The organism is Streptomyces violens (genome assembly GCF_000717745.1).
Classification (GTDB): domain Bacteria; phylum Actinomycetota; class Actinomycetes; order Streptomycetales; family Streptomycetaceae; genus Streptomyces; species Streptomyces violens.
The window spans coordinates 1-55992 of sequence record NZ_JOBH01000006.1 but is presented as its reverse complement, the minus strand read 5'-3'; the positions used below and the strand labels follow the sequence as shown (position 1 = coordinate 55992).

General features: G+C 71.0%; 55 protein-coding genes (1 of these 55 only partly in view). 26 read left to right on the top strand and 29 right to left on the bottom strand.

Annotated elements, in window-relative coordinates; all coding sequences use genetic code 11:
* The 4 genes from IF04_RS0112675 to IF04_RS0112660 form a co-directional block, all read right to left on the bottom strand.
* On the bottom strand, positions 1-1121 hold the 5' portion of the coding sequence (locus tag IF04_RS0112675; RefSeq protein WP_030255008.1) for a cytochrome P450. The gene continues 112 nt to the left of window position 1, outside the view; only the first 1121 of its 1233 coding nucleotides appear in the window; its start codon is at positions 1119-1121; the stop codon falls past the left edge of the window.
* A 44-nt stretch (positions 1122-1165) separates the two neighbouring features.
* Positions 1166-1480 carry a hypothetical protein gene (locus IF04_RS0112670; protein ID WP_030255004.1) on the bottom strand — a complete coding sequence of 105 codons (315 nt, stop codon included), beginning with the start codon at positions 1478-1480 and terminating at the stop codon, positions 1166-1168.
* 138 nt (positions 1481-1618) lie between these two features.
* Positions 1619-2293, bottom strand: a complete 675-nt coding sequence (locus IF04_RS0112665; protein ID WP_030255001.1) for an HAD family hydrolase — start codon at positions 2291-2293, stop codon at positions 1619-1621.
* 108 nt (positions 2294-2401) lie between these two features.
* Positions 2402-3598 (bottom strand): 4-hydroxybenzoate 3-monooxygenase, encoded by a 1197-nt coding sequence (locus IF04_RS0112660; protein ID WP_030254999.1) that lies wholly within the window; start codon positions 3596-3598, stop codon positions 2402-2404.
* A gap of 226 nt (positions 3599-3824) precedes the next feature.
* Here IF04_RS0112660 and IF04_RS0112655 point away from each other — a divergent pair, with 226 nt between their 5' ends.
* A complete protein-coding gene (locus IF04_RS0112655; protein WP_030254996.1) occupies positions 3825-5537 on the top strand; it encodes an IclR family transcriptional regulator domain-containing protein in 1713 nt (570 codons plus the stop codon).
* A gap of 183 nt (positions 5538-5720) precedes the next feature.
* A complete protein-coding gene (locus IF04_RS0112650) occupies positions 5721-6251 on the top strand; it encodes a hypothetical protein (protein ID WP_157847644.1) in 531 nt (176 codons plus the stop codon).
* A 6-nt stretch (positions 6252-6257) separates the two neighbouring features.
* On the opposite strand, the gene IF04_RS35660 is transcribed toward IF04_RS0112650, so the two are convergent.
* On the bottom strand, positions 6258-6752 hold the full coding sequence (locus IF04_RS35660) for a MarR family winged helix-turn-helix transcriptional regulator (RefSeq protein WP_051831165.1): 495 nt from the start codon (positions 6750-6752) through the stop codon (positions 6258-6260).
* A 241-nt stretch (positions 6753-6993) separates the two neighbouring features.
* Here IF04_RS35660 and IF04_RS0112640 point away from each other — a divergent pair, with 241 nt between their 5' ends.
* The 6 genes from IF04_RS0112640 (at position 6994) to IF04_RS0112615 (ending at position 13588) form a co-directional block, all read left to right on the top strand.
* On the top strand, positions 6994-7929 hold the full coding sequence (locus IF04_RS0112640) for an SDR family NAD(P)-dependent oxidoreductase (RefSeq protein WP_030254990.1): 936 nt from the start codon (positions 6994-6996) through the stop codon (positions 7927-7929).
* Between the two features lie 18 nt (positions 7930-7947).
* On the top strand, positions 7948-8814 hold the full coding sequence (locus IF04_RS0112635; protein WP_030254987.1) for an amidohydrolase family protein: 867 nt from the start codon (positions 7948-7950) through the stop codon (positions 8812-8814).
* Between the two features lie 31 nt (positions 8815-8845).
* Positions 8846-10354 carry an o-succinylbenzoate--CoA ligase gene (gene menE, locus IF04_RS0112630; protein WP_030254984.1) on the top strand — a complete coding sequence of 503 codons (1509 nt, stop codon included), beginning with the start codon at positions 8846-8848 and terminating at the stop codon, positions 10352-10354.
* Positions 10355-10419: 65 nt separating this feature from the next.
* Positions 10420-10875: a MaoC family dehydratase gene (locus tag IF04_RS0112625; RefSeq protein WP_030254980.1), complete on the top strand. Its 456-nt coding sequence runs from the start codon at positions 10420-10422 to the stop codon at positions 10873-10875.
* Complete coding sequence (locus IF04_RS0112620; RefSeq protein ID WP_030254977.1) at positions 10872-12203, top strand: MFS transporter; 1332 nt, start codon at positions 10872-10874, stop codon at positions 12201-12203. Before IF04_RS0112625 ends, IF04_RS0112620 begins: the two co-directional genes overlap by 4 nt.
* Positions 12203-13588, top strand: coding sequence for an alpha/beta hydrolase family protein (locus IF04_RS0112615; RefSeq protein WP_030254974.1), 1386 nt, complete (start codon positions 12203-12205; stop codon positions 13586-13588). Before IF04_RS0112620 ends, IF04_RS0112615 begins: the two co-directional genes overlap by 1 nt.
* Before the next feature lie 9 nt (positions 13589-13597).
* Here the strand turns inward: IF04_RS0112615 and IF04_RS0112610 are convergent, their stop codons facing one another.
* Together IF04_RS0112610 and IF04_RS0112605 are read right to left on the bottom strand one after the other, a co-directional pair.
* Positions 13598-13930 carry a hypothetical protein gene (locus IF04_RS0112610; protein WP_030254970.1) on the bottom strand — a complete coding sequence of 111 codons (333 nt, stop codon included), beginning with the start codon at positions 13928-13930 and terminating at the stop codon, positions 13598-13600.
* A gap of 83 nt (positions 13931-14013) precedes the next feature.
* Positions 14014-14571, bottom strand: a complete 558-nt coding sequence (locus IF04_RS0112605; RefSeq protein WP_030254967.1) for a cysteine hydrolase family protein — start codon at positions 14569-14571, stop codon at positions 14014-14016.
* A 194-nt stretch (positions 14572-14765) separates the two neighbouring features.
* On the opposite strand from IF04_RS0112605, the gene fdh reads away from it, so the two are divergent.
* The 4 genes from fdh to IF04_RS0112585 are packed head-to-tail and all read left to right on the top strand — an operon-like array spanning position 14766 to position 20914.
* On the top strand, positions 14766-18041 hold the full coding sequence (gene fdh, locus IF04_RS0112600; protein WP_030254964.1) for a formate dehydrogenase: 3276 nt from the start codon (positions 14766-14768) through the stop codon (positions 18039-18041).
* A complete protein-coding gene (locus IF04_RS0112595) occupies positions 18038-18943 on the top strand; it encodes a 4Fe-4S dicluster domain-containing protein (protein WP_030254961.1) in 906 nt (301 codons plus the stop codon). The genes fdh and IF04_RS0112595 overlap by 4 nt, the downstream gene beginning before the upstream one ends.
* On the top strand, positions 18940-19881 hold the full coding sequence (gene nrfD, locus IF04_RS0112590; protein WP_245654382.1) for an NrfD/PsrC family molybdoenzyme membrane anchor subunit: 942 nt from the start codon (positions 18940-18942) through the stop codon (positions 19879-19881). The genes IF04_RS0112595 and nrfD overlap by 4 nt, the downstream gene beginning before the upstream one ends.
* A 4-nt stretch (positions 19882-19885) precedes the next feature.
* Positions 19886-20914 carry a phosphotransferase family protein gene (locus tag IF04_RS0112585; RefSeq protein WP_030254954.1) on the top strand — a complete coding sequence of 343 codons (1029 nt, stop codon included), beginning with the start codon at positions 19886-19888 and terminating at the stop codon, positions 20912-20914.
* Positions 20915-20936: 22 nt separating this feature from the next.
* Here IF04_RS0112585 and IF04_RS0112580 read toward each other — a convergent pair whose 3' ends face one another.
* Positions 20937-21902: an LLM class F420-dependent oxidoreductase gene (locus tag IF04_RS0112580; protein WP_030254951.1), complete on the bottom strand. Its 966-nt coding sequence runs from the start codon at positions 21900-21902 to the stop codon at positions 20937-20939.
* A gap of 145 nt (positions 21903-22047) precedes the next feature.
* Between IF04_RS0112580 and IF04_RS0112575 the strand changes: the two genes are divergently transcribed.
* Positions 22048-23025: a cation diffusion facilitator family transporter gene (locus IF04_RS0112575; protein ID WP_051831163.1), complete on the top strand. Its 978-nt coding sequence runs from the start codon at positions 22048-22050 to the stop codon at positions 23023-23025.
* Here IF04_RS0112575 and IF04_RS39690 read toward each other — a convergent pair.
* Positions 22931-23179: a nitrilase-related carbon-nitrogen hydrolase gene (locus IF04_RS39690; protein ID WP_245654381.1), complete on the bottom strand. Its 249-nt coding sequence runs from the start codon at positions 23177-23179 to the stop codon at positions 22931-22933. The two genes, IF04_RS0112575 and IF04_RS39690, sit on opposite strands and share 95 nt — an antisense overlap.
* Before the next feature lie 19 nt (positions 23180-23198).
* On the opposite strand from IF04_RS39690, the gene IF04_RS0112570 reads away from it, so the two are divergent.
* Complete coding sequence (locus tag IF04_RS0112570; RefSeq protein ID WP_211259811.1) at positions 23199-23612, top strand: hypothetical protein; 414 nt, start codon at positions 23199-23201, stop codon at positions 23610-23612.
* 174 nt (positions 23613-23786) lie between these two features.
* On the opposite strand, the gene IF04_RS0112565 is transcribed toward IF04_RS0112570, so the two are convergent.
* Entirely contained in the window at positions 23787-24533 is a 747-nt protein-coding gene (locus IF04_RS0112565; RefSeq protein ID WP_030254944.1) for an SAM-dependent methyltransferase, read from the bottom strand.
* 17 nt (positions 24534-24550) lie between these two features.
* The gene (rsgA, locus tag IF04_RS0112560; RefSeq protein WP_211259806.1) at positions 24551-25606 is read right to left on the bottom strand and encodes a ribosome small subunit-dependent GTPase A; all 1056 of its coding nucleotides are present in this window, start codon (positions 25604-25606) and stop codon (positions 24551-24553) included.
* An 821-nt stretch (positions 25607-26427) separates the two neighbouring features.
* On the opposite strand from rsgA, the gene IF04_RS0112550 reads away from it, so the two are divergent.
* A complete protein-coding gene (locus IF04_RS0112550) occupies positions 26428-27534 on the top strand; it encodes a M20 family metallopeptidase (protein ID WP_030254939.1) in 1107 nt (368 codons plus the stop codon).
* Between the two features lie 10 nt (positions 27535-27544).
* Here the strand turns inward: IF04_RS0112550 and IF04_RS0112545 are convergent, their stop codons facing one another.
* The 9 genes from IF04_RS0112545 to IF04_RS0112505 all read right to left on the bottom strand — a co-directional run bounded on the left by IF04_RS0112545 (position 27545) and on the right by IF04_RS0112505 (position 35604).
* Positions 27545-28285, bottom strand: coding sequence for a class I SAM-dependent DNA methyltransferase (locus IF04_RS0112545; RefSeq protein WP_030254927.1), 741 nt, complete (start codon positions 28283-28285; stop codon positions 27545-27547).
* Between the two features lie 43 nt (positions 28286-28328).
* Positions 28329-30092, bottom strand: coding sequence for a complex I subunit 5 family protein (locus IF04_RS0112540; protein ID WP_030254926.1), 1764 nt, complete (start codon positions 30090-30092; stop codon positions 28329-28331).
* Entirely contained in the window at positions 30089-30439 is a 351-nt protein-coding gene (locus IF04_RS0112535; protein WP_030254925.1) for a sodium:proton antiporter, read from the bottom strand. The genes IF04_RS0112540 and IF04_RS0112535 overlap by 4 nt, the downstream gene beginning before the upstream one ends.
* A complete protein-coding gene (locus IF04_RS0112530) occupies positions 30436-31209 on the bottom strand; it encodes an MnhB domain-containing protein (protein WP_030254921.1) in 774 nt (257 codons plus the stop codon). The genes IF04_RS0112535 and IF04_RS0112530 overlap by 4 nt, the downstream gene beginning before the upstream one ends.
* On the bottom strand, positions 31206-31490 hold the full coding sequence (locus tag IF04_RS0112525) for a Na(+)/H(+) antiporter subunit B (protein ID WP_030254920.1): 285 nt from the start codon (positions 31488-31490) through the stop codon (positions 31206-31208). The genes IF04_RS0112530 and IF04_RS0112525 overlap by 4 nt, the downstream gene beginning before the upstream one ends.
* Positions 31483-31941, bottom strand: a complete 459-nt coding sequence (locus IF04_RS0112520; RefSeq protein ID WP_030254919.1) for an MrpF/PhaF family protein — start codon at positions 31939-31941, stop codon at positions 31483-31485. Before IF04_RS0112520 ends, IF04_RS0112525 begins: the two co-directional genes overlap by 8 nt.
* Positions 31938-32117, bottom strand: coding sequence for a hypothetical protein (locus IF04_RS0112515; RefSeq protein ID WP_030254916.1), 180 nt, complete (start codon positions 32115-32117; stop codon positions 31938-31940). Before IF04_RS0112515 ends, IF04_RS0112520 begins: the two co-directional genes overlap by 4 nt.
* A 72-nt stretch (positions 32118-32189) precedes the next feature.
* Positions 32190-34241 carry a CocE/NonD family hydrolase gene (locus tag IF04_RS0112510; protein ID WP_030254912.1) on the bottom strand — a complete coding sequence of 684 codons (2052 nt, stop codon included), beginning with the start codon at positions 34239-34241 and terminating at the stop codon, positions 32190-32192.
* Positions 34242-34302: 61 nt separating this feature from the next.
* Positions 34303-35604: an ATP-grasp domain-containing protein gene (locus IF04_RS0112505; protein ID WP_030254909.1), complete on the bottom strand. Its 1302-nt coding sequence runs from the start codon at positions 35602-35604 to the stop codon at positions 34303-34305.
* A gap of 211 nt (positions 35605-35815) precedes the next feature.
* Between IF04_RS0112505 and IF04_RS0112500 the strand changes: the two genes are divergently transcribed.
* Positions 35816-36814 (top strand): aldo/keto reductase family protein, encoded by a 999-nt coding sequence (locus IF04_RS0112500; protein ID WP_030254905.1) that lies wholly within the window; start codon positions 35816-35818, stop codon positions 36812-36814.
* A gap of 23 nt (positions 36815-36837) precedes the next feature.
* Here IF04_RS0112500 and hxlB read toward each other — a convergent pair whose 3' ends face one another.
* Genes hxlB through IF04_RS0112475 form a run of 5 tightly spaced genes read right to left on the bottom strand, consistent with a single transcriptional unit; the run spans position 36838 to position 41245 of the window.
* Positions 36838-37416, bottom strand: a complete 579-nt coding sequence (gene hxlB, locus IF04_RS0112495; protein WP_051831159.1) for a 6-phospho-3-hexuloisomerase — start codon at positions 37414-37416, stop codon at positions 36838-36840.
* Positions 37417-37446: 30 nt separating this feature from the next.
* Complete coding sequence (locus IF04_RS0112490; protein ID WP_030254899.1) at positions 37447-38073, bottom strand: orotidine 5'-phosphate decarboxylase / HUMPS family protein; 627 nt, start codon at positions 38071-38073, stop codon at positions 37447-37449.
* Between the two features lie 40 nt (positions 38074-38113).
* Positions 38114-39088, bottom strand: a complete 975-nt coding sequence (locus tag IF04_RS0112485) for a sugar kinase (protein WP_030254895.1) — start codon at positions 39086-39088, stop codon at positions 38114-38116.
* Positions 39085-39915 (bottom strand): fumarylacetoacetate hydrolase family protein, encoded by an 831-nt coding sequence (locus IF04_RS0112480; protein ID WP_030254892.1) that lies wholly within the window; start codon positions 39913-39915, stop codon positions 39085-39087. The genes IF04_RS0112485 and IF04_RS0112480 overlap by 4 nt, the downstream gene beginning before the upstream one ends.
* A 7-nt stretch (positions 39916-39922) precedes the next feature.
* Positions 39923-41245, bottom strand: coding sequence for an MFS transporter (locus IF04_RS0112475; protein WP_051831157.1), 1323 nt, complete (start codon positions 41243-41245; stop codon positions 39923-39925).
* A gap of 180 nt (positions 41246-41425) precedes the next feature.
* Between IF04_RS0112475 and IF04_RS0112470 the strand changes: the two genes are divergently transcribed.
* The gene (locus IF04_RS0112470; protein WP_030254886.1) at positions 41426-42199 is read left to right on the top strand and encodes an IclR family transcriptional regulator; all 774 of its coding nucleotides are present in this window, start codon (positions 41426-41428) and stop codon (positions 42197-42199) included.
* A 98-nt stretch (positions 42200-42297) separates the two neighbouring features.
* On the opposite strand, the gene IF04_RS0112465 is transcribed toward IF04_RS0112470, so the two are convergent.
* The gene (locus tag IF04_RS0112465; RefSeq protein WP_030254883.1) at positions 42298-43338 is read right to left on the bottom strand and encodes a LacI family DNA-binding transcriptional regulator; all 1041 of its coding nucleotides are present in this window, start codon (positions 43336-43338) and stop codon (positions 42298-42300) included.
* A gap of 396 nt (positions 43339-43734) precedes the next feature.
* Between IF04_RS0112465 and IF04_RS0112460 the strand changes: the two genes are divergently transcribed.
* The 8 genes from IF04_RS0112460 to IF04_RS0112425 all read left to right on the top strand — a co-directional run bounded on the left by IF04_RS0112460 (position 43735) and on the right by IF04_RS0112425 (position 54130).
* A complete protein-coding gene (locus IF04_RS0112460; protein WP_037959249.1) occupies positions 43735-45567 on the top strand; it encodes a glycoside hydrolase family 127 protein in 1833 nt (610 codons plus the stop codon).
* Between the two features lie 37 nt (positions 45568-45604).
* Positions 45605-47284 carry an ABC transporter substrate-binding protein gene (locus IF04_RS0112455; protein ID WP_030254877.1) on the top strand — a complete coding sequence of 560 codons (1680 nt, stop codon included), beginning with the start codon at positions 45605-45607 and terminating at the stop codon, positions 47282-47284.
* Between the two features lie 7 nt (positions 47285-47291).
* The gene (locus tag IF04_RS0112450) at positions 47292-48245 is read left to right on the top strand and encodes an ABC transporter permease (protein WP_030254874.1); all 954 of its coding nucleotides are present in this window, start codon (positions 47292-47294) and stop codon (positions 48243-48245) included.
* Positions 48245-49234 carry an ABC transporter permease gene (locus IF04_RS0112445; RefSeq protein ID WP_030254871.1) on the top strand — a complete coding sequence of 330 codons (990 nt, stop codon included), beginning with the start codon at positions 48245-48247 and terminating at the stop codon, positions 49232-49234. Before IF04_RS0112450 ends, IF04_RS0112445 begins: the two co-directional genes overlap by 1 nt.
* The gene (locus tag IF04_RS0112440; protein WP_030254870.1) at positions 49231-50046 is read left to right on the top strand and encodes an ABC transporter ATP-binding protein; all 816 of its coding nucleotides are present in this window, start codon (positions 49231-49233) and stop codon (positions 50044-50046) included. Before IF04_RS0112445 ends, IF04_RS0112440 begins: the two co-directional genes overlap by 4 nt.
* Positions 50043-50864: an ATP-binding cassette domain-containing protein gene (locus IF04_RS0112435; protein ID WP_030254867.1), complete on the top strand. Its 822-nt coding sequence runs from the start codon at positions 50043-50045 to the stop codon at positions 50862-50864. Before IF04_RS0112440 ends, IF04_RS0112435 begins: the two co-directional genes overlap by 4 nt.
* A complete protein-coding gene (locus tag IF04_RS0112430) occupies positions 50861-52144 on the top strand; it encodes an alpha/beta fold hydrolase (RefSeq protein WP_030254865.1) in 1284 nt (427 codons plus the stop codon). The genes IF04_RS0112435 and IF04_RS0112430 overlap by 4 nt, the downstream gene beginning before the upstream one ends.
* Before the next feature lie 78 nt (positions 52145-52222).
* Positions 52223-54130 (top strand): glycoside hydrolase family 127 protein, encoded by a 1908-nt coding sequence (locus IF04_RS0112425; RefSeq protein WP_078600233.1) that lies wholly within the window; start codon positions 52223-52225, stop codon positions 54128-54130.
* On the opposite strand, the gene IF04_RS37335 is transcribed toward IF04_RS0112425, so the two are convergent.
* From IF04_RS37335 to IF04_RS0112410, 3 genes are all read right to left on the bottom strand, one after another.
* Complete coding sequence (locus IF04_RS37335; protein WP_245654402.1) at positions 54045-54299, bottom strand: hypothetical protein; 255 nt, start codon at positions 54297-54299, stop codon at positions 54045-54047. The two genes, IF04_RS0112425 and IF04_RS37335, sit on opposite strands and share 86 nt — an antisense overlap.
* A gap of 198 nt (positions 54300-54497) precedes the next feature.
* Positions 54498-54854 carry a DoxX family protein gene (locus IF04_RS0112415; protein ID WP_030254860.1) on the bottom strand — a complete coding sequence of 119 codons (357 nt, stop codon included), beginning with the start codon at positions 54852-54854 and terminating at the stop codon, positions 54498-54500.
* A 101-nt stretch (positions 54855-54955) separates the two neighbouring features.
* Complete coding sequence (locus tag IF04_RS0112410; RefSeq protein WP_030254859.1) at positions 54956-55531, bottom strand: helix-turn-helix domain-containing protein; 576 nt, start codon at positions 55529-55531, stop codon at positions 54956-54958.
* A gap of 92 nt (positions 55532-55623) precedes the next feature.
* Here IF04_RS0112410 and IF04_RS0112405 point away from each other — a divergent pair.
* Positions 55624-55992 (top strand): aminotransferase class I/II-fold pyridoxal phosphate-dependent enzyme (locus tag IF04_RS0112405; RefSeq protein WP_030254857.1); only part of this gene is annotated, 369 nt, incomplete at its 3' end.

Sequence of the window (55992 nt, the reverse complement as noted above, 5' to 3'; positions counted from 1 at the left end):
ACGAGGGCCTGGAGCAGCGCCAGCACGATGTCCTCGCCGGGGCAGCGGTGGCCGTTGGAGACCTCGCCGCCGCCCTGCGGGATGAGGTCGTCGCGGCCCGGCTCGGCGTCCGTGAAGCGCGTGGGGTCGAAGGTGTACGGGCGCGGCCACAGGTCGGGGTCGTGGTTCTGCCCGTACACGTCGAGCAGGACCATCGTGCCGGCCCCGATGCGCTCGCCCCGCCACTCCAGGTCGCGTGCGGCCAGGCCGCCGAGGAACGGTACGAAGGGGTAGAAGCGGCGTACCTCGTGGGCGAAGCCCCGGGCGTACGCGGCATCGCCCTTGGCGAGCGGCGCGCGGTGCTCGGGCCAGCGGTGCAGGGCGTGCGCGGCGAAGGTCAGGAACCAGGCGACCGCGACGGTCGGCCGGATGACGTTGAGCACCTCCACGGCGGCCGTGTGCGCGTCGAGCGGGGCGCCGTCGGCCTCCAGGTGCCGGGCCACCTCCGTCAGCGCCGTACCGGTCGGCCGGCCCGATGCCTCGTGCTCGGGGCCGGCCCGCCGGATGTCCTCGATGCGGCGTGCCAGGCGCTCCTCCTGGCGGCTGCGCGCGCGGCGGGCCCGCCAGTGCCGCGGCCCCGGCGTCGCGAAGCCGTCCACCATCGCCACCAGGTCGTCGGCCATCTCCTGCGCGCCGTCGTCGTCGAGCGTGATGCCCGCCCAGCCGCAGACCGCGCGGGTGAGCAGCAGCGCGAACGCGTCGAAGAGGACGACCCGGGGGCTGCCGGACCAGTCGGCGCGGCCCCGCTTCCACTCGGCGGCCGCGCGCTCGGTCAGGTCGGCGATGCCGCCCTCGTCCTTGAGCAGATGGACGAAGAGGGCCTTGCGCACGCGGTGCCGGTCGCCGTCGAGGGTGTGCACCGCGCCGCGGCCGAAGAGCGTGTCGAGCACCGGGCCCGGCAGCGCGTCACGGCGGTGGATGTGGCTCTCGTCGTAGAAGAACCGCACGGCGTCCGTACCGTGCAGTGCGATCGCCGGCTTTCCCAGCAGCCGGGTGCGGACGGGCGCGCCGCCGTTGCGGCGCCGGCGGTCGGGCAACCATGCGTACCCCTCCAGAAGCAGGGGCACGGTGCTGTCGGACAAGGACGACAAGGCCGACGAGGCCGACAAGGACACAGCCACAGCGCTCAGTCCTCCTCCGGCCGCGCGGCCTGCTGCCGCTTCGCGCGTGGGGGCCGCTGGTCCCGCTGGTCGGGGTCGGTGCCTGCCTTGGCACGGCCGGCCTCGTCGAGGGACTCCTGGGCGTCCAGGCTGGTGGTCAGGGGGTCGCCGCTCTCGCCGGCCACGTGCCGCCGCTCGTCGGGTCCGGCGACGCGCGTCTCGGCGTCCTCGAACTCGGCCAGCACCTCCTTCGCCGCCGTGTCGCGGCTCCGGGGATCGCCCCGGCCCGCGCCCTTGGCGGCGCTGTGCCCCTTCTCGCCCTGCTCGTTCTTCCGGGTCATAACGCTCCGTTCCGTCCTTCCGGAGACTGCACGAGATTCCACGGGTGCCCCGTCGAACGGGCCTCAACTCATCATGGTGCGCCAACTCATATCCGGCATCACGGGAGGTTTCCCCGGCCCCTCGGAGGGGCGGCAGGCTCACCCCTCCCCCGCCACCCGGGCGAAGAGGCTGTCGTCGAGCCGGGTCAGCAGGTCGGCCGGATCCGCGTACACCTCCGAGGCCCCGGCCTTCTCCAGGTCGGCCCGCGGGATGCCGCCGCACAGCAGGGCGACCGCGCCGACCCCGGCCCGGGTCGCGGCCTGCATGTCCCACACCGAGTCCCCGACGAACACCGCCTGCTCCGTCGCCACCCCGGCCAGCTTCCTGGCGTGCTCCACGGGCTCGGGCGCGGGCTTCCCCTCGCTGACGTCGTCCGCGCTCGCGGTGTCCACGATGGCGTCGTCGGCGTCGATGGCCCGGCGCAGCGCGCCCAGCTCGCCTCCGCCTGCCGAGGTGACCAGCACGTTCCGCCAGCCGCGTGCCGCCAGGGCGCGCAGCAGCTCCCCGGCGGCGTTCAGCGCGGGCAGCCGGTCGAAGTACGTCGCGTACAGCGTCTTGTGCGCGGCGCTGATGTCCGCGTCCTGTCCGGTGTCCCGGTCCTCCCCCAGGACATGGGCGATCAGATCGCTCGACGGGCGCCCGAGCGCGTGGTGGATGGCGGTCATCTGCACGTGGTGCCCGCGCTGCCGGAACGCCTCCCACCACGCCGTGACGTGGAGGTGGTTGGTGTCGGCGAGCGTGCCGTCGACGTCGAAGAGTGCCGCGCGTGCCATGTCTGTGCCTTTCCGTACGGTCCGGGACGTACGGGGTACCCGGCAGGCGGTACTGACCATCCCCGCCCCGGCCGATCGAGTGAACGGCCGGGGGGCGACCCGGGCGGCTCAGGCCAGCGGCCCCGTAGCGAGCGGCAGGCCCGTGTAGTTCTCGGCCAGTTCGGCGGCGGCGTGGCGGGAGGTCGCGACGCGGTCGAGCTGGGAGAGCTGCAGGCGGCTCTCGAAGGGGGACTGGTCGGGGGCGGTGTGCAGGGTGGTGGTCATGAAGTACGAGAAGTGTTCCGCGCGCCAGACGCGGCGCAGGCAGGTGTCGGAGTAGGAGTCCAGGAGGTCCGTCGATCCGGTGATGTGCCAGTGGGTCAGGGCGCGGGCCAGGACGATGACGTCGGCGGCGGCGAGGTTGAGTCCCTTGGCGCCGGTGGGCGGCACGATGTGCGCGGCGTCGCCGGCCAGCAGGACGCGGCCGTACGCCATCGGCTCGGTGACGTGGCTGCGCATCGGGAGGACCGACTTGGCGGTGACGGGGCCACGCTTGAGCCGCCAGCTCGGGTCGGCGTCGAGGGCGAAGCGGGCGTCGAGCTCGTCCCAGATGCGGTCGTCGGGCCAGTCGGCGGGATCGGTGCCGTTGGGGACCTGGAGGTAGTGCCGACTGACGGACGGGGAGCGCATGCTGGCCAGCGCGAAGCCGCGGTCGGAGTGGGCGTAGATCAGCTCATCGGCGGCGGGCGGCGCGTCGGCGAGGATGCCGAGCCAGGAGTACGGGTACACGCGCTCGTACGTGGTGCGCAGATGCTCCGGTACGGCGTTCCGCGCCACTCCGTGGAAGCCGTCGCAGCCGACGACGTAGTCGCAGGTGAGGGTCTGTTCCTGGCCCTCGTGGGTGTAGCGGATCAGCGGGCGGTCGGTGTCGGCGCCCTCCACCGCGTGCACGTCCGCCTCGAAGAGCAGCGGGCCGCCCTCGGCGAGCTGGAGCGCGATGAGGTCCTTGACGACCTCGGTCTGGGCGTACACCGTCACGCGGCGCCCGTCGGCGAGCGAGGGGAAGTCAATGCGGTGGGCGCGCCGGTCGAAGCGCAGCTCGATGCCGTCGTGGACCATGCCCTCGGCGTCCAGCCGCGCCCCGGCGCCGCAGGCCCGCAGCGCGTCCACGGTGGCCTGCTCCAGGATGCCCGCGCGCTGCCGCTGCTCCACGTACGCGCGGTCGCGGCGCTCCAGCAGGACGCTGTCGATGCCGGCGGTGTGCAGCAGACGGGCGAGCAGCAGGCCGGCGGGGCCGCCGCCGATGATCCCGACGGTGGTGTGCATGTGGTGTCTCCTCGTCGTCGAGGACGGTGCGGTACCGGTTCACGCACCGCTTCTTGTGGTCGTTCTTGTACTGGTCGTTCTTGTACTGGTCGTTCTTGCACTGTCGTTCGCGTGGTGAAATAATGTTCACGACTGCGTGGCCTTGAGTCTGCGCTCGCTCCGTACGCCTGTCAACGGTTTGTTTACGGGCGATTACGGTGTACTGGAGATCCACTACGGAGAGCCGATGCCACCGACCGACACCACGCCGCCGCCCGCAGCCGCCGGGGCACCGGCCGAGGCCGTCACGCCGCTGATGCGCGGCATCGCCGTGCTGCGCCGGCTCACCGACGCCGACGGCACGCTGAGCCTGAGCGAGCTGGAGCGCGCCACCGGCCTCGCCCGCTCCACCGTCGACCGGGTGACCGCGACGCTCGCCCGGATGGGCTTCGTACGCCTGGACGGCCGGGACGCCGTGCTCACCCCGCGCGTCATGGCCCTGGGCAACGCCTACCTCGCCGCGCTGCGCCTCCCGGGGCTGCTCGGCGGGGACGCCGACGCGCTCGCCGACGCGCTGGACGAGTCGGTGTCCCTCGCGGTCCCCGACCGGGACGGCATCCGCTTCCTGCACCAGGCGACCCGGCGCCGCGCGATGTCGCTCAGCTTCCGCATCGGCGACCTGCTGCCGGCCGAACGCACCGCGCCGGGTGCGCTGTTCGCCGCGGAGTGGACCGAGGCGGAGTGGGCGCGCTGGCGGGAGCGCCGGGCCGCCGATCCGGCGGACCTCGGCTTCCCGGCCGTACCGCCGCGTGCTCCCGGCCGGGCGGCGGACGGAGACCCCTTCGAGGAGCGCACCCAGGAGGCGCGCGAGCAAGGCTGGGCGCTGGACGACCAGTTGATCGAGCCGGGGCTGGTCGCGCTGTCCGTACCGGTACGCGCCCCGGACGGCTCGATCGCGTGCGCCGCGAGCGTCGTCAGCCACACCAGCCGGCACAGCGCCGCGTCCCTGCGCGACACGCTGCTGCCGCGGCTGCGGGAGACGGTGGCCGCGATGGAGCGCGTGCTCGCGCGGGCCGACGTCGCGGACGAGGCCGTGGACGAGGCCGTGGACGAGGCCGCTCCGGCGCACGCAGAGCAGCCGCTCGCCGCCTGGACCGCCGCCTCCAAGCAGGAGCTGGGCCGGGAGTTCATCGAGTCCCTGGCCCGCGGCCTGACCGTGCTGACCGCGTTCGGCGAGGGGCACGCCGAACTGACGCTGTCCGCCGCCGCCGAGGCGACCGGGCTGGCCCGGGCCACCGCGCGCCGGGCCCTGATCACCCTGGAGCACCTGGGGTACGTGGCCTCCGAAGGGCGTACCTTCCGGCTCACCCCGCGCGTCCTGGCGCTCGGCTACCCGCCGCTCTCCCGCACCTCACTCCCCCAGATCGCCGCGCCGCACCTGGCCGCGCTCGCGGCGCGGGTGCACGACTCGGCGTCCCTCGCCACGCTCGACGGCGACGAGATCCGGTACACGGCGCGGGTCGCCACCACCCGCGTGATGAGCGTCAACATCACCGTCGGCACCCGGCTGCCCGCCTACGCCACCGCGCTGGGCCGGGCGATGCTGGCAGGGCTGCCGCCCGCCGAACGGTACGCGCGGCTCACCCGCAGCGCACCGCGCCCGCTGACCCCGCGGACGGTCACCGCCCCCGACGCGCTCGCCGCGCTCCTGGACCAGGTCGCCGACCAGGGTTACGCACTGGTGGAGGAGGAGCTGGAGGAGGGCCTCCGCTCGATCGCGGTACCGGTGCGCAGTGGTACGGGCGAGGTCGTGGCGGCCGTGAACGTCGCGATGCACACCGTCCGCCGGACCGCCGAGGAGTGCGTCACGGACGTACTGCCCGAACTGCGCGCGACGGTCGCCGGCATCGAGGCGGACCTGCACATCGCGGGACGCTTCGCGCGCATCCCACTGACGTGAGTCACTGACGTGAGCCGCAGCGCCGGTTCACTTGTGTGACGTGTGGTGCACAGGGAGAGCCGCTCCGTTGGCTGGTTCATGGTGCAGCGTTCGGTGCTGTGTTGTCCGGCCCGTCCGGTGTCGCTTGGGTTGGCTGTGCTCGTCGTTCCGGGAAAGCCGACCGACCGACTCAAGGATGGGTTCATGCGCATGTTCGCGCGCTGTACGGCAGCACTGCTCGGTATGACCGCCGGGGCGCTGTTCCTGGCTCCCTCTGCTCATGGCGCTCCCACTCTGCTGAGCTGCGAGGGTCAACAGACCGCCTCGTACAGCCCCGCAATGACCAATGAGAAGCGGACCCTTACCGCCAAGGTCGAGGAGAACTACGACTGCACCTTGGCCCCGAAGGACATCCGCAGCGGTAGCGGCAAAGCATCGTTCAAAGAGCAGGCCAGCTGCCTGGTGACCGCACAACCGACCCCTCCGGATGAGATCCAGTACACGTGGAACAGCGGAAAGACCAGCACTGTCAAGTTCACTGTCACCGACGTCAAGCGCGCGGCCAATGGCACCACCACCGTCACGTCAGTGGGTAAGGTCACCGGCGGACCGGGCAAGGACAGCATTGCCACTCGCGTGGTGGTCCTGCCGGCGCTGGACCTGGCCGCATGCTCCGGCGAGGGAGTGAAGTCGCAGAAGGGCCCCGCCACTCTGAAGTTCGTGGGCGCGCCCTAGCACCGGTCACCCGCGGTCCGTCTGCGCCACCCGCAGCAGCAGCGCATGCAGTGTGTCCCGCTCCTCCTCCGAGAGCGGGCCGGTCAGTTCGTCCGTGACGCGGTGGCTGGCCTCGTCCGTGTCGCGGAGGTACGTCCGGCCGGCCTCGGCCAGTACGACGATGCGGCGGCGCCGGTCGGTGGGGGCCGGGCGGCGCTCGACGAGGTGGAGGCGTTCGAGGTCGTCGACGAGGCCGACGATGGCGCTCGGGTCGTAGCCGAGGCGTTCGCTCAGGTCGCGCTGGGGTGCGCCCTCGACGGTGGCGAGGTAGCGCAGCAGTGCGTAGTGCCGCAGCCGGAGGCCGGACTCCTGGAGGGCGGCGTTGAAGAGCTGCCCCGAGCGCAGGCCGAGCCGGTAGAGCAGGTATCCGGTGTCGGCATGCAGGCCCCGCATCCACGGTTCGTCGGCGTCGACGGGCCCCGGGTGCGGGGCGTCGGTGGTGGGCGTTCCGTGGGCGGTCATCGGTGGCGCTCCCTGTTCGGTGCCCCGGGTGCGGGGCGGTTTCTTCGGCTCTCTCCGGCTCTCCATCTCACCAGCGCACCCAGCATGCCGCATTTTCGATTACGAAGACAACCATTGACGTCAACAACGATTGGTCTTAGCTTCGGTCACGGCGGGGCCGGAAGCCGAGCGGACAGCCCGGCCCACCTTCCCTCGTTCCATCCAACCCCCTTGCGCTCTGCGCCTGTTGAGAGGATTCACCGTGTCCGGACCCATTGCCCACTCCCCCGTCGACCTCACCGGCAAGGTCGCCGTCGTGACCGGTTCCGGCCGTGGCCTGGGGCTCGCGTACGCCTCGGCGCTCGCCGCGGCCGGCGCGTCCGTCGTCGTCAACGACCTGGACCAGGCCGTGGCCGAGGAGGCCGCGAAGACCATCACCGAGGCCGGCGGCCGGGCCGTCGCCGAGGCCGTCGCGGTCGGCACCAGCGAGGCCGCCGACCGGCTGGTGGCCCGCGCGGTCGAGGAGTTCGGCCGGCTGGACGTGATGGTGACCAACGCGGGCATCCTGCGGGACCGCGTGCTGTGGAAGATGACCGACGAGGACTTCGACGCCGTCGTCACGACCCATCTCAAGGGCACCTTCACCTGTGCCCGTGCCGCCGCCGTGCGGATGCGGGAGCAGGGCGAGGGCGGCCGGCTGATCCTGGTCGGCTCGCCCGCCGGGCAGCGCGGCAACTTCGGGCAGACCAACTACGCCGCGGCGAAGGCCGGGATCGCCGCCATGACCCGTACCTGGTCGATGGAGCTGGCGCGGGCCGGGGTCACGGTCAATGCGATCGTGCCGGTTGCGGCGACCGCGATGACCGAGACGATCCCCGCGTTCGCCCCGTACATCGAGGCCATGCGGCGCGGCGAGCCGCTGCCGGACTTCCTGCGCAAGGGTGAGGGCTTCGGCACGGCCGAGGACTGTGCGGCGCTGGTGCCGTTCCTCGCGTCGGACGCGGCGAAGGACGTCACGGGCCAGTGCGTGGGCATCGGCGGCGACAAGCTCGCGCTGTGGTCGCACCCGCAGGAGGTGTCGGTGGCGTACGCGGACGGGGGCTGGCGCCCGGAGACCGTCGCGGCCGCCTGGCACACGAGCGTGGGCCGCGAGCCGCAGTCCGTGGGTATCCCCGCCCCCGTGATCCCGGAGGCCTGAGCGATGACGACCGGCGCGATGAACGTGGACGAGCTGGTGGCCATCGATGTGCACACGCACGCCGAGGTCTCCAGCAAGGGCCGGGCGTCCCTGGACGACGACCTGGCCGACGCCTCCAGCGCGTACTTCAAGATCGAGGGCAACCGGAAGCCGACCCTGCCGGAGATCGCCGCGTTCTACCGCGAGCGGAAGATGGCGGCCGTCGTCTTCACCGTGGACGCGGAGTCCGCGACCGGCACCGAGCCGGTGCCGAACGAGGAGGTCGCCGAGGCCGCCGCCGAGAACTCCGACGTGCTGATCCCGTTCGCTTCTCTCGATCCGCACCGCGGCAAGGCGGCGGTGAAGCAGGCGCGGCGGCTGGTCGAGGAGTACGGCGTACGCGGCTTCAAGTTCCACCCGAGCATCCAGGCGTTCTTCCCCAACGACCGGCTGGCGTACGGGCTGTACGAGGTCATCGAGGAAACCGGGGCGATCGCCCTCTTTCACACCGGACAGACCGGCATCGGCGCGGGCGTGCCGGGCGGCGGCGGCATCCGGCTGAAGTACTCCAACCCGCTGCACGTGGACGACGTGGCGGCCGACTTCCCCCACTTGAAGATCATCCTGGCCCACCCCTCCTTCCCCTGGCAGGACGAGGCGCTGGCCGTGGCCACGCACAAGCCCGGGGTGCACATCGATCTGTCGGGCTGGTCGCCGAAGTACTTCCCGCCGCAGCTCGTGCAGTACGCCAACACGCTGCTCAAGGACAAGGTGCTGTTCGGCTCCGACTACCCCGTGCTCACGCCGGACCGCTGGCTCGCGGACTTCGCGAAGCTGGAGATCAAGGACGCGGTCCGGCCGAAGATCCTCAAGGAGAACGCCGCCCGGCTGCTCGGGCTCGCCTGACCCCACCGCTCGGACAGCAAGGAGAGCCGCTGTGCGCAACGAGGGACTGGGGTCGTGGCCCGCCCGCCGGGCCCGCAAGACCCCGCACCGCACCGCCGTCCGCCACGAAGGCGCGGCGACCACCTACGCCGAACTGCACGACCGCACCACCCGGCTGGCCCGCGCGCTGCGCGCGGCCGGCGTCCGGCGCGGCGACCGGATCGCCTATCTCGGCCCCAACCACCCCGCCTTCCTGGAGACCTTCTTCGCCGCGGGCGCGCTGGGCGCGGTCTTCGTACCGCTCAACACCCGGCTGGCCGGACCGGAGATCGCGTACCAGCTCACCGACTCGGGCGCCGTCACACTGGTGCACTCCCCCACCCACACCGGTCTCGTCGACGGGCTGCGGGACCAGGCCGGCAGCGTACGGACGTACGTCGAAGTGGGCCCGCAGTACGAGGAGTTGATGGCGGGCGCCACCGCCGAGCCGCTCGACGAGCCGGTCAGCGGCGACGACGTGTGCATCATCATGTACACCTCGGGCACGACGGGCCGCCCGAAGGGCGCGATGCTCACGCACGCCAACCTCACCTGGAACGCGCTCAACGTCCTGGTCGACACCGACCTGACCGCGGACGAGGTGGCGCTGGTCTCCGCGCCGCTGTTCCACACCGCCGGGCTGAACATGCTCACGCTGCCGGTCCTGCTCAAGGGCGGCACCTGCGTCCTGGTGGAGTCCTTCGACGCCGAGGCCACCTTCGACCTGATCACCGAGCACGGGATCACGTTCATGTTCGGCGTGCCCACGATGTACGAGCGGATCGCGCGCAGCCCCAGCTGGCCGGCCGCCGATCTGTCCTCGCTGCGCATCCTCACCTGCGGCGGCTCCCCGGTGTCCGGGCCGCTGATCGCCGCGTACCAGGAGCGCGGGCTGACCTTCCAGCAGGGGTACGGCATGACCGAGGCGGCGCCCGGTGCGCTCTTCCTGGACGGTGAGCACGCCGTCACGAAGGCGGGCTCGGCCGGGGTGCCGCACTTCTTCACCGATGTACGGGTGGTGCGGCCCGACCTGGCTCCGGCCGATGTCGGTGAGACCGGCGAGGTGCTGGTGCGCGGCCCGAACGTGATGCCCGGCTACTGGGGCCTGCCCGAGGAGAGCGCCGCCGCGTTCGCCGACGGCTGGTTCCGTACCGGCGACGCGGCCCGGGTCGACGCGGACGGCTATGTCACCGTCGTCGACCGCCTCAAGGACATGATCATCTCGGGCGGCGAGAACGTCTATCCCGCCGAGGTCGAGAACGCCCTGCTCGCCCACCCCGGCATCGCGGAGTGCGCCGTGATCGGTGTACCGGACGAGCGGTGGGGCGAGGTGCCCCGTGCTGTCGTCGTCGCCCGGGAGGGCTGTGCCCTGGACCCGGCCGAGGTGCTCGCCGCGCTCGCCGGGCGGCTGGCCAAGTACAAGATCCCCAAGTCGGTGGTGGTGGCGGAGGAACTGCCGCGCACCGCCTCCGGAAAGCTCCTCAAGCCCCGCGTCCGCACGCTGTACGGCAGCGCGAGCTGACGCATCGTCACCCCCATCAACGAACGTCCCCCCTTCACCCCCCGACCCCCTCAGGGAGAACTCTCATGACCGTCACCGTCAACGGCCTCGACGAACTCAAGAAGCTCGCCGGCACCGACCTCGGCACCAGCGACTGGCTGGACGTCACCCAGGACCGCATCGACACCTTCGCCGACGCCACCGGCGACCACCAGTGGATCCACACCGACCCGGAGAAGGCGGCGCAGGGTCCGTTCGGCGCGCCCATCGCGCACGGCTACCTCACGCTGTCGCTCTTCATCCCCCTCTTCACCGGCCTCCTCGACGTCCAGGGCGTCACCACGAAGGTCAACTACGGCCTGGACAAGGTCCGTTTCCCCTCCCCCGTGAAGGTCGGCTCGCGCATCCGGCTGGCCGCGACGCTGGCCTCCGTGGACGAGGTGAAGGGCGGGGTGCAGATCGCGGTCGACGGCACGGTCGAGATCGAGGGCGCCGCCAAGCCCGCCTGCGTGCTGCGCAGCCTCTCCCGCTTCTACGGATGACCGCCGTGAGCGAGGCGCAGGACGCCCGGCAACTGAGACGGGTCGCGCTCTCCGGCCTGATCGGCACGGCCGTGGAGTTCTACGACTTCCTGGTCTACGGCACGGTCGCCGCGCTCGTCTTCGGCGATCTGTTCTTCCCCGCGGCCTCGCCCGCCGCCGGCACCGTCGCGGCCTTCGGGACCTTCGCGGCCGGGTATGTCGCCCGGCCGCTCGGCGGCCTCGTCTTCGGGCACTTCGGCGACCGGCTCGGCCGCAAGTCGATGATGCTGACGACGATGGTGCTGATGGGCGTCGGCAGCTTCCTCATCGGACTGCTGCCGACGTACGACGCGATCGGCGTCTGGGCGCCGGTGCTGCTGGTAGCGCTGCGCGTCGTCCAGGGCATCGCGATCGGCGGCGAGTGGGGCGGCGCGACGCTGATGGTCGCCGAGCACGCGGGCAGCCGACCGCGCGGCCGCTGGACCAGCCTCACCCAGCTCGGCGCCCCGCTGGGCACCGTCCTGTCCACGGCCGTCGTCACCCTCGTCGGCACGCTGCCCGACGACCAGTTCCGCACCTGGGGCTGGCGGGTGCCGTTCCTGCTCAGCATCGTCCTGCTGGGCGCCGGGCTGTACGTACGGCTGAAGGTCACGGAGAGCCCGCTGTTCCGCGCGGTCAAGGAGCAGCGGACCGCCGCCCGGCTGCCGCTCCTGGACGTACTGCGCAGGCCGCGCGCCGTGCTGCTCGCGGCGTGCGTGGGCATCGGTCCGTTCGTCGCGCAGTCTCTGCTGACCAGCTTCATGGTGTCCTACGCGGTCGGGCAGGGCTTCTCCCGCACCCAGGTCCTGACCGGCGTCACGCTCGCCTCCTGTACGGCGCTGCTGGTGCTGCCGTGCGCGGGCGCGCTGTCCGACCGGTTCGGGCGGCGGCCGGTGGTGCTGGCCGGTGCGGTGTTGTCGGCGGCCACCGCGTTCCCAGTGTTCGCGCTGGTCGACTCCGGCAGTCCCGGGCTGCTGATTTTGGCGCTCGTCCTCGGGCACGGCGTCGCGCAGTCCACGATGTACGGGCCGCTGGGGGCGCTGCTCACCGAGATGTTCGGGACGCGCGTGCGGTACACCGGCGCCTCGCTCGGCTACCAGACCGCGACGCTGCTCGGCGCCGGGTTCTCGCCGCTGATCGCCGGCAGCCTGCTCGCTTCGTACGGCGGCAGTGGGCCCGTCGCGCTGCTGCTCGCGGCGGGCGCGGCCGTCACGGCGCTCACGGTGTGGCGGGTCAGGGAGACCAGCCGCGACCGGTTCGGCACCGAACTGCACTCAGAAGAACCAGTCCGACCGGAAGGAGTCCATTGATGAGCGTACGCACACGGGCGGGGATCGGCGTGGCCGTCGCCGCGCTGCTCGCCACCGCCGCGGTGCCGCCCGCGACCGCCGCAGCGGCCGAGCCCCGCCACCTGGAGGGCACCCTGCCGTCCGGCGCCACGTACGTGATCGACACCCCTGCCCACTGGAACGGCACCCTGCTGCTGTTCAGCCACGGCTACCGGCCCGCCGGCGCCCCCAACGAGGCGGTGGACGCCTCCGACGAGGCCACGAAGAAGCTGCTGCTGCGGGAGGGGTACGCGCTCGCCGGGTCCTCGTACTCCGCCACCGGGTGGGCCGTCGAGCAGGCGGTGCCCGACCAGCTCGCCACCCTCGACGTCTTCGCCGACCGCGTCGGCCCGGCGCGGCGCACGCTCGCCTGGGGCCAGTCCTACGGCGGCCTGGTCACCACCGCCATCGCCGAGCGGCACCCCGGCCGCATCGACGGCTCACTGTCCCTGTGCGGCCTCGTCCAGGGCGGCGTCGCCAACTGGAACTCGACCCTGGATCCGGCCTTCGCCCTGAAGACCCTGCTGGCCCCCGGCTCCGACATCCCGCTGACCGGCTTCGCGGACGCGGACGAGGCGGACCGGACCGCCGGCGAGCTCGGCTCCGCCGTCGACAAGGCGCAGGACACCCCGGCCGGGCGGGCGCGGATCGCGCTGGCCGCTGCCCTGCACAACATCCCCGGCTGGAACGACCCGAAGCAGGAGCGCCCCGCGCCGCGCGACTACGAGGCGCAGCAGGCCAACCAGTACCAGGCGGTCAGCATGATGCTGGACGCCGCCTTCCGGCGCCGCCAGGAGGCCGAGCAGCGGGCCGGCGGGAACATGTCCTGGAACACGGGCGTGGACTACGCGGCGATGCTGCGCAAGTCATCCGGTTTCAAGGAGGTCGAGGCGCTCTACAAGTCGGCGGGGCTCTCGCTGCGGAACGACCTCCGTACACTCGCCGACGCGCCCCGCATCAAGGCGGACCCGGCGGCCGTCCGCTACATGACCCGCAATATCGCCTTCACCGGGAAGCTCCGTACTCCGCAGCTCGACGTGCACACCACCGGCGATGCGCTGGTCCCGGTGCAGGTCACCTCGGCGCACGAGCGGGCCGTCACGGCCGCCGGGTCCGGAGCGCTGCTGCGGCAGGGAATCGTCGACAACGCCGGGCACTGCACGTTCAGCCCCGCCGAGCAGCTCGCGGCGCTGCACACGGTCGACCGCCGGGTCGGGACCGGGCGCTGGGGCAACACCTCGCCCGGCGCGCTCAACGCGGAGGCACGGCGGTCCGACCCGACGACGGAGGCGCGTTACCTGGCCTTCCGCCCGGGGCCGTATCCGCGTCCTTACGATCTGGCGCACCCGGACCGACCGGGGTCGTAACACCCGCGGTCAGCGGCCCAGGGCCTTCGCCAGTTCGTCCTTGGTCATCGAGGAGCGGCCGTCGATGTTCTTCTGCTTGGCCTCGTTGTAGAGCTGGTCCTTCGTCGGGCCCTTCGGGCCCGTGCGGTTGCCGGAGCGCTGGCCGCCGCGTTCCGGTGCGGACTTCGTGTCCTGCGTGGAGGACTTGCTGGCCGACTTCGCCTCGCCGGAGCGGGCCCGCTCCTTGTTGACCGTCCGCGCGGCAATCTCCTTCGCGCGCCCGGAGGAGGTGCCGCGCTTCTCGGCGCCTTCCTTGATGTGCTCGTACTGACGCTCGCGCTTGGCATTGGAGCCGCTGGGCATCATGCGCTCCTCTCGTACGCGGAACACGTCTCGCGTTCCGCTCGGCTTCCTTTGCGCCACCCGAGTGCCCGGCACGGCAGCCGTCAATCACGCCGCGCGGCCGCGTCCCAGTCCAGCGTCGCGACCGTACAGATGCGGGTGTTCATGTTCCGTTCCATCATGCGCAGCGCCGCTTCGGCGAGGTCGGGATGGATGGGGGCGACGGCGTCGTCCGGGACGGTGACCTTCAGGTGCCGGATGTGCGCGTCCAGCGCGGAGTACATCACGCACTGCTCGGTGACCTGGCCGCACAGCACGACGTGGTCGATGCCGAGCTGGGACAGCAGGTAGGCCAGCGGCGTCTCGTAGAAGATCGAGTGCCGGGCCTTGACGATGAAGAGCGAGGAATCGTCGGGGCGGATCGGGTCCACCAGTTCCGCGTGCGGCCCGGCGAGCGCGGTCTGCAGGATCTCGCCGTGGTGCGAGCGCCACTCGCCGAAGTTGTCGTTGGCGTAGATCACCGGCACGCCGTCCTCGCGCGCCCGTTCGATGAGCCGAACGACGGCGGGCAGCGCCTTGCGTACCGAGGGCAGCAGCAGGTCGGCGTCCTCGTGGTCGTAGGTGTTGATCATGTCGATGACGATGAGGGCGGTGTGACTCACACCCCCAGGGTTCACCGCGGGCGCGCGGTTCTCACCTCGGGGCCGCGCCGGGCGGACGCCGTGCGCCGGGCCGCGGCCGCTCGCCCGATTGGCGGGTGTGAGCGGCCTGTCGCCGGGCACCCGGCCGCATCAGGGGCAACCCTGGAGGCACTCATCACGGCCCCGGGCACCGGGCGCCGACGGCGGGAGGACCCATGGGCGTACAGCGGCTGCTCCGCGACTGGCCCGTGTACCGGCAGCTCACCGGCAAGGACCCGCTCGGCCGCGGACGCGCCGCGATGTCCCCGTACACCGAGGAGCTGCGCCCGCGTACGGACACCGCCGACCGGGTGGTGCAGTCGGTCTGTCCGTACTGCGCGGTCGGCTGCGGCCAGCAGGTGTACGTCAAGGACGAGCGCGTCGTCCAGATCGAGGGCGACCCCGACTCCCCCATCAGCCGGGGCCGGCTGTGTCCCAAGGGGTCCGCGACACTCCAGCTCACGACCGGTGACGCGCGCCGCCACCAGGTGCTGTACCGGCGTCCGCACGGCACCGACTGGGAGCCGCTCGACCTCGACACCGCCATGGACATGATCGCCGACCGGGTCATCGAGACCCGCCGCGAGACCTGGGAGTGGGAGGTCGACGGCGCGCACGTGGCCCGCACCCTCGGGATCGCGAGCCTCGGCGGCGCGACGCTGGACAACGAAGAGAACTACCTGATCAAGAAGTTGCTGACCGGGCTCGGCGTGGTCCAGGTGGAGAACCAGGCACGGGTCTGCCACAGCTCCACGGTCGCCGGGCTCGGCACGTCCTTCGGGCGCGGCGGCGCGACCACCTTCATGCAGGACCTCCAGCACGCCGACTGCATCGTCATCGAGGGCTCCAACTTCGCCGAGGCGCACCCGGTCGGCTTCCAGTGGGTCATGGAGGCCAAGGCCCGCGGCGCGACGGTCATCCATGTCGACCCGCGTTTCACACGCACCAGCGCCCTGGCCGACCTGCACGTACCACTGCGGGCCGGCACGGACATCGCGTTCCTCGGCGGGATCATCAACCACGTACTGACCGAGGGCAAGGAGTTCCGCGACTACGTCCTGGCGTACACCAACGCCGCCACCCTGGTCGGCGAGGACTTCCGGGACACCGAGGACCTGGACGGGATCTTCTCGGGCCTGGACGAGGAGAAGCACCGCTACGACGCGGAGACCTGGCAGTACGAGGGCGCGGATGTGCAGGCGCCCTCGGGCGACGTGGAGCAGCGGCACGACCAGCGGCTGCAGAAGGACCCGGAGACCGGGCGGCATCTCCACGCGGCGGGGCACGCCGAGACCCACGGCTCGGGCGGCCCGCAGGCCGAGTCCCGCGCGGAGCAGGACCCGACGCTGCAACACCCGCGCTGCGTCTTCCAGCTCCTCAAGCGCCACTACGCGCGCTACACCCCCGACATGGTCGCGGAGATCTGCGGCGTGCCGCGCGAGACGTTCCTGCGCGTCTGCGAAGCGCTCACCGAGAATTCCGGCCCGGAACGCACCAGCGCCTTCGTGTACGCGGTGGGCTGGACGCAGCACACGGTCGGCTCACAGTACATTCGCGCGGCGAGCGTCCTGCAATTGCTGCTGGGCAACATCGGACGGCCCGGCGGCGGAATTCAGGCACTGCGCGGCCACGCCTCCATCCAGGGCTCCAGCGACATTCCCACGCTCTTCAATCTGCTGCCCGGATATCTGCCGATGCCGCACGCCCACGCGCACGAGGATCTCGACACGTTCGTCACGGCGAGCCGTACGGACAAGGGATTCTGGAGCAATATGCGGGCTTACCTCGTCTCCCTGCTGAAGTGCTATTACGGCGACGCGGCACAGCCGGAGAACGACTTCTGCTTCGACCATCTGCCGCGGCTGACCGGCTCGCACGGCGCGTACGAAATCGTCCTCGCCCAGCTCGACGGCGCCTGCAAGGGCTACTTCCTGATGGGCGAGAACCCGGCCGTCGGCTCCGCCAACACCCGCCTGCAGCGGCTCGGCATGGCCAACCTCGACTGGCTGGTGGTCCGCGACTTCTCCCTCATCGAATCGGCCACCTGGTGGCAGGACGGCCCGGAGATCGAGTCCGGCGAGCTGCGCACCGAGGACATCGGTACGGAGGTGTTCTTCCTCCCCGCCGCCTCGCACACCGAGAAGTCCGGCTCCTTCACCAACACCAACCGCTGGCTCCAGTGGCACCATGCCGCGGTCGAGCCCGAGGGTGACGCGCGCAGCGACCTGTGGTTCATGTACCACCTCGGCCGCCGCATCAAAGAGAAGCTGGCCGCCTCCACCGACCCGATGGACCGCGCGATCCAGGACCTGGCCTGGGACTATCCCGTACAGGGCGAACTGGACGAGCCGGTCGCCGACGCCGTGCTGGCCGAGATCAACGGCCGCGGCCCGGACGGCGCGCCGCTCTCCGCGTACACCCAGCTCAAGGACGACGGCTCGACGAGCTGCGGCTGCTGGATCTACTGCGGGGTGTACGCGGACGGCGTGAACCAGGCCGATCGCCGCAAGCCGCACACGGAACAGGACTGGGTGGCCGCCGAGTGGGCCTGGGCCTGGCCCGCCAACCGCCGCATCCTCTACAACCGCGCCTCGGCCCGGCCCGACGGCACCCCGTGGAGCGACCGCAAGGCGTACGTCTGGTGGGACGCCGAGGAAGGCAAGTGGACCGGGCGCGACGTGCCGGATTTTGTACCGGACAAGGAGCCCGGGTACGTGCCGCCGGACGGGGCCGAGGGCCCGGACGCGCTGCGCGGCGACGACCCGTTCATCATGCAGGCCGACGGCAAGGGCTGGCTGTTCGCGCCCGCCGGGCTGCTGGACGGGCCGCTGCCCACGCACTACGAGCCGCAGGACTCCCCGTTCACCAACGCCCTGTACCCGTCCCACTCCCGCTCCCCCGCACGGCAGACCCACTCCCGCCCCGGCAACCGCTACCACCCCAGCGGCGACGAACCCGGCGCCGACACCTATCCGTACGTGGTCACCACCTACCGGCTCACCGAGCACTTCACCGCGGGCGGCATGAGCCGCTGGTCGCCGTACCTCTCCGAGCTCCAGCCGGAGTTCTTCTGCGAGGTCTCCCCGCAGCTCGCGGCCGAGCGGGGCCTCACGCACACCGGCTGGGCGACGGTCATCACGGCCCGCAACGCGATCGAGGCGCGGGTGCTGGTGACGGAGCGGATGAAGCCGCTGACGGTACAGGGCCGGACGGTGCATCAGATCGGCCTGCCGTTCCACTGGGGCCCCAACGGCACGGTCACCGGCGACGCGGCCAACGAGCTGGTGGCCATCGCGCTGGATCCCAACGCGCACATCCAGGAGGACAAGGCGCTGACCGCCGACATCCGGCCGGGCCGCCGGCCGCGCGGCCCCGACCTGCCCCGGCTGGTCGCCGACTACCGGCGGCGCGCCGGCATCACCGAGCTCACGGGAAGCGAGCAGCCGTCATGACCGGCGTCTTCTTCGAGACCGGCAGCCTCTTCAGCGGCCCGGAACGGGACCCGGCCGGGGACGCGGGCCACCCGGACCCGCCCGAACGCGTCGGCTTCTTCACCGACACCTCCGTCTGCATCGGCTGCAAGGCGTGCGAGGTGGCGTGCAAGGAGTGGAACGCGATCCCCGAGGACGGTCTGTCCCTCACCGGCATGTCGTACGACAACACCCAGGGTCTGGGCGCCTCGACGTGGCGGCATGTCGCCTTCATCGAACAGTCGGGGCCGCACGAGGTACCGGAGGAGGTACCGGATGAGTCACAGCCCGCCGGGGACATGCGCTGGCTGATGTCCTCCGACGTCTGCAAACACTGCACGCACGCGGCCTGCCTGGACGTCTGCCCCACCGGCTCCCTCTTCCGCACCGAGTACGGCACGGTCGTCGTCCAGGAGGACATCTGCAACGGCTGCGGCTACTGCGTACCGGCCTGCCCGTACGGCGTCATCGAACAACGCGCGGACGACGGCCGGGCCTTCAAGTGCACGATGTGCTACGACCGGCTCGGTGCAGGCCAGGAACCCGCCTGCGCCAAGGCGTGCCCCACCGACTCGATCCAGTTCGGCCCACTGGACGAGCTGCGCGAGCGGGCCGCGCTGCGCGTCGACCAGCTCCAAGAGGCGGGCGTGCCCGGCGCCCGGCTCTACGGGCACGACCCGGAGGACGGCGTCGGCGGCGACGGCGCGTTCTTCCTCCTGCTGGACGAGCCGGAGGTGTACGGGCTGCCGCCGGACCCAGTGGTCACCACGCGCGACCTCCCGGCGATGTGGAAACACGCGGGCGCGGCGGCCCTGTCCCTGGCGGCCGGTGCCGCGGCCTCCTTCGTGCTGCCCGCGATTCTCGGACGGAAGGGACGGCGATGACCGGCACCCCGACCCGGAAGGGCGAGCGGCGGCGCAAGGGCGAGGAACTGATGGTTCCCCGCGCCGAGTTCGACTCGTACTACGGACGGCCCGTCATCAAGGCTCCGGCCTGGAAGGACCGGGACATCGCCGGGTACTTCTTCACGGGCGGCCTGGCCGGCGCCGGTTCCGTACTGGCCGCGGGCGCCCAGCTCACCGGCCGCCGCACGATGGCGAAGACGCTGAAGGTCTCGTCCCTGGCGGCGGTCTCCCTCTCGACCGCGGCCCTCATCAACGACCTGGGCCGGCCCGACCGCTTCCTCAACATGCTGCGGGTGTGCAAGCCGACCTCACCGATGAGTGTCGGCTCGTGGCTGCTGGCGGGGTACGGGCCGCTGGCGGGCGCGGCGGCCGCGAGCGCGGTGACCGGGTGGCTGCCGCGGGCGGGCGCCGCCGCGACCGGGGCCGCCGCGCTGCTCGGCCCGGCCGTCGCGACGTACACGGCGGTACTCGCCGCGGACACGGCGGTGCCCGCCTGGCACGGCGCCCATCGCGAACTGCCGTACCTCTTCGCCGCCTCGGCAACGGCGGCTGCCTCGGGCATGGCCCTGGTGACGTCCCCGACCAGCGAGAACGCGCCCGCGCGATACGCCGCGCTGCTGGCCGCCGCGGCCGACAAGGCGGCCGTAACCGCGGCCGAGCGGCGGCTCGGCATGGTCGCCGAGACCTACCGCTCGGGCCGGGCCGGCAAGCTGCTGCGCTGCGCCCAGGCGCTCACCGTGGCGGGCGCCGCGACCGCCGGCCTGCTGGGCCGCCGCAGCCGCCCGGCAGCGGTGGCAGGCGGCCTCGCCCTCCTGACCGGCTCGGCCCTCACCCGCTTCGGCGTCTTCCACGCCGGCCTCGCCTCGGCGGAAGACCCGAAGTACACGGTGGAACCGCAGCGGAGGGGGCAAGAATGAGCCCATGTGGTCACGACTGCCGTTCGGGGACGAGTTACGGGCCGAGCTGGGATCGCCCGGGCGCTCCCGCAAGCTGAGCAGCAGCCCCCGCTCGCGCGTGTGGCGCGTCGAGCTGCCGGACACAACGGCGGTGGTGAAGCAGCTCGTCGACGGCCCGGGCGCCGACGAGCGGTACGCCCGTGAGGTGGCAGCCCTGCGGCTCGCCGCCCGAGCGGAAACTCCCGTGGTACCCGCGCTGCTGGCCACCGATCCCGGCGAGCGGGTGTTGGTACTGGAGCATCTGGAGCACCGGCGCCCGGCCGGCGACTGGATCGTCGACTACGCGACCGCGCTGGCACGACTGCATGCCACCGCCCGCCCGGAGGACGCCGGTGCGCTCCCCCGGTGGCAGGGCCCGAGCCGGGCCGATATCGAGTCCTTCCTGCGGCTGGCCGGGGCTCTGGAGGTACCGATCCCGCCCGGCGTGCCCGGCGAACTCGACGACCTCGTGCACCGGCTCGCCCAGGCACCCGGACATGCGTTGCTCCACGGCGATCCCTGTCCCGGCAACGATCTCCACACCCCCACGGGACTCCGCTTCATCGACTTCGAGCAGGCGTCACTGGGCAGCGGTCTGATGGAGCTCGCCTATCTGCGCATCGGCTTTCCGACCTGCTGGTGTGTGACTTCGGCTGCGGAGCCGCTGCTGGAACGGGCGGAGAGTGCATACCGGACGGAGTGGCGCACCCTGACCGGCTCCGAAGCCGAGGACGGGCTCGCCGACGCGTGCGCCGGCTGGCTGCTGCGCGGTGACGCGCTGGTGCAGCGAGCACACCGCGACAGCACGGATCACCTGGCCCGGATTCCGCACCGGGACTGGAAGTGGGGCACCGCGACCGCCCGGCAACGGCTCGTCCACCGGCTCGGAGTCGTCGCCCGGATGACGGCCGACCACGCCTCTCTCAGCGGCCTGGGCAGCCTCAGCGCCGCGATGCGCCACCGCATGCTGGCTCGCTGGCCCGCTCTTCAACCGGTCCCGGCAGAGCGACCATAGAGCTGACCCTGGAGCTGGGGGCTCACAACGCACGGAGCTCGTGCAGCAGATTCTTCTGGGCCCACTCGATGAAGGGTTCCTGCTGGTCGCCGCCGATCTGGACGAGGGCGACCTCCGTGAAGCCGGCGTCCGCGTATGCCTTCACCGCCTCCACGTACGTATCGACGTCGTCGCCGCACGGGAATGCCTGCGCGATGTCCTCCTTGCGTACGTACTGGGTGGCGCCGCTGAAGCCGGACGGGCCGGGGAGTTCGGCATTGACCGGCCAGCCGCCGACCATCCAGCGGAACTGGTCGTGCGCCCGGGCGATCGCCGCGTCCCGGTCCGGGTCGTAGGAGACCGGGATCTGGCCGACGCGCGGCTTCCCCGTACCGCCGTGCTTGTCGAACGCCTTCAGCAGCTCGCTCTTCGGCTCGGTGGCGATGACCAGGTCGGCGAGCCGGCCGGCGATCGCGCACGAGTACCCGCCGGAGACCGCGACGCCGATCTGCGGCGGCTCCTCGGGCAGGTCCCACAGCACGGCCTGGTCCACGTCGAAGTGCTCGCCGTGATAGGTCACCTCGTCACCGGAGAACAGCGCCCGGATGATCTGAATGGCCTCCTCCAGCTTCTCCAGGCGCACCGGCGCCGTGGGCCAGCCCTGCCCGACGACGTGCTCGTTGAGGTTCTCGCCCGAGCCGAGGCCGAGCCGGAAGCGGCCCTGTGCGAGCAGCTGCATCGTCGCCGCCTTCTGGGCCACGATCGCGGGGTGGTACCGGGTCGTCGGGCACGTCACATATGTCATCAGCGGAATGCGGGAGGTCGCCTGTGCTGCTGCCCCGAGCACGCTCCAGGCGTACGGTGCATGGCCCTGCGAGGCCAGCCACGGGAAGTAATGGTCCGAGGTGACGGAGAAATCAAAACCGGCGCGCTCGGCCATCACCACATGGTCGACCAGTTCGCGCGGACCGGCCTGTTCGGTCATCATCGTGTATCCGACGTCCACCATCGTCACTCACCTTTTCGGCTGGTTGCGGAATCTCGTGCGCAGTTTTCCGTGGTTCCCTTTCATCGAACCGGGTACACGCTCCGTTGATGCGTATTGTGGATCTCCCGGAACCTCCGCGTCCCCCGAATGGCGGCGGTGATTCACGGTGAATCGAAAGAAAGCCGACGGCCGGACCCGGGTGACGGTCGTCGTGGCTCTCGCCGCCAATCTCGTCATCGCGGTCGCAAAGGCGGTCGGCGGTCTGCTCTCCGGCTCGCCCGCGCTGCTGTCCGAGGCCGCGCACTCAGTCGCCGACAGCCTGAACGAGCTGTTCCTGCTCGCCGCGCTGCGCCGCAGCCGCCGCCCCGCCGACCGCCGCCACCCCTTCGGGTACGGCATGGAGCGTTACTTCTGGGCGCTGCTGGCCGCGGTCGGCATCTTCGTGATGGGCGGCTGCTTCTCCTTCTTCCAGGGGATCAGCGCGCTGCGGGAAGGCTCGATGGAGTCGCCGAGCGGCTATACGGCGGGGCTGATCGTGCTCGGCGTGGCCCTCCTCGCCGAGGGAAGTTCGCTGATCAGGGCGGTGTACCAGCTACGCGTACAGAAGGCCGGCGGCGGCGATCCGGCGCTGCGCACGGTCCTCGCGGAGGACGGCGCCGCGGTGCTCGGCGTGCTGCTGGCGGCGGCCGGGATGGTGCTGCACCTGCTGACGGGCGCGGTGGTGTGGGAGGCATCGGCGTCGTTCGCGATCGGGCTGCTGCTGGTGTACGTGGCGTACCGGCTCGGCAAGGAGGCGCGCGACCATCTGATCGGTGAGTCGGTCGACGCGGGGCTGCGGGAGAGCATCCGGGAGCTGCTGATCCGGCAGCCGGAGGTGGACAACGTGGCCGAGCTGCTCACGATGCGGCTCGGGGAGGAGTCCTGGCTGCTGGCGGCCCGGATCGACCTCGCGCCGGGGCTGGACAGCGAGCGCGTGGAGCTGGTGTGCGTACGGATCAAGCGCGAGGTCGAGCACACCTGGCCACAGGCCGACCATGTCTTCCTGGACATCACGGAGGCCCCGGCCGAGCCGCCCAGCGGCTCGTCCGCGTCGGCGGTGGACGGGGCCGGCGGGGCTGGTCCTCAGTGGCCAGTTCAGGAGTAGGGCGCCGGAAGCCTCGGGTGAGCCAGAGCAGGTAGGCGAGATCGGCGGCGAGGTGCCGGGTGACTTCCGGGTACCAGGCGTCGTAACAGATCGAGAGGCCGACTCTGCCGGTCCCCGGCATGTCGAAGACGACGAATTCCCGGCCGACGCACATCGGCTCGTAGGGGCGCCAGGTGAAGATCCCGCTGGGTGGGGTAGTGCGCGAGGAGTGGCGCGAGGCGGTGGTGGATGAGCGCGGCCGGGTCGAGCGCATCCCGTACGAGCTGTGCGTGCTCGTGGCGCTGCGGGACGCACTGCGGCGGCGGGAGATCTGGGTACCGGGGGCGAACCGGTGGCGGAATCCGGAGGACGATCTGCCGCCGGGCTTCGAGGACAACCGCGATGTGCACTACGACGCGATCCGTCAGCCGCGGGACCCTGGGACGTTCATCGAGGCTCTCCAGAAGAGGCTGCGGGAGGCGCTGACCCGCTTCGACACAGCGCTGAAACTGGACACCACGGGCGGGGAAGCGGTGCCCGGTCCTCGCACCGGGCCCGAAACGGGAGCCGCCCCGTTGGCGGCACGTGCGGGCGGGGAGGCTTCCTGACGGCTGTACCCGAGCTTCGCGGCGCCGTGCTCCCCGGCCCGGAAGGAGGCCAGGCAGGCAAGGAGGGAGCGGGTGCCGGCTCGCTCTTGGCGTTGGCTTGAGCGCCGCGGTGATGGAGTGTCCCGTGCGGGGCCCGGACGGGATGACGTCTGGGCCCCGCACGGGACGGGGTTGTCAGCGCTTCATGAGGGCGAAGACACCCCAGCTGAGGTACTCACGCCCGTAGCGGGCGTAGCGGGCGGGCTCGGTGGTGAGTTCTTCCCTTACCTCGGGGGCGAGTTCGTCGTCCGGGTTCTGGTCGAGCCAGCGGCGCATGGTGAGCCACTGGGCTGCGGCGTAGCGGTCCCAGCTGTCCTGGTCGGCCAGCATCATCTCCACGACGTCGTACCCGAGTTCCTGGAACTGCCCGATCAGTTCCGGGAGTTCCAGAAAGTCGGCGATGGAGGTGGCGTGGCATGCCTTGGCGGTCTCCTCGTCCGGCGGGGTCTGCCGCCAGTACGGCTCGCCGATCAGCATCATTCCTCCGGGGCGGAGGCTGCGCTGGAGCAGCTCGGTCGTTCCGGCGACGCCGTTTCCGATCCAGGTGGCGCCGACACAGGCGGCCAGATCGATCGGCTGGTCGGCGACATGGCCGGCGGCGTCGTCGTGGATGAACTCGACCCGGTCGGCGACGCCGAGTTCGGCGGCGCGGGCGCGGGCCTGCTCGGTGAAGAGTGTGCTGATGTCGACCCCGGTGCCCGTGAAGCCCAGGTCACGTGCCCAGGTGCACAGCATCTCGCCCGAGCCGCTGGCCAGGTCGAGTACCCGTGTCCCAGCGGGGAGGCGCAGCGATTCGCCCAGGGCGGCGAACTTGTCCGCGGTCAGCGGGTTGTGGATGCGGTGGTTGCTCTCGCGGATGGTGAAGATGCGGGGAAGGTCCATGACTTGATTCCTTTCCGTCATGCCTTGAAGTGGGGGGACTGCTTGAGGGCGCGTACTTGGCGCGCGATCTGCTTCAGGGGCCGTTCCAGCTCGGCGCGCAGCCGCGCGTCGGTGCGGGAGGCGGCGTAGGCGTTCTCGCGCTGCAGCCGGTGGTAGCTGTCGAGGCGCCGCCGGGTGAGGTGGCCGTCCTCGACGGCGGCCAGCACCGCGCAGTCCGGCTCGGTGGTGTGGGCGCAGTCCGCGAAACGGCAGTTGCGCGCCAGCTCGGTGATCTCGGCGAAGGTCTGCTCCAGGCCCTCGTCGGCATCATGCAGGCCCACGCCACGCAGGCCCGGGGTGTCGAGCAGGACCCCGCCGTGGGGCAGCGGCAGCAGCTCCCGCCACGCGGTGGTGTGCCGGCCCTTGCCGTCACTGCCGCGCACCGCGCCGGTGGCCAGGAGGTCCTCGCCCAGCAGGCGGTTACCGAGGGTGGACTTGCCGGCGCCCGAGGGCCCGAGCAGGACGACCGTCCCCGACAGGACCGCGCTCAGGACGTCCAGGCCCTCACCGGTGGTGGCACTGGTGACCAGCACCTCCACCCCCGGAGCAGCCGCGGCCACCTCGGCAGCCGCCGAAGTGGGGTCCGTGGACCGGTCGGCCTTGGTGAGCACCACCACGGGTGTGGCGCCGCTCTCCCAGGCCAGGGCGAGCATCCGCTCGATCCGCCCGGGCTTGAGCGGGTCAGCGAGGGAGACGGCCACCGCCACGGTGTCGACGTTCGCGGCCAGTACCTGGGCTTGAGAGGTGCGTGAAGAGGTGGAGCGGACCACGGCGCTCCGGCGCTCCAGCACTTCCACCACGGTGGCGGAAGTCGCCGGGCTTGCCGGCCGGACGGCCACCCAGTCGCCGGTACACGGCGTCAGCCGATCACCGGCGCCCGACGAGGGAAGGACCACCGCGCGGACGGGGCCGGTCTCGGCGACCACGTCGCACAGGCCGCGCTCGGCCCGCACGACACGGCCCGGAACCAGTCCCTCGGCCCGCGACGGGGCGAAGGAGCGCTCACGTTCCGTGTCCCAGCCGTAGTCGGCCAGAGTCAGGACGCGCTCACGAGACAGAGCAGGTGGGGATGGAGTGGATTGATGAAACAACGTGGAGACCCTTGAACAGGGGCCCCGCCGGACGACAGGCGTGCCGAAAACACTCCCTATAAGGGAGGAGGGCAGGCGAAGGTCAGGACGAGGCCCGGGAGGTGAGGATGATCCGGGCGCCGCACACAGCAGGCGTCTCCACGACAGTCATCAACACACCTCCTTGGATCTCCGTGAGCGAACTGGTCATCGCTCGGACAACCACGTTAACACCCTCCGTGGACGCCGATGCCACTCGGGTGGCATGTTCAAGACGTAGATCACCGACGACATCCGGGGTGCAACAGCAGAAACGCGCGACGCGCAGCCGGTCCGGTACGCCTCGGCGTCGAAAGCGGCGAGGAACCTCACCGGAGGTGCTGGGTAGCCAACTGGTAGCACCCACCATTTCGTGGGCTATGTCGACCACGGAACGCCCGTCGGTCGCCACTCGCACCGTGTCCAGGGGCGTCTACTCATCCAGGATCCGCGCCTTGCGGGGCGGGGGTCTCCCTCCGGAGCAGGATGCGCCTGCCCCACGAAGTTACCTTCGATGACGCAGTGAGCAACCATCGCGGCGCGCAGACGCGCTGAGACCTCCCACCCCACCGTCGTCTTGCCGACGCCGGCGCGCCCTCCGATGAGCAACACCTCTGCTTGATCCATCACTGCACCCTGGCACCGAGTAGTCGAAGCGCGCGAACCAAATGTGCGCGGAACAGGGAGACAGGCCCAGCTCCCGGCGCGGCGCCGGTCCCTCGTACGGTGCCGATTACCCTTGCCGCATGATGATGCACAAGGCCGTTCCCGTGCGTGTGGACGCGATGCTGGATGATCTCAGGGCGCTCGTCGAAGTCGAGTCCCCGTCGCGTGATCTCGCCGCCTTGACGGCATCGGCCAAGGCTGTCGCCGCGGTCATCGAGAGCCGCCTCGGTGGGCGGGCCACCCTCGTCGAGAGCGAGGCGGGGCCGCATGTGCACTGGTCGGGCGGCGGCGATCCCCGCGTACTGATCCTCGGTCACCACGACACAGTGTTTCCGCTCGGCACCTTGGCGCGCCGCCCGTTCAGGGTCGAGGACGGGCAGGCGACCGGGCCCGGGGTCTTCGACATGCTCGGCGGTCTCGTGCAGGCCATTCATGGCGTGGCGGCGCTCGATGACCGGTCGGGCGTGGAGATCCTCGTGACCGCCGACGAGGAGGTCGGCTCCCGCTCCTCCCGTGCGCTCCTCGAAGAACGCGCCCTTGCTTGCGGCGCTGTCCTGGTGGTCGAAGGCGCCGCTGAGGGCGGAGCTCTGAAGACCGGCCGCAAGGGCTGCGGTACGTTCCAGGTCTCCGTCGCCGGCCGGGCCTCGCACGCGGGGCTGGAGCCCGCGGCCGGGATCAACGCCCTGGTCGAAGCAGCGCACCAGGTACTGGACATCGCGGCGCTCGGCCGGCCCGAGATCGGCACGACCGTCACCCCGACCGTCGCGTCCGCGGGGACTCTGGACAACGTCGTGCCCGCGGCGGCCACCATCGTCGTCGACGTCCGGGTCGAGTCGGCCGACGAGAAGGAACGCATCGAATCCGCGTTCGCGGCACTGGCTCCGCATCTCGACGGGGCGGAGATCACGGTCGAGGGAGCCGTCGGCCGTCCGCCGATGCCCGAGTCGGCGTCGGCCGAACTCTTCGCGCTGGCGCAGCAGTTGCTTCCCGGCGTCGAAGGTACGGCGGTCGGGGGTGGCAGTGACGGCAACTTCACGGCCGCGCTGGGGGTGCCGACACTCGACGGCCTCGGAGCGGTCGGCGGCGGCGCACACGCCGACCACGAGTACGTGGTGATCGACGCCATGGCGGAGCGGGCGCACCTCGTCGCGGGCCTGGTGACGTCGATGACGGACTGTGGGCGGTGAGCGAGCGACCTCAGGTGGGCTTGCGCCACACGGAGATGTGCTTCGCCGAGTCCTGGGTGAACGGTGTCCCGTCCCAGTCCGCGACGCGACGTTCCAGCTCGAGTCCGGCGATCCGGGCCATCAGGTCGAGCTCCGCCGGCCAGGCGTACCGGTGCCGGGAGTTGTCGCGACGGTAGCGGCCGTCGTCGCCGTCGCGGGTGAAGTGGTGCGAGACGAGGATCTGCTCGACCAGGTCGAAGGTGTCGAAGCCGAGGTGCTGATCGGAGACGTCGAACGGCACCGCTACCTGGCCGGGCGGCAGGAACCGCAGCGGCGGCACGCCCAGTTCGATGACGAATCGGCCGCCGGGCCTCAGATGACGTGCGGCGTTGCGGAAGCACTCGACCTGCTCGTCCTGCGTGAGCAGGTTCGTGATGGTGTTGTAGACGAGATAGACCAGGGTGAACTCGCCGGGGACGACGGTCGTGGCCATGTCCCCGATGGCTACCGGGAGCGTGTCCTCGTCGATCTTGCTCCGCAGGACCGCCGCCATGTGCTCGGACAGTTCGATGCCCACCACCGGCACGCCGCGTTCCCGGAGCGGGACGCCCACTCGTCCGGTTCCGATGGCGAACTCCAGTGCCCGGCCGTCTCCGGCGAGCTCGGCGAGGAAGGCGAGAGTCGGTCCGAGAACGGCGGCCGAGGACATCTCGGTCTCCTCGGCGTCGTAGCGGTCGGCGGTCGCGCGGGTCCACAACTCACTGCTCGTCACGGGTGGCCACTTTGCCGGGTAGGGAGGGGCGCTGTCGACGGATTTACCGGAGCACCCCCGACACCGCCAGCGCCCCCAGCAGCGCCGTCCCCGCGACGGTCCAGGCGACGTAGTCACCGATGTGGCCGGAGTGGAGGAGGCGCAGGGGGTCGACCCAGTGGCGGCTGCGGGTGTGCTGGGGGCGGCGGACGGCGAGGAGTGCGAGGGCGGCGGCGAGGGCCGCGGAGAGTACGCCGAGCAGCATTCCGGCGGCCGACCAGTGCGGCGGTACGGGGATCACGGTCACGCCGGCCGCCGCCTCGTCCGCCGCGCTCCCCACCGCGGAGCGGACCGCCGGCACCACGCCCACCAGGAGCGCTCCGGCGAGCAGTGCGCCCGGTACTGCCAGCATGGTGTCGGGGACCCGGGTCAACTGCTGTTCGGTTTCCGGCTGTTCGCGTTCGCCGCTGGTCTCGCACTCCGCGTCGTCCGCCGGGGCCGGGCCGAAGCCGCCGAAGACGCGGGCGGTGACGCGCAGTACCGCTCCCCCGGTGACCGCGGAGACGAGGACGAACACGGCGGCGAGCCAGGGTCCGGCGGCCTCTTCCGTGACGGCCTTGCCCAGTGCCGTACCGAAGGGTGGCAGTCCGGCGAGCGCCAGTCCACCCGCGGCGAAGTAGACGGCGGTCAGCCGGAGTTCGGGCGCCCGGCCGTGCAGTTCGTACTCGTCGATGGAGCCGTAGCGGTCCAGCAGGATGCCCGCGCACGCGAAGAGCGCGGCCTTCACGCCCGCGTGCCCGAGGACGTACAGCGCGATGCCGCCCGTCGCCTCGGGCTTGAGCAGTCCGAGGCCGATGAGGAAGAGGCCGGTGTGGGCGACCGTGGAGAAGGCCAGCAGTCGTTTGACGTGGCGTTGGTACCAGCACATGACCGCGCCGACGGCGGCGGAGAGCACGCCGAAGGTGAGGAGGGTGCGGGTGACGGCTTCGGGCGGGATGCCGCCGGGGCCGGCGAAGATCGTCCAGTACACACGTGCCGTGCCGTACACGCCGAGTTCGACCATCACGCCGGAGAGCAGCATGCACACCGGCGTCGGGGCGACGGCGTGTGCGTCGGGGAGCCAGAAGTGGAAGGGGACGGCGGCGGCCTTGACGAGCAGGCCGGTGAGGAGGAGGACGAAGGCGGCGAGGACGAGTGCGTCGGGGGCGCCGCGGGCGTCGAGCGCGGCGCCGATGTGCCGCATGGCGAGTTCGCCGGTGCGGGAGTAGAGCAGGCCGATGCCCAGCAGCATGGCGTAGGCGCCGAGGGAGTTGACGACACCGAAGGTGAGGCCGCCCTGGACGGCCTTGGCGGCCTCCACGCGGTATCCGGTCAGCGCGTAGGCCACAACGCCCATGAGTTCGAAGAAGACGAAGGCGTTGAAGAGGTCGCCGGTGAGGACGAAGCCGCACATGCCGGCCTGGAAGAGGAGTACCAGGGCGGGGAAGGAGCCGGCGTGTTTGCGGGGCGGTTCGTCGAAGTAGCGCCAGGAGTAGACGAGGACGGCGAGGACGAGGAGGGAGACGAGCGCCGCCATGCCGAGGGCGAGGTGGTCGGCGTGCAGGACGATGCCGACGCTGTGTCCGTGGTGCGGGGTCCAGCCGCCGACCCATTCGATCACCGGAGAGGGGACGGCGAGCAGGAGGTAGAGCGTGAGGGCCGCGGTGGCAGCGGCGACGGCGCCGCCCACGGCCTCCGCCACGACGCGCGGTACGAAGCGGCCTGCGGCGACGAGGAGGGCGGCGCCCATCAGCGGTGTCGCAACGGCCAGCGGCAGCAGATGGTTCATCCGCGCAGCTCCGACAGCTCGTCCGGGTCGAGGGTGTGGTGCCGTTTGGCGACCTGTATGACCAGGGCGAGGAGCAGGGCGGTGACGGTGGCGCCGACGACGACATCGGTGAGGGCGAGGGCCTGGACGACCGGGTCGACGACGGGGCGGGCGCCGGGGGTGAAGTCGGCGAAGACCGGGGAGGTGCCGCCCTTGCGGTAGCCGACGGCGAGCAGCAGGACGTAGGTGGCGGTCTGGCAGACGGCCAGACAGCCGACGCCGTGGATGAGGTTCCGGCTGGTGGCGAGGCCGTAGCAGCCGACGAGGAAGACCCACGCGGCGACCAGGTAGGGCAGTACGTCCATCATTTCCGTTCCCCTTCCCCTGCGTTGCCCCCTGCGTTTTCCCCTTCTCCTTCGATCTCGACGGCCTGGTCCAGGAAGCGGGCGAGGAGCACGACGACCGCGCAGGCGACCTCCATCCCGATGGCGGCGTTGAGCAGCGGTACGGTGCCGCCGGAGGAGAGGGTGTTGAACGTGCCGTGCGGCAGGATCGTGTTGGCGAGGTAGGAGGACCCGGCCAGCAGTCCGGCGACGCCGATGACGAGGTACGCGGCTTCGCCGGCCGCGTCGCCGACTTCGAAGACGCCGAGGGGGCGGATGCGTTCCAGTGCGCGGTAGTCCACGGCGATGTAGAGCAGATGCAACGCCGTTGCCGCGACCACGCCGCCCTGGAAGCCGCCGCCGGGGGTGAGCTGGCCGTGGGCGACGATGTAGAGCCCGGCGACGAGTGTGACGGGCAGCAGGACGAGGGCGTAGCGGCGTACGGGTGCCGCGACGTCGGCCGGCGCCGGCTCGACGTGGCGTTCGTCGCGGGCCTGGCGCAGCAGGACGACGGTGCCGAGGACGGCGGCGAAGAGGATGGTCTCCTCGCCGAGGGTGTCGAAGGCGCGCTGGTCGAAGTTGACGGCGGCGACCGTGTTGGCGGTCTGCCGGGCCAGTGCCTCGCGGACGGCACGGTCGCCGTAGGGGTGGAAGTCGGTGCCGAAGGCGGGGAGCCGGAAGGCGGCGGCCGCCAGTACGGCCGCCGTGCCGGCGAGCCCGAGCAGCAGTACCCACATCCGCAGCCGTCGGTTCATGTGCCGCCCTCCTCCGCTTCCTTTTCCGCGCGTACCTGGTCGAGGGAGCGGCGGCGGGCCTTGCGTACGGACAGCAGGATCAGCAGGGGCGTCAGCGCCGATCCGACGGCGAGCTGGGAGAGGGCGACGTCAGGGGCCTGCAGGACGGTGAAGAGCAGGGTGAGGGTGAGGCCGAGGACGGAGAGGACCAGGGCCTGGCGGGCCGGGTCGCGGACCGCGACGGCGGCGGTGGCGGTGGCGGCGACCAGCAGCAGCGCGAGGGCGATCAGTACGTCAGCCATGGTCGTCCGCCTCCTTCGGACGGGCGCCGGCCAGCGCTTGGGAGGAGATCACATTGCCGCCGACCAGGATCGCACCGATGAGGAGGAGTTTGACCAGGGAGCGGCCGGGGCCCTCGGCGACGCACAGCGGCAGGACGACGGCCGCGGTGGCGAGCACCGCGAAGGCTTTGGTGAGCGGTCCCTGCTGCGGGTCGTCGCCCATCTCGGGCCCGAGGAGCCGGGCATACACGAGGGTGCCGACCGGGCCGAGGAGGGCGACGACCAGGGCCACGTCGGTGTACGGCGGGCGAGCGTAGCCCCGGGCGAGCAGCAGCAGGACAAGGCAGACCAGCAGCGTGCCGGTGTTCTGGGCGGCGACGCGGCGGCGGAGCGGCCCGGTGGCCACGCACCACAGGACCGGGCCGAGGCCGGCCACCATCAGGACGGCGGCGGCCACCAGCCAGGCGTTCACCGGTCGGTCACCGCCCGGCGCGCGGCCGCGGCGGTGGCCGCGCCGACCAGGGAGACCAAGCCGCCCACGAGGATTTCGAGGGCGTCGACCGTGCTGATCAGGAACAGCCAGAGGGCGAACAGCACCGCCCACCACACGGCCACCTCGACCACACCGCTCACCCGGCCCCACGCCATTCGCCCATCAAAACACCGCATGCCCGCCCCTTTCCGCCGACGCGCGGGACGGGTACCCCGTGGTACCCCGTGTCACAGCGAGTCGCGCGGGAGGGTCTCGTTCCAGGTGCGGGAGAAGACCCGGCGGTCGCTTTCGTAGCCGTCGAGGGTGGCGTCGATGCAGAAGCAGTCCTCGCTGGACCACAGGGTGGTGTGGGTGACGACGTGCACGTCCCAGTCGCCGCGCCGGAAGCGCATGGTCCAGGTCGATTCGCCGCGTACGGAGGTGAAGTCGTCGGCGACGGAGGTGTACCGCTCGTACGCGCGGCGGCCGACGTCGATCCCGGGCTGTTCGTACCGCACCAGCCCGGCGTCCTTCACGATCTCCAGCTCGTTGTGGTAGTCGACCAGGTCGCGTTTGACGTCCCAGCGCTGTTCCTTGGGCAGCAGCTGGGTGGCGGGGACCGGCTCGGTGCCCTCGGGTTCGCCGAAGGCGGGGTCGGGCACGTCGTCGGGTACGTCGTTGGGGCGGACCGGGAGGACGAGGGTGCTGGTCCCCTCGTAGACGCTCAGCCGGACCGGGCGCGGCGGCGGCCAGGCCAGCGGCCAGTAGGAGGTGGAGAGCGAGAGGCGGACGCGGTGGCCGGCCGGGAACGACTGGGCGGTGCAGTTGAGCTGGACGGTGGCGCGGTAGCGGCGGCCCGGTTCGAGGGGCTGCGGTACGCCGGTGCCGTCCCGCCGGGTGAGGTTGAGCAGGCCGTACGTCACGCGGGTGGCGCCGCCGTCGGGGGCGACGTCGGAGAGCCGGGCGGCGACCATGGCGACGGGCTCGGAGACGGAGACCTCCAGTTCCACGGTGGCGGTGCCCATGAGCTCCAGGCGTTCGGTGAGCGGAGGGCTGTCGAAGACGAGCGAGCCGCCGTCCTCCTCACGCTGGTCGTACGGCAGGTCGGGCGGCGCGTTGTAGGAGGCCCATTTGCCGGCGAACTGGCCTACGGACAGCGGGGATTCGACGGTCAGCGCCTCACCTCTGGCCGCGTCGTCGTCCTGCTCCCCCGCGTCCTCCGTCCGCGCCGGTCCGATGCGGTGCCGGCTGAGGGGATGCACGCTCGGCTTGATGCGCGGCGAGGGCCAGGTGGGCTCGCCGACCCAGCGGCCCGGCCGCTCCTCGTAGGAAGTGGAGGGCGGCATGCTGTCCTGCATCCAGGTGCACAGCATGGGCCCGTCCATGGCGCCGTTGTCGACGCCCTTGAGCCAGTGGTCCCACCAGCGCACGACTTCCTGGAGGTAGCCGATGGCGGGGCCGGGCTCGCCGAGGTGCGGGAACTTGTGCGACCAGGGGCCGATGAGTCCCTTGCGCGGCACGTCGAGGTTGCTCAGCAGCCGGCACACGGCGTTGGAGTAGCCGTCCGCCCAGCCGCTGGAGGCCAGTACGGGGACTTGTACGGCGTCGTAGTTCTCGCAGACCGAGGCGTGCCGCCAGTAGTCGTCGCGGCGCTGGTGGCGCAGCCATTCCAGGGCCCAGGGGCGGCTGGCCTCCATCCGTTCGTGCCACATGTCGCGCCAGCGCTCGCCGACGACTTCGGGGTCGGGCGGGCAGGTGGCGTAGGCGAACATGGTGCCGGCCTCGGCGAGGTTGTCCGAGAGCAGCGTGCCGCCCATGTAGTGCATGTCGTCGGAGTAGCGGTCGTCGGTGAAGGACGCGATGACGATGGCACGCAGACTCGCCGGCTGCCGGGCGGCGACCTGGAGCGCCGCGAAGGCGCCCCAGGAGATGCCCATCATGCCGGTGTTCCCGTCGCACCAGGGCTGGGCGGCGAGCCAGGCCAGTACCTCTTCGGCGTCGGCCTGTTCCTGTTCCAGGTACTCGTCCAGCAGGACCCCTTCGGAGTCGCCAGTGCCGCGCAGGTCGACGCGGACGCAGGCGTAGCCGTGGCCGGCCAGGTAGGGGTGGTGGATCGAGTCACGCACGGAGGTGAGGTCCCGTTTGCGGTACGGGATGTACTCCAGGATCGCCGGTACCGGTTCTCCGTCGGAGGTGACGGGGCGCCAGATGTGCGCGGAGAGCCGGGTGCCGTCGGGCATGGGGATCGCGACGTGGTCCTCTTCCTTCGTCGCGTAGGGCAGGTCGCTCACGTACTGCATGCGGCTGCCGTGCTCCTTTCCTGGGTGCCGGGGTTCGCCCGCCTCGCCGGCGGGCCGGCGGTCAGCGTCCGGTGCCGTCCGGCGGCGGGGCGCCCTCGAAGTGGCGGTTCAGGGCCGCCACGCAGCGGTCGTACTTCTCCGTCATCTCCTCCACGCTGTCGGCGCCGGTGAAGATGTGCGCCAGTTCGCAGCTGTAGCTGTCCTGCTGCGGGCTGTCGGAGAGGCGCTTGCCCGGTTCCGGCACCATGTCGATGCGGACGCCGGGGATCTCCTGCTCTATGCGCTCGATGTCCGCGTCGGAGGGCACGTCCTTCACCACCGCGTCGGTGAACCAGCGGTAGTACCACTTGGCGCCCATGCTGTAGGGGCCCGTGCCGTACGTCAGCCGCGGGTCCTTGCCGAGGGCCAGGGCGACCATGATGTGGTGGTTCGGCACGCCTTCGACGTAGTGGAAGATCTGCGCGTGCGACTGCGAGTGCCGGGGGTTGATCTCCAGCAGGTTGATCCGGTCGGTGTGCGGGTCGTAGAAGAATTCGATGCTGAAGGTCGCCGCTTCCATGCCGATCTGGCGCATCACCCGCTCGCTGGCGGTGCGCAGCCGCCGCACGACGTCCGGCGGCAGGGTGGAGGGGTACTGGTGGCGCAGGAAGCTGGAGCTGTCGGGGTAATTGATGGAGTCCAGCGTGCCGTAAACGGTGACCTCACCGTTGAGGACATAGCCTTCCACGGCCACCTGAATTCCGGCGATCGCCTCTTCGGCGAGGCATACCTGACCGCCCACCCCGGCCATTTCCGGGGGCAGCTCCAGCTGCTCCATGATGTATTCGAAGGGGCGCCCGACCCGGCTGATGCCCTGCCGGATGTTCGCCACGGCCTCCTGGAACTCCTTCTCGTCCTGCACGCCGTAGGCGAGTTCCGAGGAATACGACAGGGCGGGCTTGAGCCACATCGGAAAGCGCACGCCCTCGGGCGGTTCCGGGTGCTCGGCGGAGAGATCCACCATGCCGAAGCGCGGGTGTTCGTCGATGACCTTCTGCTGTTCCAGCCGGCTCCAGTATTTGTGTTCGCACTTGACGATGGATTCCAGGCTGGTGTGGCGCGTTCCGTACCGCTCTCCCAGGATCGGTACGAGGGTGCTCGCGGGGAAGTCCCAGTAGGTCACGATGGCGTCGATGCTGCCTTCGAAAGCGTCCAGGATGCCGTACGCCTTTTCCAGGAGGTGCGGCACGGACACCTCCCCCACCTGCAGTTCCTCGGCGGTGAGCAGACCGTGGAATTCGTATTCCGCGGCGTTGGGGATGGCCTCCAGCTCGGGCAGATTTCCCTCGTCCAGACCGACGACAAAGATATTCTTCCTACTCAAGGGACCTCCTTCGTATTGGCGGCGGGGGCCCGGTTACCCGTCCTTCTACCGTGCGACGGCCGCCCGAGTCATCACAGACACGCGTGAAGACCGGCGCGCCACGCGCCTGCCCCGGGATCGTTCCGCCGAGTACCCACGCCACCGGAGTCATGCATCCACGGGGCAGGATGGTGCTGGAGAGGCAGAAGTCCTACTGAGGAGAGCTGACACCGTGGAGTACCGCCGCCTGGGCCGCAGTGGCCTGACCATCAGCGAGATCGCGTACGGCAACTGGCTCACGCACGGCTCGCAGGTCGAGCAGGACGCGGCCACCGCCTGCATCCGTGCCGCGTTGGACGCGGGCATCACCACCTTCGACACCGCCGACGTCTACGCCGAGACCCGCGCCGAGTCCGTGCTCGGCGCGGCGCTCCAGGGAGAGCGGCGCGAGGGACTGGAGATCTTCACCAAGGTCTACTTCCCGACCGGCACCGGCCGCAACGACCGGGGCCTGGGCCGCAAGCACATCATGGAGTCGATCGAGGGGTCGCTGCGCCGTCTGCGGACCGACTACGTCGACCTGTACCAGGCCCACCGCTACGACCACAGCACTCCGCTGGAGGAGACCATGGAGGCGTTCGCCGACGTGGTCCGGTCCGGCAAGGCGCACTACATCGGCGTGTCCGAGTGGACCGCCGACCAGCTCCGCGCGGGCCACGCCCTCGCCCGTGAGCTGCACATCCCACTGATCTCCAACCAGCCGCAGTACTCCGCGCTGTGGCGGGTGATCGAGGACGAGGTGGTGCCGGCCAGTGAGGAGCTGGGCATCGGCCAGATCGTCTGGTCTCCGATCGCCCAGGGCGTGCTGACCGGCAAGTACCTCCCGGGCGCGGCGCTGCCGGCCGGGACGCGCGCCACGGACGAGAAGGGCGGCGCCACCTTCGTCGCGCGCTGGCTGCGGGACGAGGTGCTGGAGCGCGTCCAGCAGCTCAAGCCGCTCGCGGAACAGGCCGGCCTCTCGCTCGCCCAGCTCGCGGTGGCCTGGGTCCTGCAGAACCCCAACGTCTCCGCCGCCATCATCGGCGCCTCGCGGCCCGAGCAGGTCACGGAGAACGTCAAGGCCGCCGGCGTGACGCTGGAGCCGGAGGTGCTCAAGGCCATGGAGGAGATCCTGGCGCCGGTCGCCACCCGCGACCCGCAGCTGACCGCGGGTTACCAGACGGGCAACTGACCGGAGCCCCCCACGCCGGGCTTTCACTCCGTGTTGGCGTGTGCCGTGCGGGCGCGTGCGTTGTCGACCTCCAGGAGGTTCGCGAGGCGGAGCGCCACGACGTCCAGGGTGACGTGGGTGGCCTGGTCGAAGAGGCTGGACAGCGGCTGGACGCTGGGCGCTTCGCCGGGCCGCCGGTACTTGGTCGCCGCGGGCAGCAGCAGGACGGAGGCGGCCAGGGCGCCGAGCGGGGAGTCCGGCGCGGTGGTCACGGCGTGCACCTCGGCGCCGGCCTTGACCGCCGCTTCGGCCACCCGCACGGTGCCGGCCGTGGTCCCCGACCCGGAGACCGCGACGACGGTGTCACCGGCGGCCACGGCCGGGGTGGTGGTCTCGCCGACGACGTGCACGGGCAGCCCCAGGTGCATCAGCCGCATGGCGAACGCCTTGGCCATGAAGCCGGAGCGGCCCTCGCCCGCCACGAAGATACGGCGGGCGTGGCGGAGGACGGTGGCGAGTGCGTCGAGGGAGGTGGCGTCGACGGCGGCGAGGACGCCGCGCACCTCTGCCTGGACGGTGTCCAGGAGGCTTGCTGCGGTGGGGAGTTCGTCGTTTGCGGGCATGAAGTGGTTCCTTCCGTGGGGGTACGGGGGTCAGCGGCCGGCGGCCGCGGCGAGGGCGCGGGCCGCCGCTTCGGGGTCGGCGGCCGCCGTCACCGCTGAGCCGACGATGACACGGATGTCGTCGGGCCCTGTGAAGGCCGGCAGGTCGGCGGCGGTCAGGCCGCCCGCGACGGCGACCCGGCGGCCGTGCCGCCAGGGCCCGAGCAGGTCGGCGGGGTTGCCGCCGGCCCGCTGGGCGTCCTTACCGACGTGTGCGGCCAGGACGACGTCGGCCGGGAGCCGGGCGGCGAGGGCCGTGCGCCGCTCCTCGGTGGTCTGCATCAGATCGACCACGGTCTCGGCGCCGCGCTCGGCGGCGACGCGTACGGCGGCGTCCAGGGTCGCGTCGGCGGCAGCGCCGAGGACGGTCGCGGAGGCAGCGCCCGCGTCGTACGCGAGCGTGAACTCGAACACCGCGTCGTCCGCGGTCTTGAGATCGGCCAGTACGGGAACCTTCCCGGCGGCCGCGGCCACCTCGGTCACGGCGCGCATCCCGAAGTGTTTGATCAGGGAGGTGCCGACCTCGATCCAGTCGGCGTGCGGCGCGACGGCCTCGGTGAGCCGGACCGCCCGTGCCAGGGGCATCCGGTCCAGGGCGATCTGCAACTGTACGGCCATGAGGCCAACTCCTCGTATTTCTCGGTCGGTTCGGGGTGGGTCAGGCGGCCGCGTGCGTGCGGAGGAATTCCTCCAGCCGGGCCCTGGTGGGCAGGCCGTCCCGGTCGCCGTGGCTGGTCGTGGCGAGCGCGCCCACGGCGGCGGCCCGGGCGAGGGCCTGCCGCGGGCCCAGCCCGTCCAGATGAGCGCTGATCAGCCCGGCCGCGAAGCCGTCGCCCGCGCCCACGGTGTCGACGGCCCGTACGGGCAGGACGGGCTGCGTCCACGCCCCGCCCGCGCGGTCGTACAGTGTGGCGCCGCGTGCCCCGTCCTTCAGGACGACGCGGCGCACGCCACGGGCCAGGTACCAGCCGGCCACGTCGGCCGGGTCTTGTGCCCCGGTGAGCAGCCGGCCCTCGCCGAGTCCTGGCAGTACCCAGTCGGCGCGGGCCGCCAGGTCGTTGACGGTGCGCACCATTTCGGCGCGGTCGGGCCAGAGCGCGGGGCGCAGGTTCGGGTCGAAGGAGACGGTGAGCCCGGCGTCGCGGGCCGTGGCCATGGCGCGGTGGGTGAAGGCTCGCGCGGTGGGTGAGAGGGCTGCGGGGATGCCGGTCACATGGAGGTGGCGGGCGCCGCGTAGGTAGGCGTCGGTGGCTTCCGAGGGCGCGAGACGGCTGCCCGCGGAGTGCTTGCGGAAGTACACCACCTCCGGGTCGCCCTCGGTGACACGGCTCTTGAGCTGGAAGCCGGTGCGGGCCTCCGGGTCCACGGTCACCTGGGCGGTGTCCACGCCTTCGGCGCGCAGGGCGGCGAGGGCGTGGGCGCCGAGCGGGTCGTCGCCGACGCGGCCCACCCAGCCGGCGGTGTGGCCGAGACGGACCAGTCCGGTGGCGACGTTGATCTCGGCGCCGGCCAGGGAGCGGGTGTAGTGGGTGACGTCGGCCAGCGGTCCGTCGTCGGCGGCGACGAGCATGCCCATGACCTCACCGAAGGTCACCACGTCGAGGCGGGGCGGAGGAGCGGGGCTGGGGGTCAACGGGGGCCTCCGGCAAGGACAGGACCGGCATGGACGGGAGTGGTCAGCGTCCCGATGCCGGCGACGGTGGCGGCGGCGCGGCCGCCGGGACGGAGCGGGCCGTACTCGCCGGGGGCGCCGGTGAGGACGACGTCGCCGGGGCCGAGCGGCAGAAAGCCGCCCAGATAGCAGAGGATCTCCGCCACGCTGCGGGCGAGTTCGCGGGTCGAGGCGGGCCGCAGTGGTACGCCATCGAGGGCGAGCGTTACCTCCGTGTCGTCGGGATCGTCGAGGAAGGTCTCGATCCAGGGGCCGAGCGGGGTGAAGCCGGGACGGCCCTTGGCCGAGGTCCACAGCGGGTCGTTGCGTTGCAGATCGCGCGCGGTGAGGTCGTTGGCGACGGTCCAGCCGTAGACGGTGCGCAGCACGGTGTCGGGGGTGTGTCCGGCGGGCGAGGTGGCCAGTACGACGGCCAGTTCGGCTTCGGCGTCGACGCGGCCGATGCCGTCGGGGAGGTACACCGGCTCGTCCGGGCCGATGGCGGAGCGGGCGGGCTTGAGGAATGCCTGAGGCGGCAGTTCGCGGTCGGCCGGTCCGGTGTTGTGGGCCATGCCGACGACCGTGCGCGGCTGGACGGGGGCGAGCAGGCGGACCTCGCCGAGGGGCAGGCGGGGACCGAGGCGGACGGGCGCCCGGCGTGCGGCGCCGTCCGCTGGAGCGGGCGCCCGGCCGGCGGCACTATCGGCGGCTCCCCCGACCCCGAAGGGGTCGGCGATGACCTCGGCGGTGTCCCCGTCGAGTACGGCGTGTGCGGTGCCGCCGGCGTGGGCGATTCGGGCGATACGCATGCTGCTGTCAGGCGTCCTTCGTGAGGGGTGCCGGCCGCGGCACCGGGGCGGCGTCGGCCCGGGGTGCCCTTACCGCGAACATCAGCGCCGCGGCGAGGACGAGGCAGCCGGCCATGGTGAGGAACGAAGCGGCGGTGGAGCCGGTCACGTCGTTCAGCGTGCCGATCAGATAGCTGCCGGCGAAGCCGCCGAGCGCACCGAAGGAGTTGATGAGGCCGACAGCGGCGGCACTCAGCTTCTGCGGCAGCAGTTCGGGGATGGTGGCGAAGTAGGGGCCGTACGGGGCGTACATACCGGCCGCGGCGATGCACAGCAGCGGGTACGACAGCCAGAACGCATCGCCGAGCAGGTACGAGCCGTAGAACCCGGCGGCGCCGAGCAGCAGCCAGGGCCAGACGTACCGGCTGCGGGAGCCGGCGCGGTCGGAGGCGCGGCTGTTGTAGAGCATCGCGGCACAGGCGAAGAGGTACGGCAGGGCCGAGATCAGTCCGGTGAGGCCGATGCCCTCCTCGCTGCCGGCGCGGACGATGGAGGGCAGCCAGAAGACGAAGCCGTAGACGCCGAGGCTCCACAGGAAGTACTGGAGGGAGAGCAGCACGACGTTGCGGGAGCGGAACGCGGCGAGGTAACTGCCGCCGGCCGGCAGCCGTCCCTGTTCGGCGGCGAGGGCGCCTTCCAGCGCGGTGCGCTCCTCGGACGTGAGCCACTTGGCGTCACGCGGGTGGTCATCGATGCACTTGTGAAAGACGAATGCCCAGATCAGGGCCGGTAGCCCCTGGGCGATGAACATCCCGTGCCAGCCGACCCATTCGACCAGGTAACCGGAGACGACGGTGAGCCACAGGACGGTGGCGGGGTTGCCGAGGATGAGCCAGGTGTTGGCACGGCCGCGCTCGCGGGCGGTGAACCAGTGGGTGATGTGGATGACCATCGCGGGCAGTACGGCGGCCTCGGAGACGCCGAGCAGAAAGCGCACCACCATCAGCACGCGTACGTCGGGGATCAGTCCCTGCGCGGTGGCCAACAAACCCCACAGCACCAGGCACCACACGATCAGCTTCTTGACGCTCCGTCGCTCGGCGTAGATGGCGCCGGGGATCTGGAAGGCGAAGTAGCCGAGGAAGAAGAGCGAGCCGAGCAGGGCCGAGACGGAGCCGGTGATGTGCAGGTCGTCGGCCATGCCGCCGGCGGCGGCCACGGAGAAGTTGGAGCGTTCCAGGTAGGCGAAGCTGTAGGTCACGAAGACCACGGGCATCAGCCGGGTCCAGCGCCGGCGACTGAGGGCGGCGACGGCGGGCGCCGGGGCGGCGGCCGGGTGCGGGGTCGACATACAGGTGACCTTTCTCCCGAGACGGAAAGGGCAGCTAGACAGGGCCAGTTGCCACGATGTGGCAACCGCTCCCGCAAACTGAAAAGAGAATGACGGCCCCATTTCCACCTGTCAACGGATTGTTTCCGGGAGAGGAAAAACCTTGCCGCCATGCGAGAAGCGGTATGGGAAACTGCCCGTATGTCCACCAGCACCCCGGCCTCCGACATGGTCGGCAAGGCCCTGCACGTCCTCACCCTGCTCGGCGAGCGCCCAACCGGCGTCACGCTCTCCGAACTGGCCCGCGCCTCCGGCTTCCCGACCAGCACGTGCTACCGGCTCCTGAAGTCCCTGACCCGGGACAGCTTCGTGGAGTTCGACGCCCGCACCAAGCACTACACGCTGGGACTACGGGTGTACCAGCTCGGCCAGCGCGTCTCGCACGCGCACGGCTTCGCGGGCGTCGCACTGCCGGTGATGCGCAGGCTCGCCGAGACCTGCCGCGAGGCCGTCCTGATGTCCGTACTGGACGGCGACAAGCAGCTCTACATCCACCACGTCGAGGGCCCGCAACAGGTGAGCGTGCGCGGCGAGCCCGGCAAACACGGCCCGCTGCACTGCACCTCAATGGGCAAAGTGCTGATCGCCTTTGCACCCACGGAGAGACGCGAAGCGCTCATCGAAGGCATCGAACTGACCGCACTGGGCCCCCACTCGATCACCGACCGCGCCGCGTTCCGCACCGAGATCGAGCAGGTACGCGCCGAAGGCCACGCCATCGCCGACGAGGAACACGAGCCGGGCATCCGCGCCCTGGGCGTCCCGATCCTCGGCCCGGACCGCATCGCCCACGCCGCCCTCTCGATCGCGGCCCCCGCCTTCCGCATGCCCCCAGCAGACCTGCTCGCCCTGCGCCCCGCACTGACAAACGCGGCCCACGAACTCGCGGTACTGCTGCCGCCGCGGCCGTTCTGAGAGGGGCCCGTTCGCCTCAACGACGTGAACGGCCCATAGTCGCCCGGGCATTGAGAGCGACGGAGCTCCGGATGCGGCGAAGTGCCGTGTCCGGGGCGTCAGTTCACGCCGGGCGCGCTGGAGTCGCGGACCACCAGGCGGCAGGGGACAGCGGTGATGCCTTGGTGGGGGCGGCCGTCGAGGGCGTCCAGGAGGTGCAGGGCGGCGATGCGCCCGACCTCGGCGAGGTTGGTGTCCACGGTGGTCAGGGGCGGTCGGGCGGCCAGCGCCATGACGTCCCAGTTGTCGTAGCCGACCACGGCGATGTCCTGGGGGACCCGCCGGCCGGACTCGCGCAGGGCATCGGTGACGCCGCGGGCGATCTGATCGTTGCCGCACAGCAGCGCGTCGCAGTCGGGGGCGGCGCGCAGCACGATGGCGGATGCCTGTCGGCCCCAAGCCTCGCTCCACTCTCCGAAGTGGGGTCGGCCCGTGGCGAGTTCGAGGCCGGCGGCGGTCAGTTCGGCGCGGGTGTGCTCGGACCGCACCGCGGCTGCCGCGTGGTGCTCGGGCCCGGTGACATGCGCGATCCGGGTGCGCCCGGTGTCCAGCAGGTGGCGTACGGCCAGGTGCACGCCGTGGGCATCGTCGGAGACCACGGAGTCGTCCGTCGAGTCGGCGGACGGGCCGAGCGCGTAGACCGTGGGAACCGGCAACGGGCCCGGCAGGGGCGGGCGAGGATCGGTGCGCCGTCCGGTGACGATGATGCCGTCCACACCGCGTGCGATGAGTGTGCGCAGGTAGTGGCGCTCGCGGATGGCGTCGCCCCGGCTGTCGCACAGCAGGACGGAGATCTGGCCCGCGCCCAGCGCGTCCTCGGCGCCGAGCAGGACCGGGAGGCTGAACCGGCCGATGCTGTCCGTGGTGAGCAGGCCGACCGTGCTGCTGCGGCCGGTGAGCAGTGACTGAGCAAGCGCGTTGGGCTGGAAGTCGAGGCGCTGGGCGGCCTCCAGTACCCGCTGCCGGGTCTCCGGGCGGAGCCGGCCGCGTCCGTTGAGCGCCTTGGACGCCGTCCCCGGGGTGACTCCGGCGAGCGCGGCGACGTCGGTGAGCGTGGCACGGTGCGCCGGGGACTCGCTGCCAGATTTCTGGACTGCCATGGGCAAACCTTTTCTCATACGCGCATCCGTCGTCCCGACCTCGGGGCGGCGTCGTCCCCGAGGCAGGCATCCATGGTGCCATCCCCTGCGCGTGTTCGGAGTGCCGAACGACTGGTTTCGGGCGGGAAAACCCGCTGCGCGACTTCTTGACGCTCTCTCGGTGGAGTCCTAGCGTCACTTGGGAAAAGGTTTTCCTGACTTGCCCACAGCACACGGCCGCTCCGGACTCGCGCTCCGGGGCAACCTGCTGCCTTCCGCCCGGACCCCGACACGCGCACCGGGCAATGCCCTCCAGCACTCGGAGAATCAATGACGACTCATCAGGTCAAGGACTGTCCGACTGATCGAGCGGGAGCCGTACGGACAGCGGCGGGTGCCGTCGTCCCGCTTCCCGCAGTGCGCATCACAGGTGGTCTGCTCCGCCAGTGGCAGGACCGGAACCGGCAGTCGACGATCCCGCACGCCATCGAGCAGCTGCGCGCCGCGGGCAACGTTGACAACCTGTGCCGCCTGCTCGTCGACGACCCCCCGGCCTATCGCGGGCGGTACCCGTTCCTCGACACCGACCTGTACAAGACGCTCGAGGGCCTGGCGTACGAGATCGGTGCCGGCAGCGCGGGCGAGGGCGCGCGGGAGTTCTTCGACGAAGTGGTCGGCCTGTTGGAGCAGGTGCAGGCCGAGGACGGCTATCTGAACTCGTTCTTCCAGGATCCGGCAGCGACCAAGAAGCCCTGGGAGGACCTGACTTGGGGCCACGAGCTCTACAACCTCGGCCACCTGATACAGGCCGCCATCGCGGCCAACCGCCGGATGGGCGACCGCCGGCTCCTCGACGTGGCCGTGAAGTTCGCCGATCTGGCTGTGCGCCGCTTCGGCCAGGGACGCGAAGAGGGCATCTGCGGCCACCCTGAGGTGGAGATGGCCCTGGTCGAGCTGTACCGGGAGACCGGTGACCGCGACTACCTGACCCAGGCGAGCCTGTTCGTGGACCGGCGCGGGCACGGGCACCTTCAGCACAGCATCTTCTCGCCCGAGTACTTCCAGGACCACCTGCCCTTCCGTGAGCTCCCGTCGGTCATCGGGCACGCGGTCCGCATGGCGTACCTGGCCGCCGGGGCGACCGACGTCTACCTGGAGACCGGCGACCGGTCCCTTTTCGAGACGCTCGACCGGCTGTGGGACGACATGGTCGCCACCAAGCTCTACCTCACCGGCGGGCTCGGCAGCCGGCACTCCGACGAGGCCATCGGCGACCGGTACGAACTGCCGTCCGAGCGCGCCTACAGCGAGACCTGTGCCGCCATCGCCGTCATGCAGTGGGCCTGGCGCATGTTCGTGGCCACCGGCGGCGCGAAGTACCTCGACGTCTTCGAGCGCGTGCTCTTCAATGCCTACGCCGTGGGTCTGTCCGCCGAGGGGAGCGCCTTCTTCTACGACAATCCGCTCCAGCGCCGCCCCGACCACGAGCAGCGGAGCGGGGCCGAGACCGGCGGCGAGTCACTGCGCCGGGCGTGGTTCCGCTGCCCCTGCTGCCCGCCGAACATCGTCCGGTGGATGGCGCAGCTCGGTGACTACGTGGCAGCCGAGCGCCACGACGCCCTGTTCCTCGCCCTGTACGCCGAGGGCCGGATCGAGACGGACGCCCTCGCCGTGACCGTCGAGACGGCCTACCCGTGGGACGGGGACGTGCAGCTCACCGTCGACCGCGCCCCCAGCCGCCCGTACGCGATCAAACTCCGGGTCCCTGCCTGGGCACACGACGTCACGCTCGACGGCGCGCCCGCCGCGGCCGAGGACGGCTGGCTGACGGTCGAACGGAACTGGAACGAGGGCGAGTCGATACGTCTGCACCTGCCGATGCCGGTGCGCGCACACCTGTCGCATCCCCACCTGGACGCGACCCGCGGCGCGGTCGGCATCGCCCGAGGCCCGCTGGTCTACTGCGTCGAGCAGCAGGACTCCCCCGCCCCGGTGGACGACCTCGTCCTCTCGGCCGAACGCATCGCCGCCGCGGACATCTCTTCGTCGATGGACGGGCTGCCCGGTGCGCTCGCCCTCCGGCTGGCGGCGGACGTCGCGCCCGCTCCGGCGCCGGAGCTCTATCCGGAGCTCACCGCCGGACGACCCGCCATCGAGCGGACCGCGACGGTCCCCGTGACCCTCATCCCCTACTTCCTGTGGGGCAACCGCGGGTCCGAGGCCATGCGCGTGTGGGTGAGGACCCAGTGACCGCATCCGCCGAGTTCAACGAACGAAGGAATGCGATATGAGGAGATCCACGGCAATCGCCGGCGCCACGGCGCTCAGTACGCTGATGCTCGCGGCCTGCAACGGCGGGGCGGGCACCCCGGCCAAGGGCACCGGACCGGGATCCGTGCAGGAGCCCGCCAAGGGCGGCACCGTCCGCGTCCTGGCCACCGCGGACTTCTCCCATCTGGACCCCGGACTCGGCTGGGACGGCGGGGTGAACAATTTCTACCGGCTCATCTACCGCGGGCTGACCACGTTCGGCGCCGGCCCCGGCGCCAAGGGCACGAAGGTCGTCCCGGATCTGGCGACCGACCTCGGCACGCCGTCCGACAACGCCAGGACCTGGACGTACCACCTCAAGGACGGCCTGGCCTTCCAGGACGGGACTCCCATCGACAGCGCGGCCGTGAAGTTCGGCATCGAGCGCGCCTGGGACCCCGGGATGGGCGGCTCACCGTATCCGAAGCGGCTGATCGACGCGCCCAGGAACTACAAGGGCCCGTACCGCTCCGGTGACCTCGACTCGATCGAGACGCCCGACGCCAAGACCGTTGTCTTCCATCTCAAGAAATCCTTCCCCGACTTTCCGAGCGCGCTGACCATGCCCAACTTCACCCCGTTTCCCAAGGGAACGGGCGCTGCCCACGCGTTCGACACCAAGCCGATCGCCTCCGGCCCCTACAAGGTGGCGAGCTATGACCGCGGTACGTCGCTGAAGCTGGTCCGCAACCCGCACTGGAAGGCGTCGACCGACAGCGTCCGCGCGGCCGAGCCGGACGCGTTCGAGTGGACCTTCGGTCTCGACGGCGCCACCATCGATGAGCGCATGCTTGCCGGGCAGGGCACGGATGCCAACGCCATCGCCGGCACGATCCAGGCGGCGACCCTGTCGCGCATCCAGACCCCGCAGCTGAAGGAACGCACCCTGTCGGGGCTCAGCGGCTGCACCACATACCTGGGCATCAACACCACGCGCAAGCACCTCTCCGACGTGAGAGTGCGTCAGGCCATCGCCTACGCGGTCAACAAGGACACGGTCGTCGCCGCGCTCGGCGGTAAACAACTCGCCGCCGAGGCGACCGCGATCCAACCGCCGACCATCCGCGGCCGCGCCGAGTACGACCCGTACCCGCACAACGCGGCCAAGGCCAGGAAATTGCTCGCCGAGGCGGGACCCCGGGGCGGGTTCACCCTCACCCTGGACAACCGTCCGGTGGCCAAGCTGACGGCGGTCGCGGTCGCGATCCAGGAGGCCCTCAAGCCACTGAACATCAAGGTCAAGATCAACAACATTGACACGTCGTCGTACTACGAGGTCATCGGCACCCCGGCCAAGCAGCACGACCTCGCCCTCACCGGCTGGTGTCCCGACTGGGCGTCGGGGGCGACCTTCCTGCCGCCGCTGTTCGACGGCCGCAACATCACCCCGACCGCGAACAACAACGTGGCGCAGATCGACAACGCCGCCGTCAACGAGCGAATCGACGAGATCGCGGCCATGAAGGACGTGGCCGCCGCCAACAAGGCATACGGCGCACTGGACAAGCAGATCATGGCCCACGCCCCGATCGTGCCGCTGGCCTACGAGAAGGCCATCGCCGTCACCGGCTCCAACATCGCGGGCGCCTATCTGTCCGATGCGTTCAGCGGCGGCATCGACCTGGTCTCCGTCGGACTCAAGGACCCGGGAAAGTAGGCGACACATGACGACTGCCATCGCGCATGACGCGCAGGCCGGTCCGTCGGTGGGCGCACCCGGTGCGCCCGCCACAGCGGGCCGCCGGATCCTGGGCGTCCTGCTGCACGACCGGGCCGCCCTCTTCAGTGCCGGGTTCCTCGCCCTGGTGCTGCTGATGGCGCTCTGCGCGCCGGTGATCAGCGCGCTCACCGGCCACGGGCCGACCGCGTTCGACACGGCCGCCATCGACGTCGACGCCGGCGGCCTGCCCAAGGGCTCGTTGGGTGGGATCAGCGCCGACCATCTGCTCGGCGTCGAGCCGTTGAACGGCCGCGACATCCTGGCCCGTATCGCGTACGGCGCGCGCGTGTCGTTCCTCATCGCCGCGTCGGCGACCGTGCTCACCACGCTGCTCGGAGTGGTGTTCGGCATGCTTGCCGGCTTCTACGGTGGCTGGGTCGACCAGGTCGTCTCCCGGGTCATGGACTTTCTGATGGCCTTTCCGGCCTTGATCTTCATGATTGCCATCCTGTCGTCGCTGCCTTCGGGAAACAGGTCGCTTCTGCTGGTCGTCGTGATCAGCGTGTTCGGCTGGCCGTATCTCGCGCGGGTGGTGCGCGGTCAGACGCTGACGCTGGTGAACCGGGACTTCGTGGAGGCGGCCCGCGCGTCGGGCGCGTCCACGGCGGCCCTGGTGTTCAAGGAGATCCTGCCGAACCTGCGCAGCTCGCTCATCGTGATGACGACCCTGGCGGTGCCCGGATACATCGGCACCGAGGCCGGACTGTCCTTCCTGGGCGTGGGCGTCAGCCCGCCGACGCCTTCGTGGGGCCAGATGATCGCCGGCTCGGTCAGCTGGTACGCGGTGGACCCGATGTACTTCGCGATCCCCGGGCTCTTCCTCTTTCTGACCGTGCTGTCCCTCACCGTGCTGGGGGACCGGATCAGGGCCGCCACCGACGCCGGGGAGGCCGCCTGATGGCCCGCTACCTCGCCGGCCGGATCGCCGGGCTCGTACTGATCCTCTTCACGGTCTGCCTGTTCACCTACCTCATCTTCTTCAAGCTGTCGCCGGATCCGGCGTTGCTGATCTGCGGCAAGACCTGCACGCCGGAGCGGGTCACGGAGATCCGTACGGTCCTCGGCATCGACAAGCCGTTCCTCACGCAGTTCTGGGACTTCCTGAGCGGGCTGATCGCCGGGCGGGACTACGGCTCCGGTGCGAACAGCGTGCACTGCCCGGCACCTTGCCTCGGCTACTCGTTCCAGACCAGCCAGTCGGTGTGGGAGATGGTCGTGGACCGCCTCCCGGTCAGCGCCACCGTCGCGATCGGCGCGGCCGTGCTCTGGCTGCTCGCCGGCATCACGGCGGGGCTGCTCAGCGCGGTCAAGGAGGGCACCTGGTGGGACAGGTCCGTCATGAACCTGGCCCTGGGCGGTGCCAGCATCCCCAACTACGTGCTCGCGCTCGCCCTGCAGTACGTCCTGGTCGTCAAACTGCGGATTCTTCCGTTCCCTTCGAGCGTGACGTTCACCGACGACCCTGTCCTGTGGTTCCAGTCGTATCTGATGCCATGGATCGTCCTCGCCACCGGCTACGCGTGTCTGTACGCCCGGCTGACCAGGGCGAACGTCATCGACACGCTGGCCGAGAACTTCATGCGGACGGCCCGGTCCAAGGGGCTGTCCCCCGTGCTCACGATGCGGCGGCATGCGCTGCGGCCCGCGCTCACGCCGGTCACCACGATCTTCGGCATGGACTTCGCCGCGCTGCTGGGCGGCGCGCTGATCACCGAGACCGTCTTCGGTCTCGACGGCGTCGGCAAGATGGCCGCCGACTCGATCGCCAAGAACGACCAGCCGGTCATCATGGCGGTCACCCTCCTCGCGGCGTTCTTCGTAGTGGTCGGCAATGTCCTGGTCGACCTCCTCTACACCGGCCTCGACCCGAGAGTGAGGATCCGATGAACGAGCTTCTCGCCGTGCAGAACCTCACCGTGACCCTGCCGACCACCCGCGGTCCCGTGGACGTGGTCAAGGACGTGTCGTTCACGGTCGGCAGGGACGAGACCGTCGGCATCGTCGGCGAGTCCGGCTCGGGCAAGTCGATGACCAGCCTGGCCATCATGGGCCTGCTGCCGCGCGGGGCGATGACGAAGGGCAGCATCCGGCTGGACGGCGCCGAGCTGCTGCATCGTACGGACCGCGAGATGCGCCGGATCCGCGGCGAGCAGGCGTCCATGATCTTCCAGGACCCGCTGTCCTCGCTGAACCCGTACTACACGGTCGGCCTGCAGATCGAGGAGATGTACCGGGCCCACCGGGGCGGTTCGCGGAAGGCGGCCCGCAAGGCCGTCGTCGAGGCGCTGCGGCAGGTCGGCATCCCCGAGCCGCAGGAGCGGGCGGGCCACTACCCCCACCAGTTCTCCGGCGGGCAGCGACAGCGCATCATGATCGCGATGGCGCTGGTCTGTTCACCGGCGCTGCTCATCGCCGACGAGCCGACCACCGCCCTGGACGTGACCGTGCAGGCCCAGATCCTGCGCCTGCTCGCCGACCTGCAACGGCAGACGCACACCGGGATGGTCTTCATCACCCACGACCTCGCCGTGATCGGTTCGATCGCCACGCGCGTGCTGGTGATGTGCGAGGGCCAGCAGGTCGAGTACGGCACGGCCGAGCAGGTCTTCTCCGCACCCCGGCACGCGTACACGCGGAGGCTGCTCGAGAGCATCCCGCGTATCACCGACGATCTCCCGGCCGACGAGGTGGTGCTGTGAGTGACGTGCTGCTCAGTGCGCGCGGCCTGACCAAGCGGTTCACCACCCGTGGCCCGTACGGCCGCAGGAAAGAGTTCACCGCCGTGGACGGCGTCAGCTTCGACGTGCGGCCGGGCGAGACCCTCGCCGTGGTCGGCGAGTCCGGCAGCGGCAAGTCCACCAGCGCGCGGATCGTCGCCAAGCTGATGGACCCGAGTGCGGGCACCCTGGAGTTCGAGGGGGAGGACGTCACCCGCGCCACGGGCGCGCGGCTCGCCCGCTACCGCGCCGACGTGCAGGTCGTCTTCCAGGATCCGTTCTCCTCGCTCAACCCCCGGCACACCGTCGAGCGCATCCTGATGGCGCCGCTGGACTACCAGGGCATCGCGCCCACCGGCGGCCGGCGGGCCCACACCAAGGAGCTGATGGAGCGGGTCGGTCTCAACCCCGACCACGCCCAGCGCTATCCCGCGCAGTTCTCCGGCGGCCAGGCCCAGCGGATCGGCATCGCCCGCGCGCTCGCCGTCAATCCGAAGCTGGTGATCTGCGACGAGGCGGTCTCCGCGCTCGACGTGTCCGTCCAGGCGCAGGTCATCGATCTGCTGCTGCGGCTCCAGCGCGAGAGCGGGTTCAGCTATCTCTTCATCGCCCACGACCTGGCCGTGGTCCGGCGGATGGCGCAGCGGGTCGCGGTCATGAGCAATGGGAAGATCGTCGAACAGGGGCCGTGTCGCCAGGTCTTCGACGCCCCAGGCGACCCGTACACCCGGACGCTGCTGGCCGCGATCCCCCGGATCAATCCGGAGTGGGACCGTCGGAGGAGGGCCGCCGCCGGATGACCGTCACCTACACGATTCCCGGGATGCGGGTACGGGAGCACATCGTCGACGTCCCGCTCGACTGGTCCGATCCCTCACGGGGCACGATCCAGCTCTTCGTCCGCGACCTCACCGCTCCCGGACGGTCGGGAACGGAACTGCCCTGCCTGGTCTACCTGCAGGGCGGCCCCGGCGGGAAGGGCCCACGCCCGCTCGCCCCCGACGGGTGGCTCGGCCAGGCGCTGAAGACCCACCGGGTGGTCCTGGCCGACCAGCGCGGCACCGGCCGCAGCACCCGGATCGACGGCCGCCGGATGAGCGCGTTCGCGACCGTGCAGGAGGGCGCGGACTTCCTTGCCTGCTTCCGGGCCGACTCGATCGTGGCGGACCACGAGCACCTGCGGAAGAACCTCTTCGGCGGCCGGCGCTGGACCACGCTCGGGCAGTCGTACGGCGGCTTCCTCACCCTGACCTACCTGTCCCGGGCGCCGGAGGGGCTGAGTGCCTGCTACGTCACCGGCGGACTGCCCGGCCTCGAACCGTCGGCCGCCGAGGTCTACCGGCGCACGTACCCCAGGGCCGAGGCGAAAACCGGGGCGTTCTACCGGCGTTACCCGCACCACGTCGAGCTCGTCGGCCGGATCGCGGACCGGCTGTCCGAGGGCGGGGTGCGGCTGCCCGACGGCGATGTGCTGACAGTCCGGCGGCTGCAGTCGCTCGGCATCGACCTCGGCATGAAGCCGGGTCACGAGCGCATGCACTGGCTGCTCGACGAGGCGTTCAACGGGGACGAACTGTCGGCGGCGTTCCTGCACCAGGTGCTGGCCCGCACCTCGTACAGCGACAACCCGCTGTTCGCGGCGCTCCAGGAGAGCATCTACGGGCACGGCACCGGCGCGACGGCGTGGGCGGCGCAGACCGAGCGAGCCGCGCGTCCGCGGTTCGCGGAGGACGCAAGGCCGCTGCTGTTCACGGGGGAAATGATCTACCCCTGGATGTTCCGGGAGATTGCCGAACTCCGCCCGTTCCGTGGGGCCGTCGAGCTGCTGGCCACCCGCGAGGAGTGGCCGCCGCTCTACGACCTCGACCGGCTGGCCGCCAATGAGATCCCGGTCGCCGCCGCCGTCTACTACGACGACATGTACGTGGACGCGGGCCTGCAACTCGACACGGCCGCACGGGTCGGCAACATCCGGACCTGGATCACCAATGAGTACGAACACGACGGCATCCGCGACGAACGGGTCTTCGCCCGGCTGACCGAGCTGCTGCACGACACCGGAGGGAACGCAGCAGTGTGACCGGCCGGGCGCGCACGTCCCCACATGCCCGGCGGCCCTTGCTCCCCTTCCCATCCCCACCGAGACAGGAGTACGCCCATGACCGGAACCGGTCTCTCCCGCCGCGGCCTGCTGCACTCCCTCGCCGCTGCCGCCGCCCTGCCGGCCCTCGCCTCCCTGCCCGCGCACGCCGTCGGAGCCACGGCCGTCGGCGGCGCGGCAGGGGCGCTCCCCTCCCCGGAGAACTGGAAGGTCCGGCCGTTCCCACTGGGCGCGGTCTCCCTGCGCGACGGGGTCTTCCGCGCCAAGCGCGACCTGATGCTGGAGTACGCCGCCGCCTATCCCGCCGACCGGATCCTCGCTGTGTTCCGCGCCAACGCCGGTCTCGACACCCGGGGTGCGCAGCCGCCCGGCAGCTGGGAGACCTTCGACGGCAAGCTGCGCGGCCATTACGCGGGGCACTTCCTCACCCTGATCGCCCAGGCGTACGCGGACACCGGCGAGCGCGGCTTCAAGCAGAAGCTGGACTACCTGGTCGGCGCGCTCGGCGAGTGCCGGGATGCGTTCGCTGCCGACCCCGCGAACCCACCCAGCCACCCCGGCTACCTGGCCGCCTACCCGGAGACCCAGTTCATCCAGCTGGAGAGCTACACCACCTACCCCACCATCTGGGCGCCCTACTACACCTGTCACAAGATCATGCGCGGGTTGCTCGACGCCCATCTGCTGGGCGGCAACGCCCGCGCGCTGGAGCTGGCACGCGGGATGGGCGACTGGGTCTACAGCCGACTGGGCCGGCTGCCACAGGAGCAGCTGAACCGGATGTGGTCGATCTACATCGCGGGCGAGTACGGCGGTATGAACGAGGTACTGGCCGACCTGTACACACTGACCGGGAACCGGCGCCATCTCGCGGCGGCCCGCTGCTTCGACAACACCGCGCTGCTCGCGGCCTGCGCCGCGGACCGCGACATCCTCGACGGCAAGCACGCCAACCAGCACATCCCGCAGTTCACGGGCTATCTGCGGCTGTACGACGAGGCGGGCGGTGGATCCTATCTGACGGCGGCACGGAATTTCTGGCACATGGTCGTCGGCCACCGCACCTATGCGCTCGGCGGCACCGGACAGGGCGAGATGTTCCGGGCGCGCGACGCCGTGGCTGCCACGCTGGCCGACAACAACGCGGAGACCTGCGCCGCGTACAACATGCTCAAGCTCACCCGGAACCTGTTCTTCCACGAGCCGGATCCGGCCTACATGGACTACTACGAGCAGGCGCTGACCAACCAGATCCTCGCGTCCCGGCGCGATGCGCACAGCACCACCAGCCCGGAGGTCACCTACTTCATCGGAATGGGGCCGGGCTCGCGGCGGGAGTTCGACAACACCGGCACCTGCTGCGGCGGCACCGGCATGGAGAGCCACACCAAGTACCAGGAGACGGTCTACCTCCACTCCGCCGACGGGGACGCCCTGTATGTGAACCTGTACATCGCTGCCACGCTGACGTGGCAGGAGAAGGGCATCACTCTGGTCCAGAGCAGCGAGTTCCCCGCCGAGGGGCAGGCGGTGCTCCGCTTCAAGGAGGCGGACGGCCCACTGGAGCTGCGGCTGCGGGTCCCGCACTGGGCGGTGCGCGGCTTCACCGTCCGGGTCAACGGGATGCGGCAGAACCTCACGGCCGAGCCCGGCTCGTACGTCTCCCTGCGGCGGGACTGGTCGGCGGGTGACGAGGTGCGCATCGCCATGCCCTACTCGCTGCGGACCGAGGCCGCCGTCGACGACCCGACCGTGCAGTCACTCTTCTACGGGCCAGTGCTGCTGGCGGCCCAGGGCGGCGAGCCCGAGCTGCCCGAGTTCGCATTCCCGGACGGCCTGGAGGCCGCGGTGCGCCGGGTGGACGGGAAGCCGATGCACTTCACGACGCACGGCCGCACCCTCGCACCCTTCTACCTGGGCAACACCGCGCCGTACCACGCGTACTTCCGGCGCACTGATGGCTGAGGCGAGCGCCCAGTTGACTCAAGGACGTGTTGACCAACCGGGAGTAGGCGAGCTGGTTCATCAGCATCCGGTAGTGGGCTTCCAGCTTGCTGTTGTCGGCGCCGGCGATGAGGACGTCGTGGAACTCCTGGACCAGCTCGGCGTACCGCTCCCGGTCGTCCCGCGCCACCGGGTCATCGGCTTCGCGCGGGTTCCGCTCCAGCTTGTTCACGAATAGACCGGCTGCGCTCCTACGAAGAGCTCGGCGTCGACGAGTACAGCTCCTGGATCGGCAACAGCCTGCCGCACGAGGCGAAGCGCGCGTCCCTGGAACTGTTCATCAAGGAGGTCGTGCCGGCCTTCCAGTGAGCCGGCCCGCGCCGCCGGTTCACCAGGGGCCGTGGTGGGCCAGGGCCACGGCCAGCGCGGTCACCGGCAGACAGAAGAACACGGCCCAGGGGCCCAACTGGTAGTCACGGGCCCGCAGATGTACGCAGAGCGCACCGAGGAAGTACAACACGAGCCCGGCGGCGGCGAGCGTGCCCAGCGCCGGGACGGCGAACCCGGCCAGCAGCCCCAGCGCACCCGCCGCCAACAGCGCACCCAGCGGACGCATCCAGGACCTGGGCACGCCGAACTTGTCCGCCTGGCTCTTCGGGTACTCATGCCCGATGAAGTTGGCGACGGCGGCCAGGCCATTGACGGCCGACGTGAGGAGGGTGACCACGAGATAGGCGGCAAACACGAGCCTGCTCCTTCTTCTGCGCGGGAATCGCGGATGGGTGTTCGCCTCTTGGACGAGGCAGCGCCTCGAAAAGTGACATCCGTGAGCCGCTCCGGGCGGGGTCAGGCGCCGGTGACGACTCGCATGAAGACGACCGGTTCGGTGTCGTCGTTGCGGTATGCGTACTCCTGGTCGCTGGCGATGACCACACTCTGCCCGGGCGCCAGCACGCGGGGGCCGGCCTCCAGCGTCAGCGTGAGGCGCCCGGAAAGTACGTGATGGATCTCCTGCGCGCCGCGCCGGTCGGGTTCGGCGTCGTAGTGCCCCCCAGGGACCAGGGTCCAACGCCACAGTTCGGCTCGCGGGTCCTCTGTAGCCCCCAGGAGGAGCGCCTGGCTGCCGTCGGGGTCCTGCCACACCAGCGTTCCCTCGACCTGCTCGTCCGCCGCGCCACGCTCGGGCAGGGCAAGGGCGGCGAAGTCGGTGTCCAGTGCGCGTGCGATGCGGTCGACGGTGGCAAGACTCGGGTTGGCCTGCCCCAGCTCGATATCGGTCAGCATCCTCCGGCTGAGCCCACCGGCCTCGGCCAGCTGCTGCACACTCCAGCCACGCTCCTTGCGCAGCGCCCGGATACGCCCGCCGATGGGAGCGACGAACTCCTGCGTAGCACTGCTGCCGACGCTGACCTTGCTCCCCACGGTGAGCACTATAGTGCGCAAACAACTTGCCCGCATCGCCGAATGAGCAATATATTGCTCACCATGCACGAGACCACCAAGGGACGCTCCTGATGAAGATCCGTGAGTTCGCGGTCGAGCAATGGATGAACGAGTACGAGGAGACCTGCCGGTACAACCTCGCCGAGACCTGCGTCCGCTCGCTCACCACGGGTGAGCTGCTGGACCTGTCCGGCCGGCGCGAGGAGGTACTGGCCGAACTGGCGGCCACCCCGCTCACCTACGGCCCGATCCCGGGCAGCCCCCGTCTGCGCGCCCTGGTCGCGGGCCTGTACACGACCCAGCGCCCGGACAATGTACTGATCACCCACGGCGCGATCGGTGCCAACGCACTCGTGCACACCACCCTCGTCGAACCGGGCGACCACATCGTGGCCGTCGTCCCCACCTACCAGCAGCACTACTCCATCCCGGACAGCTAC

Excerpts from the sequence above, each read along its gene's own strand:
- IF04_RS0112610 (WP_030254970.1), bottom strand. The coding sequence starts at position 13,930 with ATGCCCAGCGGCTCCAATGCCAAGCGCGAGCGTCAGTACGAGCACATC.
- IF04_RS0112550 (WP_030254939.1), top strand. The coding sequence starts at position 26,428 with ATGATGATGCACAAGGCCGTTCCCGTGCGTGTGGACGCGATGCTGGAT.
- IF04_RS0112530 (WP_030254921.1), bottom strand. The coding sequence starts at position 31,209 with ATGAACCGACGGCTGCGGATGTGGGTACTGCTGCTCGGGCTCGCCGGC.
- IF04_RS0112580 (WP_030254951.1), bottom strand. The coding sequence starts at position 21,902 with ATGGTGGACGTCGGATACACGATGATGACCGAACAGGCCGGTCCGCGC.
- IF04_RS0112465 (WP_030254883.1), bottom strand. The coding sequence starts at position 43,338 with ATGGCAGTCCAGAAATCTGGCAGCGAGTCCCCGGCGCACCGTGCCACG.
- IF04_RS0112670 (WP_030255004.1), bottom strand. The coding sequence starts at position 1,480 with ATGACCCGGAAGAACGAGCAGGGCGAGAAGGGGCACAGCGCCGCCAAG.
- IF04_RS0112490 (WP_030254899.1), bottom strand. The coding sequence starts at position 38,073 with ATGGCCGTACAGTTGCAGATCGCCCTGGACCGGATGCCCCTGGCACGG.
- IF04_RS0112430 (WP_030254865.1), top strand. The coding sequence starts at position 50,861 with ATGACCGTCACCTACACGATTCCCGGGATGCGGGTACGGGAGCACATC.
- IF04_RS0112440 (WP_030254870.1), top strand. The coding sequence starts at position 49,231 with ATGAACGAGCTTCTCGCCGTGCAGAACCTCACCGTGACCCTGCCGACC.
- IF04_RS0112635 (WP_030254987.1), top strand. The coding sequence starts at position 7,948 with ATGAACGTGGACGAGCTGGTGGCCATCGATGTGCACACGCACGCCGAG.
- IF04_RS35660 (WP_051831165.1), bottom strand. The coding sequence starts at position 6,752 with ATGACCGCCCACGGAACGCCCACCACCGACGCCCCGCACCCGGGGCCC.
- IF04_RS0112660 (WP_030254999.1), bottom strand. The coding sequence starts at position 3,598 with ATGCACACCACCGTCGGGATCATCGGCGGCGGCCCCGCCGGCCTGCTG.
- IF04_RS0112515 (WP_030254916.1), bottom strand. The coding sequence starts at position 32,117 with ATGGCGTGGGGCCGGGTGAGCGGTGTGGTCGAGGTGGCCGTGTGGTGG.
- IF04_RS0112585 (WP_030254954.1), top strand. The coding sequence starts at position 19,886 with ATGTGGTCACGACTGCCGTTCGGGGACGAGTTACGGGCCGAGCTGGGA.
- IF04_RS0112480 (WP_030254892.1), bottom strand. The coding sequence starts at position 39,915 with ATGCGTATCGCCCGAATCGCCCACGCCGGCGGCACCGCACACGCCGTA.
- IF04_RS0112510 (WP_030254912.1), bottom strand. The coding sequence starts at position 34,241 with ATGCAGTACGTGAGCGACCTGCCCTACGCGACGAAGGAAGAGGACCAC.
- IF04_RS0112425 (WP_078600233.1), top strand. The coding sequence starts at position 52,223 with ATGACCGGAACCGGTCTCTCCCGCCGCGGCCTGCTGCACTCCCTCGCC.
- IF04_RS0112565 (WP_030254944.1), bottom strand. The coding sequence starts at position 24,533 with ATGGACCTTCCCCGCATCTTCACCATCCGCGAGAGCAACCACCGCATC.
- IF04_RS0112540 (WP_030254926.1), bottom strand. The coding sequence starts at position 30,092 with ATGAACCATCTGCTGCCGCTGGCCGTTGCGACACCGCTGATGGGCGCC.
- IF04_RS0112655 (WP_030254996.1), top strand. The coding sequence starts at position 3,825 with ATGCCACCGACCGACACCACGCCGCCGCCCGCAGCCGCCGGGGCACCG.
- IF04_RS0112450 (WP_030254874.1), top strand. The coding sequence starts at position 47,292 with ATGACGACTGCCATCGCGCATGACGCGCAGGCCGGTCCGTCGGTGGGC.
- IF04_RS0112625 (WP_030254980.1), top strand. The coding sequence starts at position 10,420 with ATGACCGTCACCGTCAACGGCCTCGACGAACTCAAGAAGCTCGCCGGC.
- IF04_RS0112650 (WP_157847644.1), top strand. The coding sequence starts at position 5,721 with ATGCGCATGTTCGCGCGCTGTACGGCAGCACTGCTCGGTATGACCGCC.
- IF04_RS39690 (WP_245654381.1), bottom strand. The coding sequence starts at position 23,179 with ATGTGCGTCGGCCGGGAATTCGTCGTCTTCGACATGCCGGGGACCGGC.
- IF04_RS0112665 (WP_030255001.1), bottom strand. The coding sequence starts at position 2,293 with ATGGCACGCGCGGCACTCTTCGACGTCGACGGCACGCTCGCCGACACC.
- IF04_RS0112475 (WP_051831157.1), bottom strand. The coding sequence starts at position 41,245 with ATGTCGACCCCGCACCCGGCCGCCGCCCCGGCGCCCGCCGTCGCCGCC.
- IF04_RS0112445 (WP_030254871.1), top strand. The coding sequence starts at position 48,245 with ATGGCCCGCTACCTCGCCGGCCGGATCGCCGGGCTCGTACTGATCCTC.
- hxlB (WP_051831159.1), bottom strand. The coding sequence starts at position 37,416 with ATGCCCGCAAACGACGAACTCCCCACCGCAGCAAGCCTCCTGGACACC.
- IF04_RS0112455 (WP_030254877.1), top strand. The coding sequence starts at position 45,605 with ATGAGGAGATCCACGGCAATCGCCGGCGCCACGGCGCTCAGTACGCTG.
- IF04_RS0112470 (WP_030254886.1), top strand. The coding sequence starts at position 41,426 with ATGTCCACCAGCACCCCGGCCTCCGACATGGTCGGCAAGGCCCTGCAC.
- IF04_RS0112620 (WP_030254977.1), top strand. The coding sequence starts at position 10,872 with ATGACCGCCGTGAGCGAGGCGCAGGACGCCCGGCAACTGAGACGGGTC.
- IF04_RS0112595 (WP_030254961.1), top strand. The coding sequence starts at position 18,038 with ATGACCGGCGTCTTCTTCGAGACCGGCAGCCTCTTCAGCGGCCCGGAA.
- IF04_RS0112535 (WP_030254925.1), bottom strand. The coding sequence starts at position 30,439 with ATGATGGACGTACTGCCCTACCTGGTCGCCGCGTGGGTCTTCCTCGTC.
- IF04_RS0112525 (WP_030254920.1), bottom strand. The coding sequence starts at position 31,490 with ATGGCTGACGTACTGATCGCCCTCGCGCTGCTGCTGGTCGCCGCCACC.
- fdh (WP_030254964.1), top strand. The coding sequence starts at position 14,766 with ATGGGCGTACAGCGGCTGCTCCGCGACTGGCCCGTGTACCGGCAGCTC.
- nrfD (WP_245654382.1), top strand. The coding sequence starts at position 18,940 with ATGACCGGCACCCCGACCCGGAAGGGCGAGCGGCGGCGCAAGGGCGAG.
- IF04_RS0112615 (WP_030254974.1), top strand. The coding sequence starts at position 12,203 with ATGAGCGTACGCACACGGGCGGGGATCGGCGTGGCCGTCGCCGCGCTG.